The sequence below is a fragment of the Planococcus faecalis genome (assembly GCF_002009235.1).
Taxonomy (GTDB): Bacteria; Bacillota; Bacilli; order Bacillales_A; family Planococcaceae; genus Planococcus; species Planococcus kocurii.
In genome coordinates this window covers 3,415,734-3,473,404 of the sequence record NZ_CP019401.1, presented here as the reverse complement: position 1 = coordinate 3,473,404, position 57,671 = coordinate 3,415,734, and the positions used below count along the sequence as shown (strand labels likewise).

The window sequence follows — 57,671 nt, the reverse complement described above, 5'->3', positions numbered from 1 at the left end:
CCGATGATTATGTTACAAAGCCATTTTCAACACGTGAATTGATTGCCCGTGTCAAAGCGAATTTACGTCGTCAAAACATTGCACCAGCTGAAGAAGAAGGACCCAATTCAAATGATATTCAAGTTGGTTCTTTGACGATTCAGCCAGATGCGTATCTAGTCTTAAAGCGTGACGAGACGATCGAACTGACTCACCGTGAATTTGAGTTGCTTCACTATCTTGGCAAGCATATTGGACAAGTTATGACACGTGAGCATTTGTTGCAAACTGTGTGGGGCTACGATTATTTTGGAGATGTCCGGACAGTAGACGTTACAGTGCGTCGTTTACGCGAAAAAATCGAGGACAATCCAAGCCATCCTGCATGGATCGTGACAAGACGTGGCGTAGGGTATTATTTACGAAATCCTGAACAGGAGTAGTTAAATGTCAAAATTTAATTTTTTGAAATCGATACATGTGAAATTTGTTTTGATTTATATTCTGCTGATTTTACTAGCGATGCAGATCATAGGACTGTACTTCGCTCAACAGCTTGAAGAAACGCTAAAAGGTAATTTTGAAAATTCAATTGAAGATCGTATGGAAATTATCGAATTTAGTGTGCGGGAAGAAATGATTAAAGAACGTACAGAAGAAAGCTTGACGCTCGAGCAAACTTTGCGGACGGTATTATATGGTTTTAAATCGGATGATATTAGTGAAATCCGTGTTGTTAACACGCGGTACAGTATTCTGGCGTCTTCGGTAATCGAAAACCAAGCGCTGATCGGTCAACGTTCAACAAATGATTTAGTGCGGCAATCCATTATCGGAGAAATCGGACTTGAGCAGACATATGTTGATCCTGACAGTGAAGAGCGTATTTGGGTCCGTACCTTGCCAATTGTTGCCGCCGGTGGAGAGTTCCTCGGAACTTTATACGTCGTGGCAGAAATTGAAAATGTATATGACCAAATGGACGATATTAACTCGATACTCGCTGTTGGTACGGCCATATCGCTAGTAATTACGGCAATTTTAGGTATTCTAGTTGCCCAAACGATTTCGCGACCAATTGCCGACATGCGTAGACAGGCGCAGGCTATGGCAAAAGGGAATTTTTCACGCAAAGTTAGGGTTTATAGCGATGACGAAATTGGCCAGCTTGCTCGTGCTTTTAACCATTTAACAAATAGGCTGCAGGAATCCCAACAGTCTACTGAAAGTGAACGACGTAAATTGGCTTCGGTTCTTTCGAATATGACAGACGGTGTATTATCAACTGATCGACGAGGTCGAATTATTTTAATTAATGATCCGGCATTGCAATTGCTTAATGTTTCACGTGAAACGGTGATAAATCGCCCTGTAACAAGCATACTAGGTCTCGATGAAGAATATACTTTTGAAGATTTGATAGATATGAAAGAAGCTATAACGCTCGATTTTAGTTCTTATGATCAAAGCACTTTGCTTCGGACAACATTCTCTGTTATCCAAAAGGAAACAGGTTTTGTTAATGGATTAATTGCTGTATTGCATGACAATACGGAGCAAGAAAAAATTGATATGGAACGCCGCGAATTTGTCGCCAACGTATCACATGAATTGCGGACGCCATTAACGACGATGCGCAGTTATTTAGAAGCCTTAGCGGACGGTGCGTGGCAAGATCCAGACTTGGCACCAAACTTTTTAAATGTCACTCAAACAGAAACAGAACGAATGATTCGACTTGTTAATGATTTGTTGAAATTATCGAAAATGGATTCTAGTGAGACGGAATTGAGCAAGGAAATGGTTGAATTTAATGTCTTTTTCAATCGTATTATTGATCGTTTTGAAATGTCGAAATCACACAAAGTGGATTTTGAACGTCATTTACCAAAAGAGCAGTATTTTGTCGAAATTGATCCCGATAAATTAACGCAAGTAATCGATAATATTATTTCCAACGCCTTGAAATACTCTCCAAAAGGTGGCAAAGTCCGTTTTGATATGACTGTAGAAGAAGGATCTTTGTTGATTCAAATTAGTGATCAAGGCATGGGGATTCCGAAAGAAAATGTCGATCGGATTTTTGATCGTTTTTACCGTGTCGACCGCGCGAGATCTCGCGAAATGGGCGGAACCGGCTTAGGGTTGGCCATTTCTAAAGAAATGATTAATGCGCACGGTGGTGTCATCTGGGCAGAGAGCAAGTTCGGAAAAGGGACCAATATATTCTTTACGCTGCCATTCGAGATGGATGATGGAGGTGAGTGGGATTGAAATATGTAGAGCTAATTAAGTCAGTTGCCTTATTTTTGCTGATTCTACTTAGTCTGGCATTGACCTTTACGATCTGGACTTTCACTCCAACGCACAAAACCATTGAACCATCGACGACAGTAGAAACACCGATAGCAGAAACTAAGAATATTGAAGAAATTGTTCGTCCGGTAAAACTGCTGTTTCATGATGAGGAGTTAGTGACTGGAACAGTCGACCAAACCAATATCGAAGTGCTGGTCGATTCATTGCAACAATGGGAAATAAAGAATATAAGACTCGTACAAGAAGAAGCACCTCCTGCAACGTTAACGTCTTATATGCATAGTTCTAAGCGAACAGTTCTTTACTATCCAGGATTGGTTCCACTCCCTGTATTTGATTCGATTAACAATATCGTGGATGCAACAATTCCAGAATCTTCGTTTGACAGGCTTATCATCGAATGGGAAACACTGGCGAACGGTCAACCGACCTTGTACTTTATCAATACGTTGTCTGGAAGAATCTACAAAGCAGATATTCGTCCAGAAGACCTGGATCAATTTCAAACAGAAATTGGAGATCAAGCTGCCAACTACGAAACTTACGTAACAGATGAAACAATTGGCACTTTGCCGATTTATGTACAAAAAGGCCAAGTTGAGAAAGAAAGTGTGGATTATGTACTAGAGGAAACGCCGAATGCAAAATTTGCTGAAGCTTTGCTCGACAGTCCTTCACTTGGATTATCTGCGGACTTAATGACACAAGAGTATACAGACGATTCTGGAGCATTGATGAGAGAAAATTTAACGACTAAAAGTATTAGCTATATCCAGCCAAAAGCTGAAACATCTGATCCAGCTATTCCCTCTGACTTGTTATTCGATTCTCTCAGCTACGTTAATGCGCATGGTGGTTGGACGGATAAGTATTTATTCGCAGGAATGAATTCAGTAAATCAGCAAATTAAGTATCAATTATACGTAGGCGATTTACCGGTCTTTAGCACTTCCACAACGACTGATTTGGATATTAAGTGGGGGATAGATGAAGGCGAAGAACAAGTTTATAGTTATGTTCGCCCGACCTATCAGTTAGAAACTGAAGCAGAAAAAGAGCCCAGAGTGTTAATGTCGGGAGAAGAAGTGCTGAAAGCTTTAAGCCAAGGGGATAAAAAAGAACTAGCCACTATAACCGATATTACACTTGCCTATACATTAACAAGAAGAGAAGGAGATTCTGTCGTCACTGTAGCTGTTTTTGAGCCCGCATGGTATTTTAAAGCGAATGGTAGTTGGACAGAGCTGACGAATGAATTGACGGGAGGACGCGAACTTGGATTGGAATAAAACCAAAACCATTTTTATTATTGTCTTTTCTATTTTGAATGTCTTTTTGTATTCGCTGTATTTAAATCGCTATACAGAGGCAAAAAATGTAGAAGTCCTTTCGGAATCATCAGTGGATGAAAAATTAGCTGCAGATAAAATTACGTATTCAAATCTTCCTGAAAACTTGGAAGGCATGCCTTATATTCGCGGTGAGACGAAAATCTTCACTTCTAAAGATGCACCCAAAGACAACGTTCAAGTTAATATTCAAGATGGAAAACAGCTGCAGGTGTCCTTTGAAAAAGCGGTTTCTCCAACTGGAGAAGCAGAGAGCGTAGAAGCCTTGAATGCATTCATGGAACAAACTGTTTACGAAGGCACTTCTTATGAATTGTGGGAAATTGATAAAGAACAAAACAGAGCCGTTTTTTTCCAAACCTTTGGTGGTGAAATTCTTTATTTTAGTGAGAGTGGAAAAGTAACGGTTTATTGGAACGACCAAGGGGATATCGTCCGCTACGATCAAACGATGTTCACAGATGTTATCGAAAATCAGGAATCCAAAGAATTAGTAACAGCTGTAACAGCTATTCATACGCTGTATCAAAAAAACAAGTTGAAGCCTGGATTGAAAATCGTTAAAACAGAACTTGGCTATTCCGTACATGTACAAGTATCAAAAAATCGGCAAATGTTTGTGCCGACTTGGCATGTTGAAGCAGAACTCAAAGATGGTAGTCGAGAGGATTATTTCGTAAATGCTGTAAAAGATGGCGTGATCGAATTGAACAAACAAGAAGAAATAGAGTAGGGAGATTTTTGCTATGCAATTCAGTGTATTAGCCAGCGGTTCAACCGGCAATGCTACTTACATCGAAAACGGCGAACATTCTTTTTTAGTCGATGCGGGACTCAGCGGTCGTAAGATGGAAGAGTTGTTTGCTGCAATCGGTAAAAAAATGAGCGATTTAGATGGAATATTGGTGACACATGAACACAGTGATCATATTAAAGGACTCGGCATTGTGGCACGTAAACACAAAGTGCCGATTTATGCCAATGCGAAAACGTGGACTGCGATGGACGGGTTAATCGGAGCGGTTCCAGTAGAGCAGCGCTTCCATTTTGATATGGATACGATAAAAACTTTTGGTTCGATGGACATTGAATCGTTCGCGGTGTCGCACGATGCGGCAGATCCCATGTTTTATGTCTTTCATGCAAACGGTCGGAAGCTGTCGCTGATTACAGACACAGGTTATGTCAGCGACCGGATGAAAGGTGTGATTCAAGCGTCGGATTCGTATGTGTTTGAAAGCAATCACGATGTTGGAATGTTGCAGATGGGGCGTTATCCATGGTCGATTAAGCGTCGAATTTTAAGCGATGTCGGTCATGTGTCCAATGAAGATGCAGCGGTCGCGATGAGCGAAGTACTTGCTGAAAAACCGACGCGTATTTATCTTTCGCATTTGAGTAAGGATAATAATATGAAGGATTTGGCGCGTATGAGTGTTGAACAAACTTTGCAGTCGAAAGGGATTATTACGGGCGAATACGTGAATTTGTTTGATACCGATGCCAATATACCGACTAAGTTGATTGTTGTATAAGAGAAGAGCTGTTCAAAGGTCATGAAAGTGACTTTCGAATGGCTTTTTTTGTTGTACATTGAAATTTGTAAGCAAGCTTTCCGTTCCAGCGCTTGCTTTCCGCGGGTGCAGCCTCTGCCGCTTCCCTCGCTTTGCTCAGTCCAGTGGCTCCGGCTAGCACTATTCCCGCAGGAGTCGAGCGCTTACACTCCAAGCAGCTAGAGGATGTTCTATAAACGATGAGTAGGGAGGAACCAAGTTTTCCGACTTGCTTTGGTCACGTGAAATTTTTAAACTAAAATGATAAAGGTCTTATAAATGGTTCAAACGGGGTAAATAGATAGAGAAGATAAAGGAAGGATGAGTGCGGTGGGTTATTACAATCAAACACCGAACGGTAGGCAGAGACCTAGTCGTTTAGGTGCGTTTGCTGCAGGTTTAGGCGGAGTGGTAGTAGGTGCATTGTTGGTATGGTTATTGTTTTATTCGATGCCGGAATTGAGACCGGATAGTAGTAGTGAGACACAGATTGTTCAGCAGGAAGCGGAAGGGCGTTCAGAAGCGGTTTCGGTTGATATTACGACTGATGTGACAGAAGCGGTTGAGATAGCAGCGGATGCGGTAGTGGGCGTTACCAATTTGCAATCGGCTGGAGATTTTTGGTCTCAAGCACCTCAACAAGAGCAAGCTGTTGGAACAGGCTCTGGTGTCATTTATAAAAATGATAACGGCAAAGCATATGTTGTGACGAACCATCATGTAATCGATGGTGCGACGGGAGTAGAAGTCACTTTGTCAGACGGTTCAAAAGTCGAGGCGACAGTAGTGGGTAGCGATATTTGGACGGACCTTGCTGTTCTGGAAATGGATGGAGCGAAGGTACAGGCGGTTGCTCAATTTGGAGATTCGGATGCGTTGAAACAAGGCGAGGCGGTTATCGCGATTGGTAATCCATTAGGACTCGATTTTTCAGGATCGGTGACAACAGGTGTCGTTTCAGGAAAAGATCGTGCGGTTCCAGTGGATTTGAACGGTGATGGTCAAGAAGACTGGCAGGCAGAAGTACTTCAAACAGACGCTGCAATCAATCCGGGGAATAGCGGCGGTGCGTTGGTTAATTTGGCTGGACAGTTGATCGGCATCAATTCAATGAAAATCGCAACATCATCAGTAGAAGGAATCGGCTTTTCCATTCCAATCAATTCAGCGATACCGGTTATTAATTCGCTCGAAGAGAAAGGCGAGATGATTCGGCCATCAATGGGTGTTACGTTGCTTGATTTAGCTCAAGTGCCTCAAGTCTATCGTCAAGAGACATTAAAGCTTCCTGTAGACGTCACAGAGGGCGTTGTGGTGAATTCTGTAGTAGAAGGCTCTGCAGCAGAAGCTGCCGGCATGGAACAGTTTGATGTCATTGTGGAGATGGACGGAGTTGCCATAGTAGATATCATTGAGCTGCGTCAGCATTTGTATAATGAAAAGAAAATCGGAGATTTATTGAAAGTTAGCGCTTATCGCAACGGAGAACTGATGGAATTTGAATTAGAGCTTGTGGATAATTCAGCATTGTAAAATAGAAAACCTGCATAGGAGCTTCTATGCAGGTTTTAAACTGTAGACAAACTCGATTGATTCGAGGGGTCTGCATTTTTTTTGTGGAAATCCATCGCTCCGGAGTAGGCGCCTTCGCTAGTGAAAAATTCTTTTTAAGATAGGAAAATCGTCTTTTGGGCATCCTGAATTTGTTTATTTTAAGGAATAGCCACCGTCTACGACTATTTCCGCACCGTTTATATAAGATGCTTTGTCTGAAGCTAAGAACAAAACAACTTCTGCAATCTCACTGGGTTTCCCGTAACTTCCTCTAGGGTGTCCTTTAGATTGCTTTTCATAATTCTCTTTTCCACCATATGCATTAATGGATAAGTCAGTTTCTGTAGGGCCAGGAGATATGCAATTGACGCGGATTCCCAGATTAGCAAAGCGAAGTGCCGTGCTTTGAGTCATCGCGACAACGGCTGCTTTTGTTCCACTATAAGCGGGTAGCATCGGATTAACCTTGTCGTTTCCAAGAATCGCGGCATTGTTAATAATGACTCCATTACGCTTCTTACTCATCACAAGTAAAGAATATTTCATGTAGAGGAAGATAGCCGTTTGATTGACAGCGATTAAGTAATTCCAGTCATCTAGCTTTACTCGAGACAAAGGCCCCATTCCTGTAGACAGAATGCCCGCATTGTTGAATAGAATATCAACAGGGTGTTCGTCAGCTTCAAGTGTTTTAAAAAAGTTTTCGATTTCATCCACGTTTTCGTTATGGACTTGATAAAAATGAGCTTTGCCGTTGCAGTCACTCTCTACTTGAGAGCCTTTGTCACGATCTCTTCCAGTAAAATGAACAGTAGCCCCTTCTTTACAAAAGAAATAGACGACTTCCTTACCAATTCCATCCGTTCCACCGTTAACAATTACTACTTTGTTTTCGAACATCATAAGATCTCCTCCAAATGTAATAGTAAAGTGATAGATATGTGAAATCAGTATATAACATTCGTATAGGCAAAGGAAATCTGAGTATAAGCTATTTAAGGAAGACATGAACTTCATCTTGATTGGGAAGGATTTAATCTATGAATGTTTTTTTTATTGTCTTGAACAAATACTATTCAAATATCAAGATTTTAGAATGTAAGAAGCGGAAGAGAAGTTAGAATAATATGTGGATAACTTTTTGCGTGTTAAATTATTATTAACAATCCACAGGCCAACAAAAGCTTCGCTATCCGTAACTCTTTGCTTCTGTTAAAATAGATTGTGGATAAAAGGAACAAAATGTGCATAACTGTGTGGAATATTCGGAATTTAAAAGGAGTGAAAAAAATGGAGATTAAATGCTGTAAAACCCATGTAGAGCATGCCTTAGACAAGTTTGTAGCTGAAGTAAAAAGCTACCCCATACTTACAGAATTATCAGAAATAGAAAAGTTATCCACAGTATGTGATTACTGTGAAGAGGCTGCAACGTATCTTGTGGCGAACGAATGATCTGGCACAAGATGTAGAAAAACCTGTGGATATGTGCATAACATATGTGCATAACTTGTTTGTAAATTTAATGTAAAGGGGGATAAGATGTGAATATCTCAATTATCAGTGTAGGAAAGTTGAAAGAAAAATATTTGAAATCAGGCATTGAAGAGTATATAAAAAGACTGGGAAGCTATTCAAAAATAAATGAAATCGAAGTAGCAGACGAAAAAGCACCAGAGCAGTTGAGTGATGCAGACATGGAAATCGTCAAAAAGAAAGAAGCCGACCGAATTATGGCGAAAATTTCCGCTGACGCGTACGTCATTGCCTTAGCGATCGACGGCAAAATGAAAACCTCAGAGCAGCTCGCAAAAGACATCGAGTCGTTGATGACTTACGGCCGTAGTAAAATCGTCTTTGTGATTGGCGGATCGCTTGGGTTACATGACGAAGTGTTAAAGCGGGCTGATGAAAAGTTGTCGTTTTCGAAGATGACGTTTCCTCATCAATTGATGAAGTTGATTTTGGTGGAGCAGGTTTATCGGGCGTTTCGGATTATGAAGGGTGAACCTTATCATAAGTAAGTGAGGTTTTGAATTTGCTAGTGAACTAACTATCTACTCGGGATTTCAACGGCATAAATATCAATAGTTTAAGTTATGATACCATCATGGTAATTTCTATTTTCAGGAGTGATTTAATGATAGCTGGATTATTTGTAAATGGATTTAAATCGTATTCACAAACTTCTTATATTCATTTATGTAAAAGTTCTACGTACAAGTTTACAACTATAGTCGGAAAAAATGGAACTGGGAAGAGTGCTATTTTAGAAGCTTTAAATTTTTATTTTAAGCAAGGTTTTTGGAATGCAAACAAACAGAGTAAAAATAAAGATGATATGTTTATTTCGCCAGTTTTCCTTATTGAAAAAGTTGCATTTAATAAATGGATTGATCATTCACCAGAATTTAAAAGTCAGTCATCAAAAATAAAAAAGAATTTAGAGAGTATAAGTAGATTTTTGTGGGAAGAAGCAAACGATACGTTTAAGGGTGCAATCAGGAGACCATATATTGTTGATTTTTTTAATCAAGTCAATAATTTGAAAAGAGATTATCAAAAAGATTATTATCTTTTGGTCATTGGAAGAGATGTTGATTCGAAAAATACAAGCAAGCCCATGTCAGGATATGAAAAAGAACTAGACAGTATATCGCTGGAACTAATTAATAGTGTAATTGAAAATTATTATACTTATATATATATTCCAGTAGAACAACATGCTAGTTCAACATTGAAAATTGACAATGTTCAAATGCAAAAAATTATGAATCAGAATGTCATTTTAAAAATTGAAGGCTTGTTAAAAGAAAAAATGTTAGTTGATGGCAAGAGCCAATCATTAATTGATCATATTAATAACCAACTTTCATTATTCGTAGAAGAAATAAATAGTACAGTTAAAATTGTAGACGATACTTATGAATTCAAAGGTCAAAGAAATAGAAAACAAAATTTAACAGCAGCTGATATAGTGGATAATATTTTAGAAGGTTATTTTTCAAAAAGAACTCTCAAAAGTTCTCATAAAGAATTGGAAGATTTAAGCTCTGGAGAACAACGTAGAGCTATGATTGATGTAATCTATGCATTTCTAAAAAATAAAGGTAAAGAGAACGAGTCTACAGGGAGAAATGTAATTTTGGCTATTGATGAACCGGAGATTTCTCAAGATATCTCCCACTGTTTTGAACAATTCGAAAGGTTAGAGAGACTTTCAACTGAATACGGAAATCAAGTTTTAGTAACTACTCATTGGTATGGAATTCTTCCAGTAATTGAAAATGGAACAATGTTACATTTATCTGAATCTACAAGTTATGAAAATAAATTTTCTATTTTTGATTTTTATAACTATTTGGATAATCGAGAGCAATTTCCTGATGAAATTCAACTTAAAAGTATGTATGATTTAGCAATCAGCCTCTCAACTTATATCAGAAAAGATACCTCAAAATATTTGCTGCTGTGTGAGGGTGGTACTGACAAGCGATATCTTGAAACGTTATTAGATACCAAAAAAGTACGAGTAATTCCGGTTGGCGGAATAGATAACGTTAAAAATATTTTTAGTTTACTAGTCATGCCATTAAAAATTGATAAAAAATCTAATAGTATAAAAAAAGTATTGTGCTTAACAGATACCGATCCTAATTTAACTAACAATACAGATATTAGTAAAGATCCATCTGGCAATATCCAATTGAAGCGACTTCAAATTAATGTTGAGAAATCGAAAGTGGATTTAGTGAATTTAGATAATTTTAATCCGCAAGCAGCTTATAAAGTAACTAGAATTGAAGATGTCCTATCAACCAAAATTTATAAAAAAGTTCTTGAAAATCTATTGAATGAGATATTAGAAGGAAGCGATTTTGAAGGCTTTTCTCATGCAAACTATAGCTTTTTAGAAGACTCTTTATTTACAAACTTGATTGGAGATACACAATTTTTGCACTGTAAACGAGTGGAGGCAACTAAAAGAAAACCAGATTTCATCAAATTTGTTGAATCAAAAAAAACTCGTCTATCATACGATTATGTATCAGAATTTAATCGAGCATATGAAAATGAACAGATTGAGGATATCCCTTTACTATTTCAAAGTATTCAAGAATTCTTTAAAGATGAAGTATTAAAACCAATACCCGATATAGTTTCATCAAAGCAAACAGTTTCATGAGAAGAAAAGATTTCAAATAGATATTACACACTTCTTCAGATACACAGAGCAAATCTTTCAATAAAGATTGACTTTGGTATACAATATATTTTTGGAGTATATTTTCTAAAGTTGTCTGTTTTTAACAAAAAAGAGACAGCCAATCATTGGCTGTCTCTTTCCAGCTTGTTGAGAAACTAAGGTTTTATCAATTATCTTCTTAGTGGATTGGTCAACAAACAAAAGAACGTGAAGTTTTTAGACCCTTCTGCTAAGCAGAAGGGTCATTTTTTTGATGTTTTGCACTGCGGCTGTCAGATAAGCCTGTTCTTGGACAGACTTGCGCCCTCGTCGCCTTGCGTAACGGAAACTATGGAGTTCTTTCGCATCGGCGAAACTCCGTTCGATGGTCTGGCTTCGTAACTTGTATAGCTTTTTTCCGCTGGGGGTGCGCTTGTTGGCGCGCACCTTTTCTTTTTCGTCTTCCCAGATGTGCCGGAAAATCGAGCGCTGCTTGCTTTTCGCGGAAAAACAATCCGAGCGCAGTGGACAATGTTCACAATCCTCCGGCCGGCTTTTGTACTGCCGATATCCCTCTCGATCTGTGGTGGCGTAGGACAACTTACAGCCCATGGGGCAAGCATACGCATCCAGTGAAGGGACATACGTAAATAACCGTTTCGGCACTTTCGGGTTACCGCCTTTGAAACGGCGGTAGCCCATGACCACAAACGTTCCGGCTTCGTTTAACGTTTTACAGATGTGGCCGGTAAAATAGCCGGCATCCAAGGCGACGGCTTCCACCGTTCGGTGGTCGAGATAGAAAAAACCTTGAGGTTTCTGGTTTCGCATGAGGAACCCACTATCTGGATCGGTCACGCTTTCGCGGGTCATCGCCGGTTTGGTTTTGGCAACGGGCCGAATCACCTTCGGCTTCAGCGCTTTTTTCCATGGGCCTCCCGGTCAGCTACGACCGCTTCTTCCAATTCCCCCAGGTAGCTCACCACTTTTTCGGCCTTTGCTTTTCGGATAAACTTGTTCTTATTGGCATTGGCTTTGATATGCGTGGAATCGGACAGAAGCACGCGGCCACTCACCATGCCGTGGGCTTTTGCCTGACGAACCGTTTCGTCGAAAATTTCTTCAAAGACCGAGGTGTCTTCAAATCGGCCCTTCCGATTGAAACTGATGGTGGAGTGATCTGGAATCCGGTCGACGAGAGAATAGCCCAAAAACCATCGGTAAGCGATGTTATCCCGAATCTCTTTTTCCAGTTGACGTTCTGAACGAACGCCATAAAAATAGCCGATGAAAATCATTTTGAATAAGGTAATGGACGGAATGGCGGGACGGCCGTTATCCGGACAATAATAAGGGGAAGCAATCCGTTCAATAAAAGAAAAATCAATGAGGGCATCAACGGTACGAAGAAAATGGTCGTGTGGCACGAGTTCATCAATTGAGACGGTGACCTGTTCATGACGGTGATTTTTGACGGGACCAATCATGGGACTTCGCTCCTTCTTTTTTCTTTCAGTTTACATCAAAAAAGTATCGAAATAAACAAAAAAAGACTGTCGAGAAACCTCGACAGTTTTTTTGCTTTTCGTTCCAGCCGGACGCTTTCCGCGGGTACGGCCTCAGCCGCTTCGTCGCTGGCGCTCCTGCAGGGTCTTCGGCTCGTGCTGTTCCCGCAGGAGTCGCCTGTCTCCACTACACTCGTGTTTTTAACTATTCAATTCGAGCGAATCGGCGTATACTGACAAAAAAAGGAGTGAGCGAACCATGTTGGGTTCTGTTCAAAATCACCGTCATGACAAAACCACGGTAACCATTGATGAGCTAGTGCCACGTGATCACTTCCTTCGGGCCGTTGATGCATTGATTGATTTCTCCTTCATTGAACGGATTACCACGCTTTATTATTGTGCTGATAATGGACGCCCGTCCATTGCACCCGTGACCCTTTTTAAAATGTTATTTCTCAAAGAAGCGGATATGGCGCAAGATAAAGGGGATATTGCCAAAGCAATCCGTGCCTATTCAAAGCTAATTGAAATGAACTGCTACAGCGCTACAGATGTTTCAAATTTTTATGAATTTCGAGCAGACCTCACCTTTAAGGAATATGACGACAGAGAGAGTGCATTCAGCGATCTTAATCATTCTATTGTTAATAACCCTTTAAATGATCGGTCTATAGCAAAGCAAGGAATTCTATGGTATCTACTCAATGATTTTAAAAAGGCAGAAACCAGTGCTCAGAATGCGCTAGACCTCAACCCTACTAATGAAACAGCATTAATGCTTTTGGATTGGTTAAATAATAATCAAGAAATGCAAAATTAAGAGGAGGAATTGAAATGGAAACTATTCAACTGATTTTGATAGTGATTGTGACCATTGGGTTATTTATGCTTTACCATAAAATGTTCAGAGTTTATTACTTTGGATTCGCAGGCATAGCCTCAGTGATTGGTGGTTGTTTGCTAATTGCTGCAGTTTTAGTAGCAGTCTTTTTTACGTATATTTGGTGGTTTATTGCACTTGGTACTATTGGCTTTGTAGTCTTTACCTATGTTAAAAGCAAGAGCGCTGACCCAGCTTAATTAGAGAAAGCTTGAATTTCTAAAATTTCATTGTATAAATTTAAAAAGGTAGGATATCCTGTCCTACCTTTTTTGATATAAGGCTGTAAAAAATTTATTAAAATAAAATAACTAGTGGAGGTATTGAAAATGACCAGAGATGAATTAGCTAGACGTTTAAAGGAAATGTATACAAATGCTAAGGAAGGAGAGAAGGCAGTAAATATTCACTTGTTTGGAATCATATATGGAGAATATATTCTTAATCATGGTTATAAACCTAAGGACATTGTTCAGGCTTCAGGGCTTAATGTTTCTTATGCTGCTGAAGTGAATAAAGGTGTCAATCTTTCAAAATACGTTGCAGTAAAGAATAAAGATAAGCAATGAGCATTTTAAATAACATTTCTTCAACTCACTACGATTGTATAAAAATATTTTTAAAGTGTAAATTAGGCCATAACATTCGCGGCCATAAAATTATACAAGAATGGGGATTAAAATGTCTTCTTCATATACAAAAATTTATAATTTATTGCGAAGTTCAGAAGCTAATCCATATGAGGACTACCTAACTGAAATTATTGCACCGCTTTTTGAGCAGAAAAATATATTGAGTAGTTTCTTCAAACAATTTGCTGGTATAAACTTGATTGATATCCATGATATTAAAGTACACACCCAAAAGACATACAAGAAATTACTTACACATGTTACAGACAGCAGACCTGATTTAGTCATCACCTTTAGGCAAGGTGAAATCCGTAAGCTTGTTTTTGTTGAAAACAAGCTTAGTAGTGGAGAAGGACATTTACAATTGCAACGTTACCAAGAACACCTTCAGCAAAGCGAAAAAGCGGGCTTCTCTACACACTTTTTTTACATTACAAAATATTTCGACCCTAAACAGATAGAAAAATCCTCTACTCCGTTCTGTCAACTGCAGTGGTTTCAAGTGTTTACTTGGCTTCAAGAAAATTATAAAGCTGATTTATACTGCAACCAAATTTTAAAGTATATGGAGGAGATAGAATTGAATAAATCAAGAACATTTTTACCACAAGACGTTTATTCTGTTCAGAATTTAGGAAAGACGATTTCAATGTTAGATCAATGTTTGAATGGAAAAACAAGTCACTCTTTTGTAAGGTTTTTCGGGAAACCCAAACCATGGGGAAACCGAGCAATTGAACTTCGCGATTATAACCGATATGTAATTAGGAATGACCAAAGTGATTGGAAATTTGTAGGGTGTGGTTTTACATTCGAAGATAGTGATTATCCGGAAGTGGCAGTTTTTATTGAAGTTAACGCAAATAGTGAATATAAAACTGTGCTAATGAGTGCTTTTGAAGAATTTGAAAAAATAAATGAAGGGTGGACTTTCCAAAGACCAGAAGATCAAAATGACGACTTCATGCTTTATGCGAGTAAATCAGTCATTCAGTTTCTAGCAGAAAAAGATCATATTGAAGCAATAGAAAAATTTTTCATTGATAAGTTAACAGAACTAAATAAACTAAAAGGAAACTTACCAGAATTACAATGGATTGTAAATGAACAGGAAACTCTATCAGCTGATGACGAGGTTGCGATTTAAAAAAGACTAACAGGAATAGGAATTTATAAAAGTTCTTTAATAAAAAAATTGTAAGCTATTTGCAATCAAGTTATAATTATTTTGAACCTGTGGAGTCCTTGTTCGGCTTAGAATCGATTAATCAAGGGCATACTAGTTCTGTAGGAACTAGTATACTTTTTAGTAACACATATTCGCAAAAGAGTTCAGTAAACTTACTGAACTCTTTTTGTATTCCGTTTGTCAATTTAAGCTAGACAGACCCATTCCATTCAGGTGACTCAAAAATGCCTCCAAGGGTGTGCGATAATCCAGCGACTTCCGTGGGATGTTATTCCGTTTGTCAGCCACTGAGGAAATGAACGTTTGGTCTACCTGGTTGAAGTCCATTTCCTTTGGCAGGCCGTCTTTTCGCAAGAGGCCGTTGGAGTTTTCATTCAAGGCGCGCTGGGATGGCGTGCCGGGATCCGCAAAGTAAATCGAGACGTCGTGCTGGTTGCACAGCGATTTCCAATTGGAGAATTCCTTCCCACAATCAAACGTGATGGATTTGAACAGATTTTTTGGGATTCCTTGAAACCACTGGTTCAAAGCGGTTTCGATATCGCACGCCTTGCGTCCTGCAGGCTTGATGGCGATGATGACTTTCGTCAGCCGTTCTACCAGTGTGATCACTGCACTTTTGTGGCGGACGCCCACAATGGTGTCGCCCTCGATGTGCCCGAACTCTTCTTTGAACGAAGGATAATCGTTTTCCCGGTCGGAAATATGCCGTTTGAACGCCTGTTTTCCGCGGCGTTCCTCGTGACCATTGGGTTTCCGTTTGCCTTTCATCGGCAGTGTGGCAACATCAAAGACCCGATTTTTGAACATGCGGTAGATGGTGCGCACGGAACAGTCGATCGCTGTCTCGGCGCGTCCCACAATGACATCAGGCGTCCAGCCCTGCGCCACCTTGTCTTGAATATAGGTCATTTGTTTCTTCGGCAAAACGATTTTTTGGCGTCCGCAGCGTTTCTTGTTTTTCTTGTATTGTGTGTAAAAGTCGAGGGCTGTATGTCCCAATTTCAGGAAATTGATGACCTTGTAAATTGGCTGCCTGGAACGTTTCATTTGATTTGCGATAATCGCCACGGGTATGTTTTGGCGGTGATAGGATTCTATCATCACCAGTTCATCCGTGGTAAGATGGGTGTAGGTCATTCGTGGTCACTCCTCTGTTTTTCTTTGGTCGGAAAATACATGTAGAGTGTACCATGAATGACTTTTTTAGTTGTCTAGCTTAATTTTACAATCGGCGGTATATAAAGATGAAATAAAAGCAGGGCTATTGCTAACGTGAGTAATTGTTCTGTTTTAAATAATGAGTTGTAAAGTTAAATACATTGGGTTAAATATTTGGGAAGAGGTAATTTATGAGTGAAATAAAAAAATTGAAACAAATCTCTTATAAAGAATTACTAATTGAAGTACATGAAGTATATGAATTGTTGCATAAAATATCAAAATCAGATATTAGAATCACTTTTTATATTTCAACGTCGCTTATTCCGTATTTAAGTTTTGTATGTGATAGTTTGGATTTTTTTCATGAAGGAACAAATAAAGTTCATTCAAGTTGGTATAAAGACATAAAAGGAACATCTATACAAAAAATAATCAAGGAAAACCGTAGTACTTTAAAGTTATACTCAGAGCATAAAAAGAATAAAGTTATTCCGAAATTAGAAGATGACACTTCCCTTTTTAATAATTTTTTAATTGGTGATTATAATTTAAAGCAAAAATTAGTTATAAAATTATTTGGTCAGCATGATTTGGGGATATATTCCTTTAGAAATATTGATTACGCTAACACTTATCAATTATTTAAAAATTCTAAAGCTCTTTATACTATTAATCATGAATTTAAAGGTTCTGTGATGGAAGAATTTACAATGGTACTTGCCAATTATATTTCCCAATCGACTATATATCCCGTCAGTAAAATTCCCAATAAGATTTTTTCTTTTCCTGAGGATTTTACTCACGAAAACGTTTATTTTAAAGATTCTAAACGTTTTAATGCCTTTAGTAATAAAGAAGATAAATATTGGCGGCTTTTTTTATATAACTACTACTGTCAAAATAATTTTATAAGGAATATTTTCCCGATAGTATTGGGAGTTCGCCAAAACTTTTATTTTCGAATGAAATTTTGTACTTATCTACTATCAATTAAAGGTTTAGATTTACTATCAAATAAAGTTCCGGAACTTAAGGAAAAACACCCTGATATTAATGAATTAATTAAAATTAGAGAGACTATCGTTCCGATAAAATCCGATTTAAGGAACAACCTTTTTCATTATGAAATTGTAGGTATTCCATATGAAACATTTAATGAAAAAGAAAATCTCTTTAAGCAAATGATAGAGTATTCGGTTGGGACATCGTTTGAAGAGTTCGAGAATCAAATAGATCATGAATTAGATAAATATCAAAAATTAGTAAATGAAATTTTATTTTAAATTATTTGAATCAATTTCATAAATCGCCCTTTTAAAAAAGTGTAGACGGTTTCTCGGACCATTTTTCCTGTTTTTAAAATTTAAGCGGCTGCTAAAGCACGGTTTCTAGCGACTTTCAAACGATCGCTCGCCAATCGGGACGCATTGTAAATCAACGAAACGAGTTCAAAATGGACTTTCGCTTTCTTGCCTGTCCGGTGTCGAACATTATTCAAATCGAAATACTCCTTCAAGTAAGCGTTGACGCGTTCCACTGCGGCGCGCTGTTTATAGAACAGCGTCCATTTCAAGGAACCTCTGGCAGGAGACGTATATTTTCGAAGGTCTACTGACCTTTTGATTTTAAAGATTTTTTGGCAAAGGGAATCGTCTTTCAACGGACACGTCGCACATTCTTTGGGACGCGTATATTTCAAGGTTTCGTATTTGGCGTCATAACTGTCGTAGCGATACGCGTGTTCCCGAACGCATGTCGGCGCAAAATGCTCATCAAACCCGATCACTTCGCCTTCCCTGCGCGGGTTGTAAGCGATGACGGCGTGAAGGTTCATTTCCTGCAGTTGTTGGTAAATGGGTTTGTAATCGTAACCCTTGTCCAGGATGCCCGCTTGAAAAAGACCCGGCATCGTTTGCTGGATTTGCTTCAGGAGAGGGATGGCGGCTTTTCCATCATTCAAGTTGCCGGAACTCATGAGCCCTCTGATAATGTATTGGCTGATCGTGCTGACAGCTAAATGAGCTTTGTAGCCGAACCAAAATGTGTTTTTTCCATCACTATTTTTCTTGATGCCCCATTTCGGGGCAACGGGCATCTCATTTACCAGCGCCTCTGTGGAGGCACCCAATTGATGGACAATCTCTTTTTCGTAGAGCGTCTTCTCAGCTTCCTGTTTTTGTTGGGCGGCTTGCCACTCAGCTTATTCGGCTTTCGGCTTCCGTCCTCGTTTTTTCGGAGTTGCTTTTTCTTTTTTCTCAGCCGCTGCCGGTTTGTCGCGTGCTTCGAAATGCGTGGCATCAATAGCCAGCGATTCCTCTGTGATGAAACCTTCCTGGATCGCTAGAGCCACAAGCACGTCTTGCACTTTCGACAGGGCATCCGTTTCACTGATCGCTGCGATCATGCGTGAGTAAGAAGCTTCAGATGGGACGTCGTCCGATAACAGAAACCCGCAATCGAACCGAAAAAAAGGATCTTGTTTCAGGCGCTTCACCAATAATTTGATCGTCGGAATACGATCCACCACACGAGCGATCAACGAATAAATCATGGCACCGTAATTGAGTTCTCTCGGCGCGCCGCGATGCGTCTTCTTGTCGAAGATGCGAAGAAGAGGACCCAGATCTATTGTCGAGAAAATGGCATTAAATCGATGGGTAGGTTCCATCTCAAATAATTCATGCATGTCAAATAGGTTATCTTGTCTTATAATAGGCATAGAGCGCTTTCCCTCCTGTTTGTGTATGTTGTGGTGACTACCATTATACAGGATTTGGGGAGGTGCTCTATTTTCTTGAGATATTACACTTAGAGCCGTAAGGGCTCGGAATTATGAAATTAACTCATTTACTTTGTTAATAATTTAAACATCCATTGTAATTTTGCGAATTGAAACCTCATTTAGATGCAATACGGTGAACCTTACCATAAGTAAGTGAGGTTTATATCATTACCAACGCTAACTTATTTATGTTTTATTCAAACGCTAAAAACAATTCAGTTATTCAAAACCATCAAAAGGAAATAAGCTTTTGGCTATTTGGATTTGCTAAATACGGGTCCAGATTTCGTTATTTTGTTTGACTGCATTGACGATAAGTTATTACTGCGCTTATTAAAATCACTCAATCATCGAACGGATCGAGGCGATTTTCCTTTCTCTTTTTTTAAAAAGCTATATAATGATAAAAGATGAATTTTAGCTGGGATTTTCACTTAAGGCGTTTTTATCTATTGCGTTAAGAGAAAGCTTGAAGCAAAGAAAGCGGGACCAAAATTAATGAAAAAACTTGGATTTGATTCGGAGAAATATTTGCAAGAACAATCAGCCTACATTCTAGAACGGGTGCAGCAGTACGATAAACTTTACTTGGAGTTTGGCGGAAAATTGATAGGTGACAAACATGCCAAGCGTGTCTTGCCTGGGTTTGATGAAGATGCCAAAATCAAACTATTGCATACACTGAAAGAAAAGGCGGAAATCATCATCTGTGTCTACGCTGGAGACATCGAACGAAACAAAGTCCGTGAAGATTACGGCATCACTTACGACCAAGATGTCTTGCGCTTAATTGATGAATATCGAGCATATGGTATTTCTGTCAACAGTGTCTTAATCACTCGTTATCAAGGGCAACCAACGGTCAAAGTATTTATGACTAAGCTTGAGAGAAGCGGAATTAGCGTCTGTATTCACCGTGAAATCGAAGGTTATCCGACAAACGTGGACGCGGTCCTTGGGGAAGAGGGATTTGCGACAAACCCTTATATTAAAACGACAAAGCCGATCGTGGTAGTGACGGGCCCTGGCCCAGGTAGCGGAAAGCTCGCCACCTGCCTTAACCAAATGTACCATGAGAATAAACTTGGAAATGAAGTCGGCTATGCCAAGTTTGAGACGTTTCCGGTTTGGAACTTGCCGTTAAAGCATCCGGTAAACATCGCTTATGAAGCGGCTACCGTCGATTTGAAAGACGTAAATATGATTGATAATTATCACTATGAAGCATATGAAAAAGTAGCGATCAATTACAATCGTGATATTGAGACGTTTCCTGTCATCAAACGGATTATCGAAAGGATTACCGGTAAAGCGTCTGTTTATAGCTCACCAACTGATATGGGGGTCAATCGTCTGAAATCGGGCATCACCGACGATAGGGTTGTCCAAGAAGCTGCCAAGCAGGAAATCATTCGGCGCAGTTTCGTCGTAGAGAATGACTATAAAAAAGGACTTGCCGATGAAGACAGTGTAAGCCACATGCAAGTGATTCTGGAAGAGACCGATTTAAAGAAAGAGGACCGGACACCTGTATTGCCGGCCCGTAATTATGCGAAAGCAATCCAAGAGCAAATTGACAGCACGAATCTACAAGCCGTAATTGCGATAGAACTGCCGAATGGCGAGATAATCACCGGTCGAACGACAACTTTGATGGATGCTTCGGCAGCCGCGATTTTGAATGGGTTGAAGAAATTGACCAATATTTCCGATGAAATTAATTTGTTGTCGCCGATGATTTTACAGACGATTCAACGGTTGAAAACGGATGACTTGAACAGCCGTGTCCCAACATTAAGCGCCAATGAAGTGCTCATTGCACTGGCAATCAGTGCGGTCACCAATCCTACTTCTGAGCTGGCTTATAAGCAATTGCCAAATTTAAAAGACACCCAAGCTCATTCCACGGTCATATTGAATAGAGAAAACGAACAGACTTTTAAGAAGCTTGGAATCGACATCACCAATGATCCGATCTATCCGACTGAGAACCTGTATTACAATTAGATTTTAGAAAACACCTGCCTTTTTCTTCTTACATAGAAGTCTGAGGCAGGTGTTTTTCATGTATACAGTTATGATTATTTTGAACTTGCGGTGTCTTTGTTCAGCTTAAAATTGAATTAAGCAAGGACAGATTAGTTCTATAAAGAGCTAGTAGACTTTTTAGTAACGCAACTTCGCAAAAGCGCTAGGATCATCATCCTAGCGCTTTTTTATATCAAAATATTAATGCTTGGTTCTGGGGAATCTACTAGCCAAACACGCATCATTCAAAAGGAAATGAACCTCCCTGTTTTTCCATAAGCACAGGAGCAAGCAACTTACTTTTTAAAATGCCCATGAGGATCAATAACAAATTTCTTGGAAGCCCCTTGGTCAAATTCAGCGTATGCCTCTGGTGATTGATCTAACGTAATGACCGTTGCGTTTACCGCTTTGGCAATTTGTGCTTTGCCGCTTAAAATCGACTTCATCAAGTCACGATGGTACCTCATAACTGGAGTTTGCCCCGTTACAAACGTATGAGCTTTTGCCCAGCCAAGTCCTAAGCGCACCTTCAAGGTTCCATTTTGAGCGTCTTGGTCGGCAGCGCCTGGATCACCGGTTACATAGAGTCCAGGTATACCAAGACGTCCGCCTGCACGCGTAACTTCCATAATGGAATTTAATACAGTAGCCGGTGCTTCACCAGCTCCCTCGCCATGTCCACTAGCTTCAAAACCTACACAATCAATCGCGCAATCCACTTCTGGGACGCCTAGAATTTGAGCAATTTGTTCCGCAAGGTTTGCGTGTTCACGAAGATTGACCGTTTCACAGCCGAAACTATGGGCCTGTGCAAGGCGTTCTTTGTTTAAGTCCCCTACGATGACAACAGATGCACCCAGTAGCTGGGCAGAGTGGGCAGCGGCTAAACCGACAGGACCAGCCCCGGCAACATAGACAGTAGCTCCTGGTTTCACACCCGCACTCACAGCGCCGTGGTAGCCTGTTGGGAAAATATCGGAAAGCATCGTTAAATCAAGTATTTTATCCATCGCTTGATCTTTATCCGGGAATTTCAGCAACTGAAAATCTGCATAAGGGACCATCACGTATTCCGATTGCCCGCCGACCCATCCACCCATGTCTACGTAACCATAAGCAGAACCGGGACGATCTGGGTTGACGTTCTCACAAATATGAGTGTCTTGCTCTTTACAGCTGCGGCAGCGGCCACAAGCAATATTAAATGGTACCGACACCAGGTCACCTTTTTTGATAAATTCCACATCACGGCCGACTTCAATGACTTCTCCTGTAATTTCATGACCGAGTACAAGGCCTTCAGGAGCTGTTGTCCGGCCACGCACCATGTGTTGATCACTTCCGCAAATATTGGTGGTAACGACTTTTACCACCACCCCATGTTCACATTTACGCCCGACATTCAATGGATTTACCCCGGGACCGTCTCTAATGATTAATTCAGGGTAGCTTATATCTTCAACTGTTACCGTTCCAGTACCTCTGTATACAACCGCTCTGTTTCCTGCCATTTCTGTCAGCTCCTATCTAATTTTGTACAGATAAAGATCACATCTTTACACCAGGGCAGCATCGAAGAAGGGACAAAATTTTACTATTTATATTAAGTATTCTCTATATTCTAAATTATAATTCTTTTTAATGGAAGAACGCACTTTTTTGTGAGAAGGTTACCTAAAGGATACTTTCAGAAGGAAATGGAAGAAGGGGGCAGTTTCATGAGTGATCTGCGGTCAGCAATAAAAAGGGAAATTGAGAGTGGCGAATTTAATTGTGAAAAGGAACTGACCTTATCGATTATTAGCGGCAAGTGGAAAATTATTATTATTTACTATTTAGGAACAGAGGGTGTCTTGCGCTTTAGTGAGATTAACCGCCTGCTTCCCAAAATTTCGCATAAGGTACTGACTACTCAAATTAGAGAGTTGGAGGAGGACGGGGTCGTTCACCGGCAAGTATTTGCTGAAGTTCCGTCAAAAGTAGAATATTCACTAACCACTTTAGGAGAAAGCCTCATTCCAATCGTTTTAATGATGGATGAATGGGGAAAGAAAAACATCAAACACTTTCCGATTGCGAAAAATGTGTGAGGAATCCTTTTTCGTTTTTAATAAATCTAACCTTAATTGGCTATAACGCAGAAAAACGGATCACAAGTAACTAATTTCAAAGCTGCGATTAAAAAGTCGATACAAAAAAGGCGAGTCCGTATAAAACGGAATCGTCTTTTTAACATTTATTAATTCAAAAACAAATAAATAATGTATAGCGGCACTAAAACAATCGCCATGTACTTTAGCAGATACAGCGAACTCGTAAATAGGCATTTGGCTTTCGCGATTAACGCTTCTTTCAAATCATTGACCATTTCGGACATTGTGTCTGCCCCCTTCAGTAAGTATGATTAGTATAAAGCACAGACTACTTGAATGGTATTTTGCTGTTTTCTAATAGGGTATCGCGTAAGGGAGGTTTTTCATGAACCGTTTTATAGGCTTTGTCGCAAGCATGTTCTTGCTAATCACGGGATGTAGTCAGGAAGGGGAAAGCAATGTGGAGCAATACTCAGGTGGACTGATTCAAGCAGTCGAAGACAACGAGGTAAAAAAGGTGCAAGAAATTTTACAGGATCCGTCGTATCCACTAAATGAAACGAATACGAAAAAAGAAACGCCATTGTTAATTGCGACGCATAGCAATTACATTGAAATCGCGAAACTATTAATTGATGCGGGAGCAGACATCAATCAACAAGATAATATTCAAGATAGTGCCTACCTATATGCAGGTGCACAAGGAAAAACAGAAATTTTAGCTTATATGATGGAGCATGCCGAGCCCAATCAAACAATTGTGAATCGCTATGGTGGCAATACATTAATACCGGCTGCTGAAAAAGGCCATTTAGACAATGTTAAGCTACTGTTAGAAGACGGTAGCGTAAATATCGATCATCAAAATAATTTTGGCTATACCGCATTGATTGAAGCAGTCGCTCTGACGGATGGTTCAGAAATCTATCAGCAAATTGTACAGGAATTGATCACATTTCATGCCAATAAAGAACTTCGAGACAACTCGGGTAAAACAGCACTCGATTACGCGAAAGAAAAAGGCTATACCGCAATGGTCGAACTGTTAGAAGACTGAGGCAGAGAAGGATATGAAAAATTTGATACCGAAAAGACGATTCCGTTCAAAAGGGAATCGTCTTTTTTAACGTTACTGAATTTAACTAGACGATTCGCTTAAACCCAAAATCACGTGTTTTTTACAAGAGTGTAAACCATAAAAAACTTCTCTATGCCAAAAAATTGCACGATATCTTGAAATAAAATAATTATGTTGTAATATATATAGGCTGCTGATAATATTTAGATGTCAAATATTTAGATATCTAAGTATTATGCAAGAAAATGATGCATTATGATGAAATTAGCAGGAGAAATTGGGATTACTATCGGTGGCGCTTCAGGGATTGGCAAAATTATTGCGCTTGCGATAGCAAAAGAAGGAGCACGATTTGCACTTGTCGGTATCAATGAAAAAAAGTCAAGAAACTGTAGCCGAAATCAATCAGTACACTAAAGGCGCTCTATTCAGTAGAGATATATCTGCAAAAGAAAATGTGCAACAAATGGTGAGTGCTGCAAACACACAAATAATGTACGAAGCCATGATGAACACTATTCTACTTGGTCGTGTTGGCGATTCGGAACAGCAGCCGTTTTCTTGGCCAGTAAAGATGTGGTTAGTAGTACCGGTTAAACATGGCTGGTTGATGGCAGTAGCATGAAACTACGTTAATTTTGAAGAGGAGGAAAAGGAATGGCTAGAGTAGAAAACAAAGTAGCATTAGTAACAGGTGGCGCTTCTGGAATTGGGCTTTCATCTGCAAGTTTATTAGCTAAAGAAGGCGCAAAAGTCGTCATTGCAGACTTTAATCTAGAAGGCGCGCAAGAAGCAGCAAAACAGATTAACGAACAAGGCGGTAATGCGCTAGGGATCTTCCTGGATGCAAGTAAAGAAAGTTCGATTCAAGAAGCTGTAGAGTATACGGTCGAACAGTACGGAAAAATCAATGTCTTGGTGAATAATGTTGGTGGAACCAACTTGAGAAAAGATATCGATGTGGTCAACTTGGATCTTGAAGAATGGGACCGCTTAATGGACTTGAATTTGAAGAGCGTGCTTCTAGGAAGCCGATTTGCGATTCCGCATATGATCAAAGATGGCGGCGCAATTATTAATACCACGTCTATGGCAGGATTTGCAGGCGACTCTGTTCGTACAGCATACGGAGCATCAAAGGCGGGCGTCATTAACTTAACAAAATACATTGCCACTCAATACGGCAAGCAAAATATTCGGTGTAACGCAGTTGCGCCTGGACTGATTTTAACGCCAGCTGCTAAAAATATTTTGTCTCCAGAACTGTTGGATACCTTTATGAGATACAACCAGTTACCTTACCACGGTGAGCCAGACGATATTGGAAATACGGTATTATTCCTAGCATCAGATGAATCGAAATTTATTACCGGTCAAACGATTAAAGTGGAAGGCGGACATTATTTAAGCAATCCGACCATTCCCGATTTTAAGGAGCAGATGAATGGTTAATACAACGATCAAGCCAGAAGAAAAAGTAAAAGCAAGTAAAAGTAAAATTCATGCAGCTTGGTTGGTGCTGATTGGTCTTTGTATCATCGTCGCGTTTGGTAAAGGGGTAGTCAATAACTCGTCCGGTCTGTTCTTAACACCTGTTTCAAAAGAGTTGGGTATTGGTATTGGTGATTTAACCTTGTACATGAGTATATCTGCAGTTGTTACGATTATATTACTACCTGTTGCGGGTAAATTAATGGCGAAATACGATATTCGTTTATTGTTGATTGTCGCGATTATTTTACAAGGTGGTTCGTTTGCGGCGTTCGGACTGATGAATTCAGTATGGGGCTGGTATATTTTGGCTGTTCCATTAGCATTTGGTGCTATTTTTATTAACGTTATAGCAGGTCCGGTTTTAATCAACCAATGGTTTAGAAAAAATAACGGATTGGCACTGGGCATTTTGACAGCAACTGGCGGGTTAATCGGTGCATTTGCACAGCCTGTTATTGGTTCATTAATCGTCAACCAAGGCTGGAGATACGGGTATATGGCAGTAGGGATTACAGCAATCATTGTCGTGATTCCCGTTACGCTCCTTCTTATTAAAAAATTATCTCAAAACAAAGGCTTGTATCCTTACGGCATGACGGACACGGAAATCGCCGACCAAGGATCTTCAAGTGAAACACAAAACGAAGGAATTGCGATGAGCGATGCGAAAAAATCGTCTTCGTTTTATGCATTGATGCTGTTTTTCTTCCTTATTACTTCCGTTGCGAGCTTTATGATGCACATTCCATCGTATATTGTCGATAAAGGGTTTACACAAGAATTTGCAGGAACCGCAATGGGTGTTTATATGTTAGGTGTGGTATTGGGTGCGATTATTATCGGAATGTTAAACGATAAAATTGGATCTCGAAACACGACCATTATGACGATGGGCTTAGGATTGATTTCGATTTCGCTGTTATTGTTTGTGACTTCAAGCGCTACCGTTATTTTCGTTGCACTTGTGTTGTTTGCTTTTGTAACAAGTGGCATTGGAACGCTGACGCCATCATTGACACAAAGTTTGTTTGGCAATAAAGACTACAGCCAAATTTACTCTACTGCTTCACTAGGATTGGCGATTGCTGCAATCGTTGCCTTACCTGCTTACGGATACATCTTCCAATTTACAGGCAGCTACTCAGGTGGATTGTATACCATTCTTGTCATGTTAGTGCTCGCGATTGTAGCAGTTCTATACGCTTTCAAAGGAAAAGAAAAACTACTAGCAGCCGGTGCTTGGAAAAAATAAATAAGTGGAGAGGATATGGAATATTTTTTCCGGATAGGTCTTCTCTTTATGGTATGCTTGTTTCAAGTTGCGCCTAAAATATGTATAATAAGAGCCCCTAGCCAATAGGGGCTCTTATTTAGTAGAAAGCAGGGATTCATTAGCATGAGTGAACAAACTATTTTTGAAATTATACACAATATGGATAAAGTAACCGATAACTTAATTGTTCAGTGGAACAAATCATTTAATGAAGACTTGGGGGTTTCTCACATTTTGGTGCTCGCTCGTTTGATGGTACACGGAAAAAGCTCTCCTTCGGATATTGCCAAAGAAGTAGGATTGACTCCTCCAACAATTACCCATTTGGCAGAAAAGTTGATCAGTAAAAAGTTAGCCGTCCGAACAACGTCTGAATCCGATCGTCGAATGATTATTTTATCCATTACAGATAAAGGGGTAGAGATGGTCAAAAGAGCTAACAAAGAAGGCGTTACTTTGCGAAAAAAATTATTTGAAACCTTAACTACTGAAGAACGAGATCAGTTACTAAAAATTTACCGCAAATTAAGTAACTAAAGCGTTCCTGCAAGCAACGATACTTAAAAATGTAAAGGTGGCTCACTCTATGACAAGATTACCAATCATCATCGATACAGACCCAGGAATCGACGACGCAATGATGCTAACTTTAGCATTTGCTAATCGTGAAACACTGGACGTACGACTTGTTACCACGTGTTCAGGAAATATCTCTCAAGACAAGACAAATTACAACGCTCGTTCTTTTTTAAGTTATATCGGAGCCGACGTTGAAATTGCACGTGGATTGGAGCAGCCGATGTTCCGTGAACTCGAAGTAGCGGAAGACATTCACGGGGAAAGCGGCTTTGGCAATGTGCAGTTTTCAGCACCGACTTTACCAGTTAGTAAACGACCAGCTGTCACAGCCATGCTGGAAACGATTATGGCGAGTGATGAGAAAACCACCATTGTGGCAACAGGACCCCTAACCAATGTGGCGGCGTTATTGCTTGCGCACCCTGAAGTAAAACCAAAAATTGAGCGGATTTCCTGGATGGGCGGAGCGGCAGTAGGTGGCAATATGTCACCTACTGCGGAGTTTAATGCGTACGTCGATCCACACGCAGTAGAGATTGTGTTCCGTTCGGGTGTACCGGTTGTCATGAGTGGATTAGACGTCACTCATAAAGCGTTTGTCACAATCGAAGAAGCAAAAAGCATTTTAAACATTGGTACGGAGTTTGCGGAGAAAGCTTATCATTTGGTGACGTATTATTTGGATGTCATCAAGAGAACCTCTTTCCATGAAGAAAATTACGATCAAGTGCTGCATTTCCATGATGTTTGCGCCGTTATGTATTTATTGAAACCGGAGTTTTTCGAAGGTCAGGACTGCTTTGTAGAAGTCGCTTTAGAAGGACTAGCAGCAGGTGCGACAGTCGTTGACTATACGAATCGTTCCGGGAAAACGCCAAATGTGCATGTTCTTCACAGCGTTAATCGCGAAGCATTCGTTGCAGAGTTTGTGAAGGCAGTAAAGGTTATTTCAGAACGACTTCAGTAAGTGTAGTTGATGTTATTTTTTAAGGTCATGTCTTTTTAGTTAAGGATCTGTCCCATACGCCGCTAAAATAAAACAGATGGAGAAAAAGATGTTCTTTTTCTCCGTCTGTTTTTTTGAATCGTGGGCGAGAATGTATAAAGGACTTGGTGATACGAGCTACTTTTAAAAGCTTGTGAGCCGGTGTCAGAATCCTGAACGCGGTGTGCATTTTTTAGACAGTTAAGATAGATTGATTTTTAAATGAAAAAAGGGTATACCAATCATAAGAAAGTAGGGTGAAACGCAATGAACATTATCGTATTCGGCGCTACGGGTGGCGTAGGTCAATCGGTTGTCAAGCAAGCAATAGAAAGTGGATTTAAGGTTACGGCATTTGTCCGAACACCAACGAAGTTACAAGTAACACACGAGAATCTAACTGTTATCCAAGGAGATGCCTTTAACACAGCAGAAGTCTCAGCAGCCATTGCAGGGCATGATGCAGTTGTATCGTGCTTAGGCTCTAGTCAAGGAATGAAGCAGTCAACAGAACTTCAAGAGATGACAAAAAATATTGTCATGGGCATGGAGGAACACGGTGTGAAGCGCATTGTCTACACGGCATCTGCAGGTGTTCATAATGAACTCACAGGTGTCAGTGGGAAGCTAATCATGAAGATGCTGAAGAACCCGCTAATCGATCACCGAGCAGCTACAGATTTGATTCAAGAACACGGACTGACCTTTACCATTGTTCGACCGATGGGATTAACAAATGGCGCGTTTACAGGGCAGTACAAAGAAGCTGCGACAGGTGTGCCGGATAAGTCGAAATCAATTCCTCGTGCGGATGTTGCGCATTTTATCGTCAAAGCCTTAAGCGATGCACAGTACGAAAACGCGTCGGTTGGAATTTCTAGTTAACGTGTTACGAACAAAAAGGGGGAGTAAAGATGATTACCGAAAAGGATTTAACGTATTTGCGACGTTGTGTAGAGTTGGCGGAAACCGCCCTTGAAAAAGGAGATGAGCCATATGGGTCTATTCTTGTTTCGGTGGAGGGAGCCGTTCTTTTTGAAGACCATAACCACGTAGCAGGCGGCGATCATACCCAGCATCCGGAGTTTGCGATTGCACGCTGGGCCGCGAATCACTTGTCGCCGGAAGAACGGAGCACAGCGACGGTTTATACGTCAGGCGAACATTGTCCGATGTGTGCAGCAGCTCACGGATTGGTAGGTTTAGGAAGAATCGTCTATGCAAGCTCGTCACAGCAATCAGCTGAGTGGTTGAGTGAAATGGGTGCGACCGCTTCATCGCGTGTTCGAAGGTTAGCTATTGAAGAAGTTATTAAAGACACAGTTGTCGACGGTCCTGCTTCTAAACTGACAGAGCAGATGCGTGGACTTCATCAGAGAGCATTTGAAATGAAACGTTAAAACAAATAGTTGAGGTTAATGTAGTCATTTCTTTTTCACTTTTTGTTACTGTCTAATCATTGTTATAATAAGGGAGTATCAAAGGCGAACCTATCGCTTTGATGCTCTTTTGTCATGACATGGAGTTTATTAGTTAGGGAGTTGGAAATAGCAATGAATAAAAAAGAGATAGCCGATATCCGCAAACGATTTAAGTTAGATACAGATTTACTGAAAATCGGTGAAATTTATAATGTCTACATCCAACAAGAAAGCAGTGAAATCTATCACGAAGAGAGTCGCTCATTTTCTTTGTTAGACCGGGAACAACAAGAATTGTTTCTGGCCAATTTCAAAAAAGTTTTAGGCGGAAAGCTTGATGAAAAGCTGTTTGAAGTTAAATTTCAACCGCAAGAAGAAGGACAAGTAGATCATACACAACGACTTTTATATGAAGGACTTCAAGCAGATGAAGTTAGTGACTGGAAAACAAACATGCAGCGTATCGCCTTGAAAATGGTTGAAGACCACCCGTACGAAAAGGATATGGTCGTTACGTTTATTCGTGGCAACTATTTTAAGACGACCAAACGCAAGACGGACGAATCGGACATGGATTTCCGAGATGAAATGTACACCACTTCATTTATTCTTAGTAGCATGAACCAAACGGAACTGCCGAAAAGCTCCTTAGTGTTTGACTTTGCGGAGAAAGAATTTAAGTCCAATGTGCTAATGGATCCTGTTATTAAGCTATCTGCACCAATCGGGGGGTTCTTGTTCCCAAGTTTTACAGATAATGCGGCAGACATTAACCGTATTTTGTATGCTGCTGGTAAAACAAACAAACCGGATTATCAATTTATCGAAAATGTTTTAAATGGCGATGAAATTCTCACAGCTGAAGAAGAAAAGACCGTGTTTGAAGAAATTGTGAAAGCGGTCATTGGTGATGAAGTCAATTCGAGAACGCTTGCGGGTTTATATGATGAAATCAATCAAATGCTAGTCATCGAAGCAGAAAGTGATGACGAAGATGAGCAACCGCCTACTTTGGATGTCACAGAAGTTACGCGTGTACTAAAAGCAAGCGGCGTAAAAGATGTGAGCACGGAAAAGGTAGAAAGAGCGTTCCAAAGCGTAGTGGAAGACAAAACCTATGAAATGAAAGCAAGTCATATCGTGCCAAGTTATGCATCCAAATCCATCAAAATTAGCACCAAAGTAGCGGATATCGCCATCAGCCCTCAAGACTTACGTTACGTCAAACAAGTTAATTACGATGGCAAACGCTGTATATTGATCGAGGTAGAGGAAGATACGATGATTGAAGGCTTTAAGTTGATTTCAGAAGAGTTGTTGGAGTAAAAAAGTGCATGACTAACATTAACGAAATGCAAGTTAACAAAAGCAAAGATATCCACTTTTGTTAAATTTGGAATTTTTGATTTAATTTAAGGAGGCTATGAAACATTGGTTCTCTTGTTAGACGCTTATTACTGTTCAGTTTCCTTCTAGTTTAGTATAATTCTAATGTAAGAATTAATCTCCACACATTCAATGCACGTACGACTAGGTTTCATTATTCAATAGGAGGTTTTAAAAGATGGAAAACAATGAAGAAAAGCGCCACACTGCAGCAGGAGAAGGTCAATGCCCAGTAACAGGTGGCCATAAAGATAGTGCAATCACGACTTCAAACAAGCCAGGAAAAACACAAAACAAAGACTGGTGGCCAAACATGCTGAATGTCAACATTCTCCATCAGCATGACACTAAAACAAATCCTCTAGGAGAGGCATTTGATTACAAAGCAGAATTCGAGAAATTGGATTATGAGGCATTAAAGCAAGATTTGCACAAAGTCATGACAGATAGCCAAGACTGGTGGCCAGCGGATTATGGTCATTACGGCGGGTTATTCATCCGTATGTCATGGCACGATGCAGGTACTTACCGAACTGCAGACGGTCGCGGAGGCGGTTCTACCGGAAACCAGCGTTTTGCGCCATTAAATAGCTGGCCAGATAACGTAAACTTGGACAAAGCACGTCGTTTGCTATGGCCAATCAAGCAAAAATACGGCAGCAAAATTTCTTGGGCCGATTTATTGCTATTGACGGGTAACGTAGCACTTGAGTCGATGGGCTTTAAAACCTTTGGATTTGGAGCAGGACGTGAAGACATTTGGGCACCAGAAGAAGATGTTTATTGGGGCAACGAAAAAGAGTGGTTAGAAGATAATCGTTATTCAGGTGAACGCGATTTGGAAAACCCTCTCGCTGCGGTACAGATGGGCTTAATTTATGTAAACCCAGAGGGACCAAACGGCAAACCGGATCCTCTTGCTAGTGCTGTTGATATTCGTGAAACCTTTGCACGTATGGGAATGAACGATGAAGAAACAGTTGCGCTAATCGCAGGTGGCCATACGTTTGGTAAAGCACACGGAGCGGGAGACCCTGCTGAAGTAGGAGACGATCCAGAAGCAGCCGTAATGGAAAATATGGGAATTGGCTGGAAGAGCACGCACGGTTCTGGTAAAGGCCGTGATACAATTTCAAGTGGTATTGAAGGCGCTTGGACGGCTAACCCAACAAAATGGGACAATGGCTATTACGAGCAATTGTTTGAATACGAATGGGAGTTAACAAAATCTCCTGCTGGCGCGTACCAGTGGACAGCAAAAGATTTGTCAGAACACCAAATGGCACCTGACGCAGAAGATGCTTCTATTAAAGTGAAAACAATGATGACAACAGCAGATATGGCACTTCGCATGGATCCGGCATACGAAAAAATTTCTCGTCGCTATTATGAGAACATGGATGAGTTTGCAGATGCATTTGCGCGTGCTTGGTTCAAACTTCTTCATCGTGATATGGGACCTGCAGCACGTTATTGGGGACCAGAAGTTCCAGAAGAAGTATTGATTTGGCAAGATCCAGTACCAGCAGCAACACATACATTAACGACTGAAGAGTTGGATGAGCTAAAAGAGAAAATCTTGGCGAGTGAGTTAACTTCGCAACAGCTCGTTAAAACAGCTTGGGCTTCTGCTAGCACATACCGAAATTCAGATAAACGTGGCGGTGCCAACGGAGCACGTATTCGCTTTGCTCCACAACGCGACTGGGCAGCAAATGAGCCAGCAGAATTAGCTAAAGTGCTCGCTGTTTACGAAAACCTTAAAGCTTCGACTGGCAATAAAGTAAGCATGGCTGATTTGATTGTACTTGGAGGAAATGTAGCCCTTGAACAAGCTGTCAAAGCTGCTGGGTTCGATTTAGCTGTTCCATTTACGCAAGGTCGTGGAGATGCTCTTGAAGAACAAACAGATGCAGAAAGCTTTGATGTGTTAGAGCCAGTTTCAGATGGTTTCAGAAACTACCAGAAGAAAGAATACACAGTAAGCCCGGAAGAAATGTTGCTTGATAAAGCACAACTACTTGGCTTAACAGCGCCAGAAATGACCGCATTAATTGGTGGTATGCGTGCATTAGATGCAAATTATCAAGGCGTAAAAGAAGGAACTTTTGCTACTAATAGCGGCGTGTTAACAAATGATTTCTTCGTTAAGCTATTGGATATGAACATCGACTGGACGCCAGTAGAATTCAATAAATACGAAGGTAAAAACAATGCAACTGGTGAAGTAGTCGGTACAGCTACACGTTTTGACTTAGTATTTGGTTCAAACTCAATTCTGCGTGCTATTTCAGAAGTATATGCACAAGATGATAGCAAAGAGAAATTCGCTCGTGATTTCATCAAAGCATGGAACAAAGTGATGAATGCCGATCGTTTTGATCTACAAAACTAAGTAAAGAAAATCCCAATCAGTAGCGAATGCTGCTGATTGGGATTTTTTGTGCATTAATGCGGATAAATCATAATTTTTTCACCGTTTTCATCTACTTCTTCCGTAAAACCAAACCCTAGTTTTTGATAAAGTCGAATGGCTACTTTGTTTTGTTCAAAGACACTTAAATAGATAGGTTTTTTAGGATAGAGTTCAGTTAAATAGTCAACAAGTACGCGGAAAAAATAACGTCCCAGTCCTTGTTGTTGAAAACGTTCGTCAACTAAAAAACGATCCAACCAAATCTGCTCATCAAATTTTCCGTACATCGAAAATCCGATAATTTCATTCTCTTTGTATAAAGCCAAAGGGACGTAACGTGTGTCTTGTTCAGCCTCTAGTAAACACTGACTGACCGATTCGATAAATCCTCGTTGTTGCGCTGCCACTTTTAAATTTAAAACTTCTTGTTTGTTCGAGTCTGTAATCGCTCGAATTCCAGTAAACATCATGTCAAAACCTTTCTTTCTTGTGTATAGATAAAATTTAAGGTATATAGTAACTAGGTAGTCAAGAAAGGAGCCTCCATGTGACTGAAAAATATTTGACAACAGGAGATTTTTCAAAATTATGTAAAGTTAATAAGCAAACAATTATTTACTACGACCAAATCGGCTTGTTAACACCAGCTTATCGCAATCAAAAAGGTTACCGCTTTTATTCGTTTCGGCAGCTGGAGGTGTTCAATGTCATTTATCTATTAAAAGAACTCGGGATGTCATTAGAAGAAATTAAAAGCTATATGGAACAGAAGTCACCTGAATTGTTTCACTCTTTGATGATTGAGCAAAAAGAAAAAGTGCGGACGAAAAAAAGAATGTTGGATCATTTGGAAATGATGATGGATGTAAAAATCAACTTGCTAGAAGAGGCTGAAGAAACAGACTTCCATCAAGTTAGCTTTCTCTATTTGTCCGAAAGTTTTTTGTATCTGAGTCCAAATATAACCGATATAAACGACGACGATTTTGCAAAGGTAGTCACGCAATTCATCAATACATTAAATGAACAGAATTTAGATACAGGCTTTCAAATTGGTGGAATGACTTTGCACGAACAAGTAGTAAAAGGCGAGTATACGAATTATAGTTATCTCTACATGAAGCAGCTAGAGCAAAGAAAAAGTCAGCCATTTTTTAAAATCGCAGCAGGAATGTATGCAGTTGGCTATCATTTAGGAAAAGAAGACACGATCCATGTCACATATGAACGGCTATTTTCAGAAATTCGCAGGAATCACTATGAAATTGGCGATTATATCATGGAAGAGTATATATACGATGGATTAGTAAAAAGTGGCGAGGATCATTACATTACGAAGATTCTTGTTCAGTTAAAATGAAAAATTAAAGCTCAAGTTATGAATTTAACTCCTCTAACAGATGCAGAGGAGTTAAATTCAAATTCAGTGTGAGGTTGTTTAGTTATCAATACGCTCCTGAAGAATAAGTGATTTCGTAGCTGTGACTGTAAATCTCAAATATGATGCCAAACGGATCTTCTACATAACACATTCTGTAAGGCTTATCATCTGGATAGTATTCTCTAATTGGCATCCGTTGTTTGCCACCATGTTCAACTATTTTTTGAACCAATCCTTCTACGTCTGGATCTTGAACGCAAAAATGGAAGACGCCTGACTTCCAGTACTCAAAATTATTTTCGGGTTTTTCGCTATTCGGAAATTCGAAGATTTCGATTCCAGTCCCGTCAGAAGTTGCCATGTGTGCGATGCGGAACGTTCCCCATCCGGCGCCGAACACATCGATACACATTTGCCCGATGGGTGTGTCACTTTCTTCTTTTACTTCTGCCGGCTCCATAATTACATACCAGCCCATAACTTCTTTATAGAATGTGACGGCTCTGTCTAAATCTGTGACCGATAATCCGATGTGTGAAAATGCTCTTGGGTAGGCCATATTGATCGCTCCTATCTGTTTTTTATATAGTATGACGATTGATCTTTATTATCCTGGACATCTTCATCATACAAAGGAGTTTTTAGAATAACAATACGGCACATTTAAGTGGTATAGTTACGAAAATGTGACTACCGAGAGGATAAGGAGAGATGTAATGGGAGTTAAAAATAGCTATATCTGCTCTTTAGGGCTGACAATTGATTTGATCGGTGGAAAGTGGAAATTGATGATTCTTTGGTACTTAATCAATGGGAGTAAAAGATTTGGCGAGCTAAAAAAAAGCATTCCGACAATTAGCCAAAAAGTACTTACGGAGCAACTGAAAGAGCTTGAAAGTAGCCGTATCATTTCTAGAAAAGTGTATCCGACCGTACCAGCTACAGTAGAGTATTCTATGACTGATTACGGAGAAAGTCTTATTCCACTAATTCATGATTTGTGTGACTGGACAAAACAATATGCGGGTGAAAATGATATCGAAATAAGTGGAGACTAAACAGATAAATAAACTAAGAAAGGAAAGCGGTCATTTGGCTGCTTTCTTTTTTTAGTTGCTTGTGTCGCAAATCAACTTCTAAAAGTAGAAGAGATGTTAATAAATAAAGAATTTTTTCTAAAAACAACGAAAAAAGTATAAATAGTTTAAAAAGTTGTATTATTCGCTTAATTAAACACTCGAGTTTTTCTCTATAATGAATAATTAACTTGATAGTAGAACTTTATAAAGAGGGAGTGGCACCATGATTGATTTGCTTTTAATAAATGGCACGCTAATCACAATGAATAAAGAACGAAGTATTATTTACGGTGGAGCCGTAGCGGTTCATCATGGAAAAATTTTGGATGTTGGGCTTACTGCAGTGTTGGAAGTGAAATACGAAGCTAAACAACTGATCGATTGCAAGCACCACTGCATTTTACCTGGATTGATTGATGTTCATGGTCATGGAGGTCATTCGATGTTTAAAACAATCGCCATGGACAACTTGGAACAGTGGATTCCCATTATGACCAATACATACAATCATTATGTGACAGATGATTTTTGGTATTACGAAGGAAAGGTATCCGCATTAGAACGATTAAAAGCTGGCATTACGACCGGTGTCTCCGTGATCGGTTCGACACCAAGAGCAGATGACCCTATTTTTGCATTAAATCATGCAAAGGCCTATAACGAAGTCGGAATTCGCAATGTCGTCTGTACGGGGCCTGCCAACCCTAAGTGGCCGAAACTATACAGCCGCTGGAAAAACGGCAAAAGAATTACAAAAGAAGTTGATTATCAAGATGTACTAAAAGGAACAGAAGCGGTTGTTGAAGCGTTGAACCATGCCAATGACGACCGGACAAGAGCTTTCGTTACCCCTTTTGTCATTGTGACATCGATAGAAGGTTCTGGTCCTACACCGCCGTCTAGGTTGCATCAGTTAACTGACCATGACCGCTACCAAGCACGTAAAATTAGAGAAATTGCCAACAAGTACAAAACGAGAATCCATTCGGATGCATTTGGTGGAATGATTCACATGGCAATTCAAGACAAGGATTATGCTTTATTAGGACCAGACGTTCATTTGCAACATTGTCGAGGGATTTCCTTTGATGAAGTGAAAATTCTAGCAGACACCGGAACCAACGTCAGTACGAGTGCGAGTATCACTCAGATGACAGCAAGAACACCGATTGTAGAGCTCATCGAACTTGGAGCGACAGTTGCCATTTCTACAGATGGCACTTCACCTTCAACTAGTTTTGATCTGTTTCAAGCGATGCGAAAAACGCAATTGATTCATCAAGCGGCGATGAGGGACGAGCATTATTTACCTCCTGGCAAGCTTTTGGAGATGGTCACCATTGATGCAGCTAAATGTATAGGGTGGGACGACGAGCTTGGATCGATTGAAATTGGGAAAAAAGCAGATATTATCACGGTAAATATGAAACAAGCGCACTTAACTCCTGAAACTATGCATATTCACCGGTTAGTTTACCAAGCAGTTGGAAATGATGTGAATCATGTCATTGTTGACGGAAAAGTGTTAATGACTGACCGTAACGTAACGACTGTTGAAGAAAATCAACTAATCGAAGAAGCGAATGCGGAAGCTTTGGAAACAATTGAGCGTGCAGGTTTGGAAAAATACATGACCCCAACCAAATATTTCTGGGGGTCAACGCGCGCTTATGTTGACGAAAAACGATTTGATGAAGCAGACTATGTGTTTGCTATTACAGAGGAGGAACTTACATGAAGACAAAATTAAAAGGGCAATATGTTATCGGCTATAACGGTGAGGATCACGTCATACTAAAAGATGCGGAAGTCGTTTATGAAGGAACGTCCATTATTTATGTAGGAAAAGAATACACCGAGTCTGTAGATGAAACCATCGATTGTGGAAACGCCGTGATAAGCCCAGGATTTATTGATTTAAATGCACTTGGCGATATCGACCACGATATTATTCACGTAGAAGCAGATAATGAAAAATCAAAAAATCTTTTATGGTCTGAAAAATACATGAAGAATGGTCCACAGGAAGTCATGACAGAAGAGGAAGAAGCGTTTAAATCTCTTTATGCCTATAGCCAATTAATCTTAAACGGCATTACAACAGCTATGCCGATTACGTCCGTCTTTTATAAAAAATGGGCAGAGACGTATGAAGAATTAGCATCAGCTGCGCATTATGCAGGAAATTTAGGGTTAAGAATATACTTGGGACCGAGCTACCAATCGGGTATGCGCGTTGTACAACCAGATGGCACCATTCAGTTAATGTGGGACGAAGAAAGCGGCAAAGAAGGTCTGGATCGAGCAGTTAAGTTTATAGAAGAATTTGACGGTACCTATGACGATTTAGTGAGAGGCATGCTTGCACCAGAGCGAATTGAATGCCAGACAGAAGAAAGTTTGAAACAGACAAAAGCTTATAGCGAGTCATTAGGAGTACCGATTAAACTTCACGCTGCACAAGGAAGTTTTGAATACCACACCATCGTTGAAAAGCATGGCGTCACGCCAATTCAATACCTTAAAAATGTAGGGTTTTTAGGACCAAAAACAGGTATTCCCCATGCTAATTTCATAGCAGGATATAGTGAAGCAGAAACGGGACAAGGTGACGATATCAAAATTTTAACTGAAACCGGTACAACAGTGATTCACTGTCCGGTCATTATGGGAAGGCGTGGTAGCGGGCTAGAATCCTTTGCCAAATACAAACGTTCAGGCGTAAACGTAGCTATCGGGACAGATACTTTTCCTCCGGATATCTTCCAAAACATTCGGGCAGGCAGTATGATTTCCCGTATGCACGAAAAGGATGTCGAAAGTTCATCCTTTGCTGATTTTTTCAGAGCGGCAACTCTAGGTGGCGCAAAATTTTTAGGTAGAGAAGACCTTGGTAGGTTAGCTGTAGGAGCAAAAGCGGACATCATTGTCGTCGATTTAGAAGGATATCATATGGGTGTAAGTGACGATCCTATTCGAACAATGGTTATGAGCGGATCCGGAAGAGATATTAAACTTTCTATTATAAATGGCAAAATAGTTATGAAAGATAGACAAATCCCTCAAATTGATTTGAAAGAACTGCAGTCAAAAGCTCAGCACTATTTCGAAAAAATGAAAAGGGGTTATTTACAAAGAGATTACCAACAGTTAGGAGAAGAAAAGCTGTTTCCCTCTTCCTTTTCTGTTGTTGACTCAGTTGAAAAAAATTTAAGTAAAGATTGTGTAAAAATCAGTAAAGATACTGAAACTTAATTGTCAGAATATTTTTTATAATGAACTAATAAAATCGAAACACGAGGGGGAAATAATTTGAACAAGGTCCAATGGATAAGAAACGGGATAGCTTCAGCATTACTTGTGATGGCTCTGGCAGGCTGCTCTACCGGAGAAAAAGCCGCATCAACAGAAAATGGCGAAGTAAAAGCTGCCGGTTCTGAAGATACGTTAATTATCGCAAGACTTTCAGATGCTGAAAGTTTGGATCAGCAATTTATGTCAACTATCAATGCAGCGAGTGTCACTCATGGAAAAATTTATGAAGGCTTAGTTGGCCGCGATCGAAACGCAGAACTGCAACCATTGTTGGCAGAAAGCTGGGATCAGCTTGACGATAAAACATGGGAATTCAAGCTTCGTCAGGATGTTAAATTCCATGACGGAACGGACTTTACAGCAGAAGCTGTAAAAGCAACATTCGATCGATTATTGGATCCAGAAGTGGGTTCTCCTCGAGCAGGAGTATTGTCGATGGTAGAAGAAATAAAAATCATTGATGATTATACGGTTCAGTTTTTATTGTCGGAGCCATACTCTCCGCTTCTTTCAATTTTAGCAAGTCATGAAGGTGGCATCATCAGCCCGAAGGCAATTGAAGAGTTTGGCGGAGAAGATATTCAAGAACCAAGTGGCACAGGACCATTTGTCTTTGAATCATGGACACCTGGACAAGTGATTATCTTAAATCGAAACGAAGACTATTGGGGCACATTAGCCAAAGTAGGAAGAGTCGAATTTAAAGTTGTACCAGAAGAAACGACGCGTACAGCAATGGTTGAAACAGGAGAAGCTCATATTGCTGAACCTTTGTCCATCGCCCAGTTTGATGCGGTCAATGCTTCTCAAAATTCCAAAGTTTATCAAAGTGAAGGATTTGGAACGGAATACATTACGTTTAACGTTGAAAAAGCACCTTTTAATGACGTTAGAGTAAGAAAAGCGGTTTCACACGCGATCGAAATGGATGCAATCCGAAAAGGCGTTTACAATAATGTCGGTGGGGAAGCAAATTCATTATTAGGACCTAAAGTGTTTGGTTATCACGAAGGACTAGAAACGTATGAATACAATCTTTCTGAAGCCAAAAGATTACTGGCTGAAGCCGGTTATGCTGATGGCCTCGAAATTAAGTTGTCGACAATGGACAATAAAGAAAGAATTAGTTTAGCGGAAGTAGTTCAATCACAACTAAAGGGAATTGGTATTAAAGTAACAATTGAAGTGATGGAATACGGAACTTTTGTTGAATCGACTCATTCTGGCGACACGGAAATGTTCATCATTAGCTGGAGAAATGCCACAGGAGATGCAGATTATAACCAGTATAATTTGATGCATTCAAGCTCAATAGGGGCTAGTGGCAATACATCGTTTTATAGTAATTCTGAAGTGGATGGATTGATTGAAGAAGCACGAAAAGAAGCAGATTCTGAAAAACGGATTGAACTATACGCAAAAGCACAAGAAATTGAAATGGAAGAAGCAGTGTACATTCCCATACGCGTAATCGAGAATGTCGCAGCAATGTCCAAAGATGTTAGCGGTTTTGAAATTAGTCCATCTGGGTATTTGGAAATCAATAACGTATCGATAAAGTAATAAGTAATGAGGGATATCCAAAAGGATACCCCTTTTTTCTTATAGGGTAGTAAACAATCTAGTTGGAAAGATAAAAGTTCATATCAACTTATATAGGAGGCTCCACATGTACATATTGAAGAACGTCTTACTCGAAACAGGGTATGTGAAAGAAAATGGGCAAGTAAGGGCTACTGAGACAAAGTTATTTCATTTGAAAATTGCAGAAGGCCAAATTGCTGAAATAATCGGCTCAGAACAAGCACTTCCAAAAGACGTGAAAACGATGGATGGTAAAGGACTGCTCGTGTTACCTGCTTTTAAAGAAAAACACGTTCACCTTGATAAAACCTATATGGGAGAACCATGGCGCGCCTGTGTACCTGCTTCTTCTGTCATTGAAAGAAGCACTATAGAAAAAAACATTCTTGCATCGATTGAAACGAACACAGTAGATAGAGCGAAAAATTTACTAGACATTTTACTGTCACACGGTTCGACATCCATTAGGACGCATGTCGATATTTATCCAGAAGTTGGACTGGAGAATTTAAGTGGGGTTCAGACTGCATTGGCTGATTATGAGCAGAAAGTCGATTCGGAAATTGTCGCTTTTGCTCAGCACGGCTTACTTTATGGCAATACAGTTGGATTAATGAGAGAAGCTGTGCGTAACGGTGCGGGATTAGTGGGATCAGTCGACCCGGCAACAGTTGATTTGAATATCGAAGCGTCTCTCGTTCAATTAATGGATATCGCAGTTGAAGGAAACGTCGGGATTGATTTGCATCTGCATGACCCAGGTCATTTAGGGACGTTTACTATGAAGCGCTTGGCTGCCTTAACGATAGAAGCGGGCTGGCAAGGAAGAGTAGCAATCAGCCACGCCTTCGGACTCGGTGATGTAACTCCTCTAGAAGCAAGAGCAGTAGCAGAGTCTTTAAAAGAAGCAGGAGTATCGATTATTTCGAGTGTACCTATTGGAAGGAACATCCCGCCAGTTAGTTTACTAGCTGAAGTTGGAGTGACTGTTTCACTTGGAAACGATAATATTTATGACTCATGGTGGCCTACAGGAAACGGAGATGTCTTAGAAAGACTCGGAAGGTTGGTAGAAATCAATCGTTGGACAGACGAGTTATCGCTGTCTCAGGCGTTGCGTTTCATAACCGATGGCATTACCCCTCTGACAGCGAACGGGGAGCAGGTATGGCCCGTAGAAGGTGACGTGGCTAGCTTTGTCTTAGTGGGTGCTAAATGTGCTGCAGAGACTGTAGCGAGACGAGCACAACGCACAGCTGTTTTTCATAAAGGATCACTCGTAGCGGGACAATTAAATTAAAAGAAAAAAGAGAGAATGACTGCCATTCTCTCTTTTTTACTGAATTTTTTTAAGGTTAAAAGTTGTTTGGATAGAATAGAACGTGATGTATAAGCAAGCGGAGACAACAATTCCAAGAAGTGAGGAAATCGTATAAAGCACTTCTAGTGCAGCAACTCTACTACCGAGTAGACTGAGTCCACCGGTGAGTAAAGTTGCTAGTAATGCGGGAACTTGAAAAGAAGCGAGCGGTTGCTTTCCTGGGAGTCCATATACCGCATCTAGATTGATCATTTTTTTCGCTATAAAGTAATAGTGCGTCAGCATGACCCCAATAACAGGGCTTAACAATGCTCCTACCATATTAAGAAACATGAAGATGCTCGTCGGGTTCTCCATCAGCTTCCAAGGCAATAATAGAATGCCTAAAGTTGCTACGACAAGCGCGCTCTTTTTGAAATTTAATTTGGTTGGAAAAAGCGCGGTTAATTGATTGGCAGCGGGAATCACATTTCCGACAATGTTCACCGACAAAGTCGCAAGAGCTAATGTCGTCAGCGAAAGAATGACAGCGAAGACATTATCGAATTTATCGACCACTTCAAGCACATTCCAGACCGGGACACCAAAAGCAATTTCAGAACCAATAATAATGGAGATACTAGCGAAAGCAAACAATAGATAAGTGGCTAAAATACCGATGAATTGTCCACCTGCCTGTGCCCGTTTAGAGCTTGAATAGCGCGTAATATCGGAAACACTTAAAATCGGCGCAACCCACGTAGCAACGATAGCAGAAACACAAGAAACCAATAGAAATAAATTCACATTGCCACCAGCAGAGGGTTCGAAAGTCAAAATCATCTCTACGCCACCAGCTAATTGGATCGACCAGATGGACATGCCACCAAAAACGATAAAGACAAGAACTGTCACACTTTTGGTCAGCCTACCGAGTGTAGTAACATCAGCAAAAACAAATAGTAAATTAATAAGCCAAAACAACAAAAAAGACAGCAGACTAGATAAACTCAAACCGAAAAAAAGAAAATTGCCACCGAGTGTCAAATACTCTGGGAAAAATGTGCCAATAAAAATGGAAACTGCAATGCTGCCAGCATAGGTTTGCAAGCCGAACCACATAATCCCTGCGATAATCCCTCTGAAAACTCCTGGCAGAATAGCCCCTTTTCTGCCGTAGCTAGCGCGTAAAAGAATTGAAAACGGAACGCCATATTTATTTCCTGCATGACCATTAAGAACGAGTAATCCCGCTACAAGCAGAGCCGCACAGCAAATTACCACAAAAACCTGACCAGTAGAAAGTCCTAATGCAAAAAAACCACCAATCGTAACGTAAGACGGGATGTTATGAACAGAACCCATCCAAACCGAAAAATAATTACTAAAATTCCACGTGCGACTTTCGACAGCAGTCGGAAGTAAATCACTGTTAATTGAAGAGCGTGGACTAGTCTCTTGGTTAGTTTGCATCATAAGGTTGCTCCTCCGAATTTAAACTCGCGGGGGAATGTTGTTGAATGGATTTTTTTATAAGGAACAGGCCACAAAGAATTCCCGAAAGTAAAAAACTGATCCATACTGATTCAAAATAAGTTGTAAACGGAGAAGAGATAAACCCACCGACGATTCCAACAAAGGAAGAAAGAACCGGAGGAAGTGTTTCGTTATCTTTGTTGAAAACGATATAGAGAATGGCAAAAATCATAGAGCTATAAATATTGCCAAAGAAAAACAATAATTGAGTAGGATAAGGTGTTAAGAAAAGTGCGGCCAGAAAGAGGACCCCAATCAGTACGATAGAGAAGCTATTTTTATACTTGAATTGCTGTTTGGTCGACAATGGTTTAAATTCTGCCACAACATTGCGGATAAACAGAGAATTCAATGATTGCAGTTCTGAACTTGCAGCAGACATGACAGCAGCAAAGCAAAAAAGGACGAAAATAAAAATTAAAACAGTAGAATTTAAAATGCTAATCAGTTCGAAAATAAGAGAATAAGGATTGTCAAAAGAACGCCCAGAAATGGCTAGCAAAAAAAGTGAAGTAATCGCAATGGGAATTGTTAACCAAATCATCCCAGTAAGGACAAAAGCCATTTTAACTTTTTCTTTCTTTATGATAAATACTCGTTGCCATGTAGCTCGATCCGTTATCATCTGTCCGAAAAAAACCAGTAAACCGGTTGAAATAAACCATAACGATTCGTTATTCTTTGTAAATAATAAGTAGGGGTGATAAAGGCGAATGCCTTCAAAAATCGTCGTAACCCCTTCGTGCATATACAAGTAGACAGGAATGAGAATAATCGTTCCAAAAATCAAGATGACACTTATTCCTGCCAATTGGTGGATTCGGTAGAGGCCACCTATTCCGCCAATCAAAAACAGCAGCAACAAAAAAACAGTCATTCCGATGAAAAGAGGGAAAGGAAAAAGGATGTATAGCAGCAAGCCGGCACCCATGGTTTGAATAAACAGTGCATAGAATCCCATCACAAATAGCAGAATCATCATATACCAGTAGCCGAACGGATTCAGCTTTTGTTTGAGCACATCACCAATGGTCATTTGGCCTGTGAAAGTGTAGCTGATTTTCCGAGCAACAAAGCCAAAGAGAACCAAGGCAAGGCCACCCATAAATGCATAGCCAATTCCACCTATTAAACCATATCGAATGAGTGTTTGAGGAGAAGAGAGAATGGTGTTTCCGGTAATCCATCTAGCCAGTATGCTAACGACTCCAAAGGCAATTCCCAGCTGAACAGCTCCTTGAATATAAAAATCAAACCCTTTTTTCTTCAATGCCCAGTCTCCTTTAGTCGAAAGTCTCTAGGTGATAATCCAGTTTCTTTTCGGAACATTTGGCTAAAGTAATGCTGGCTATTAAATCCACATTTTTCGGAAACTTCTCCGATGCTGGCTTCTGGTCGATCAGTTAACATTTTTTTAGCCATCATTAAGCGGTAATTATTTACGTATTCAGAAAAACCAACGCCCACTTCTTCTTGAAATTTCCGGCTTAAGTAAGCAGGATTGATGTGGATTTTGGTTGCTAAAAAATGCAGTGTCATTTTTTCTTCGTAATTTTGATGAATTAATTTGATTGATTGTTGGATTTGATGCGAGTAATGGGTGAGTCGTGAGTAATTATTTAATACTTTTACTAAATCTTCTTCGATTACGGGCTTTGTAATGTAATCGACAACTCCTAGTCGCAGTGCGGTATGAGCATATTCAAAGCTTTGATAAGCTGTTACCATGACGATATCTGCATCGGAAACAGCTTGCATTTCTTTGGCCAATTCAAGTCCGGTTTTGCCGGGTAATTGAATATCCAAAAATGCTAAAAAAATATCGGAGTGATTGACTATTTTCATTGCTTGAGAAGCATCTTGAGCTTTGTATATATCCCACATCGGAAAATTTTTGTTGATCAAATACTCCATTTGTTCTAGTTCGAGTGGTTCGTCATCGACAAGCAGGATGTTCATCAGTAGCTTCACTCCTTTAAATCTAATTGATAAACGAGCGGAAATAGTACTTGTACAGTTGTCCAATCTTCTGAATGTGTTATATCAACAGATGTTTCATCATCTGGAAACAACAAATTCAATCTTTTGGAAATATTAGCAAGTCCAGTTCCAGCATCGGCTGAACTTTGCTGTTCTTCGTTTGGCAGACTGTTAGCAACAAGAATGCAAAGCATAGATTCTTGCTTTGAGATGACTATGTGAAGTTCAGCTTTTCCGGCTTTTTTCTCGAAAGAATGCTTAAAGGCATTTTCAACGAGTGTTTGAATTAAAAAGGGTAAGGTAATCGCTTTTTGAACAACTGGCTCACTATCAATTTGATAATCAAGCCGTTCTCGAAAGCGAATTTTTTGGATATCTAAATAAGAAACGACGTACGATAATTCGTCTTCAATCGTAATAAATGTCGTGTTTGTTTTGTATTTATGCTTTAAAAGCTTGGAGAATGTCTCGATTGAATAAATCAATTCTTCTTTTCGTTCAAGTCGAGCCAAACTCAAAATAGAATTCATCGTATTGAAAAAGAAATGAGGCTGTATTTCTTGATTTAGCTGATTGTAGAGAGCTTTTTGTAATTCACTCTCTAATACAATTTCATTTTTTTCTTTTTCAATCAAATCAATCCGTTTTTCAAAGACAAACAAAAATAATAATGTGAAGGCACCGATGAGCGGAGCCAGTACACACATCATAATATAAAAAGAAAAAGCTTCGATCGTCAGCATCGCATGCACTGCTCCTTGCTTAACTGAATGTGAGGAAGAATGAAAGTAGAGCATTCTGTTTTGGAGGGCTATTACCTAAACCTACTCCAATATTCAGAAATGCTCAATAGTTATATCACATTATTTTGTTCATACGGTAAAGAACTTCTTCATCCCAATAGTTCTTCTGCGTAATGACAGCTGACAAAATGGTTTGGGCGAAGTTCTTGTAAAGCCGGTTCTTCTGTTTTGCACCGATCTGTAGCAAATGGGCAGCGCGTGTGGAAGCGGCAGCCAGTTGGTGGATTAATAGGAGATGGTACATCCCCTTTCAGTAAAATCCGTTCATTTTTGACAGATGGATTGGGTACAGGAATTGAAGACAACAGAGCTTTCGTATAAGGGTGCAATGGAACGTCAAACAAATCTTTTTTATCTGAAATTTCCACAATTTTTCCTAAATACATAACCATTACGCGATCAGAAATGTAGCGTACAACACTTAAATCATGGGAGATAAAGAGGTAAGTCAACTTGAATTGCTTTTGTAATTTTTTTAATAAATTTAAAATCTGAGCCTGAATGGAAACATCAAGTGCCGATACAGCTTCGTCGCAAATGATTAGTTTCGGATCTACTGCAAGCGCGCGCGCAATGCCGATTCGTTGGCGCTGCCCGCCGCTAAATTCATGAGGATACCGGTCTAACGCTTCTGCGGGTAAGCCAACTAGCGTTAATAACTCAATCATTCGATCGTGTTGCAGGGGCTTAGTAACGGATTTTTGAATAGTCATCGCTTCTCGAAGAATTTGTTTGACCGTTTGCCGCGGATTTAGCGAAGCAAAAGGATCTTGGAAAATGACTTGCAAGTCGCCGCGCAGTTCACGCATTTCTTGTTTAGATAAATCTACGATATTTTTTCCTGCATAAAGCACTTTGCCGTCTGTCGGTTCATCGAGTCTTAAAATCGCACGACCCGTCGTCGATTTTCCACAACCAGATTCTCCTACAATGCTCAGCGTTTCGCCTTCGTTTACGACAAAAGAAATACCATCAACTGCTTTAACATATGCCTTTGGCTGAAAGATCGAGTCTTTTTTTACAGAGAAGTATTGCTTTAGATTTGAAACTTCCAATAAAACTTTTTTCTCTTCAACTGTCTGCATTAGCTGAATACCTCCTCTTGTCGTTTTTCACCTGTCCATTCGTTTGAGTACATCCAGCAGCGAACTTTCGAACCATCGGAATGCTCAAGAAGTTCAGGTTGTTTCTGGTGGCACATGGCTTCCGCAAACGGACAACGGGATGCGAAGCGACATCCTTCAGGCATGTTGTAAGAACTTGGTACGCTGCCTTCAATTGTATACAGTTCTTCTTTATCTTCATCAATTTTTGGGAGAGATGCTAAAAGTCCTCGTGTGTAAGGGTGCTTAGGTTCATCAAAAAGATTTTGCGTAGGTGCATATTCTACGATATTCCCTGCATACATGACTGCGACTTTATTGCATGTCTCTGCGACTACACCCAGGTCATGAGTAATCATGATAACGCCCATGCCTAGTTTTGCCTGTAAATCTTTGATCAGCTCCAAAATTTGTGCTTGAATCGTTACGTCTAAAGCCGTTGTGGGTTCATCTGCAATCAGTACTTCGGGATTACAAGAAAGTGCCATGGCGATCATGACACGCTGTCGCATTCCACCACTTAATTGAAAAGGCTCTTGCTTAGCTCTTTTTTCCGGAGAAGGTATACCGACTAATTTCAGCATATCAATGGCTTTCGCACGGGCTTCTTTTTTGTTCATTTTCTGGTGGAGCCGAATAGCCTCTGCAATCTGCTCGCCGACAGGAATAACAGGATTCAAGGAAGTCATTGGCTCTTGGAAAATCATTGAGATTTCATTGCCACGAATTTTACGCATTTCACTGTCAGAAAGCGTGACTAAGTCTCTACCTTTAAACAAGACTTGACCGCCTTCAATTTTCCCTGGTGGTGTTGGGATCAGCCGAAGAATCGATAGAGACGTAATGCTTTTGCCGCAACCAGACTCACCTACAATGCCCAAGGTTTCTCCTTTTTTGAGTGAAAAGTCAATGCCATCAACGGCTTTACTAATGCCGCGCTTTGTATGGAAATAAGTTTTTAAATTTTTAACTTCTAAAATAGTTTCACGTGATTCCATTTGAATGCACCGCCTTTTAGTTTAGTTCAATCCGTTTATTGAAGAATCTATACAAAACATCTACGAGTAAATTGACGGCTACGAAAACTAAGGAAGCAACCAATACGCCACCTTGAACCATTGGCAAGTCGCGCATTCTGATTGAATCGACAATCATTCGTCCAAGGCCATTGATGGCAAAGATAGATTCAACGAGTACCGTTCCACCCAGTAGCGCTCCGAACTGAAGACCGATAACTGTAATAACAGGGATCAAGGCATTGCGTAAGGCGTGTTTGTAAATAATGACGCGTTCTTTCACGCCTTTTGCTCGAGCAGTCCGAATATAATCTTGACGGATCACTTCAAGCATACTTGAGCGAGTCATTCGCGCAACGATAGCTGCACCACCTGCACCAAGTGTGAAAGCAGGCAAGACAATGTGCGCTAGACTATCCCAACCGGCAACCGGGAATAGTTGAAGCTTTACGGAAAATCCGTACATCAGCATCAAACCAAACCAAAAGCTCGGTAAAGAAATTCCTAAAAGGGCGATAACCATTACGACCGTATCGATAATGGAGTAAGGTTTTACTGCTGAGATGATGCCAGCAGCCATTCCAAGAACAATCGTGATGATTGTACTAAAGATAGCTAATTCTAGTGTAATCGGTAGTCGCAACATGATTTCATCAAGTACTGGCTGATTGTTTTTTAAAGAAGTTCCAAGATCACCACGGAATATATTGGTGACATAGTCAATGTACTGAGCGTATAAGGGTTGGTTGAGACCAAGTTGCGTTCGAAGCGCTTGGATTGTTTCTTGTGTGGCACCTTCACCAGCTAACAGGACGGCTGGGTCACCGGGAACGAGCTGCATGATGATGAATACCACGATCGTCACTCCGAAGATGACGGGAATTGTTTGGAATAGACGTCTTAAAATGAACATGAGCATGGAAAGGACCTCCTCTATGTGAGTAGTATTATTTTTTCATACGTGGATCGAATGCATCACGTAAACCATCGCCGAAGATGTTAAAGCCAAGAACCAGAAATGCGATAGCAAGACCTGGGAAGATGGCGATGTATGGAGCGGTGAAAAGAAAATCTCGTCCGCTACTGAGCATCGTTCCCCATTCTGAAGAAGGTGGCTGAGCGCCTAATCCTAAGAAAGATAAACCAGCAGCTGATAAAATCGCTGTTGCTACGCGTAATGTTCCTTGAACAATAATCGGTGACAAGATGTTAGGAAGAATGTGCTTGAAAATAATCGTGCCGTCTCTTGCTCCAAGTGAACGAATCGCATCAATGTATTCCAATTGTTTTACTTCTAATGTAGAACCTCTTACAATGCGTGCGAACAGTGGAACGGAAAAAGCGCCAACTGCAATGGTTACGTTAACTAGGCTTGGCCCTAATGCGCTGACGATTGCAAGTGCTAGTAGAATTCCTGGGAAAGCCAAGAGGACGTCCATACAACGCATAATGATCGTATCCAACCATTTTCCGTAATAACCAGCGATTAATCCGAGCGTGATACCAAAAAATCCGCCAAAGGCAACAGCAGCAAAACCTACTCCCATCGACAACCTAGATCCGTAAAGAATCCGGCTTAGAATATCTCTTCCTTTATCGTCTGTCCCCATCCAATGCTCCATTGAGGGGGGAATCAGCTTGTTGTCCAAATTGATTTCGTGTGGATGGTAAGGAGCTAAAACAGGTGCAAAAATGGCAATAAAGATATAGAAGAGAATAATGAGGCCTCCTACGACTGCAGCTTTGTTTTCCATAAAGACAGAAAAGAAACTGCCAAATACGGATTGCCTCGGGTGATCGATTGTTTGTGTAACTAGTAACGGTTTTTCTTTGTCCATTTCAATTTTCATACTATCCCTCCGAAACTGATTATTTTTAAAAGAAAGCTTCTGCTTCTTACCGAAAAGTAGCAGGCGATTTATTTCAAATTATCAGAATTTCGCTGAAAGTAAATGGAATTGTTACTAGTAGTCGAAATAGTTAAATTATTTGTAGATAAAATGTAAAAAATCTTCGGACTATTCTCTTATCATTAAGAATGAGCTTGAGGTAAACAGTTATTGCTCATCGGTAAAGGCAACAAAATCAAAAGGAGAAAGAGGGAGACTTTATGAAGAGAAACAATTTTAAGCACGTTGTACTAGGCTCTATGTTAGTGTTTGTTCTATTGCTACTGGCAGCATGTTCGACCAGTTCTTCACAATCAACGGAAAAAGCAGCATCAGCCGATGGGAACTCAACAGGAGGAACTTTAAATATCGTTCGACTTTCAGATGCTACTAACTTAGATCCGCATTTCATCACGGATATCCCATCCGCAAACATCAACTACCAAAAAGTATATGAAAACTTAGTAAAGCCAGATGAAGATTTCGTACTTCAGCCATCACTTGCTAAAGAATGGACAGTGATTGATGATACGACATGGGAATTCAAATTGAATGAAGGAATTACGTTCCACGACGGAGCTACCTTTGATGCAGAAGCGGTTAAAGCTACATTCGACCGTCTGTTAGACCCAGAAACAGGTTCGCCACAACGCGAGAAATTTTCAATGATTAAAGAAGTGAAAGTAGTGGATCCAACTACTGTGCAATTTCTTTTGGACTACCCGTATGCACCCTTGCTATCTATCTTAGCTAGCCAAGAAGGTAGTATCCTAAGTCCGAAAGCATTAGCGGAAGATCCGGAATCCTTGAGAGATAAGCCAGTCGGAACTGGGCCATTTGTCTTTGAAGAGTGGAAGAGCGGTCAAGAAATTTCACTAACTAGAAACGAAGAATACTGGGGTGAAAAAGCAAGCATTGATCGTGTTGTCTTTAAAGTTGTACCAGAAGATGCAACGAGGCTGGCGATGATTGAAACAGGAGAAGCACATATTAATGATCAAGTTCCAGTCACTGAAATCGAACGAATCGAAGCTTCTAGTACGATGGGTCTTACACGTACAGAAGGTCTTGCAGTGGAATTTCTTGGATTTAATACACAGAAAGCGCCGTTGAATGATGTACGTGTCCGTAAAGCAATCAGTCATGCCATCGAACGCGAATCGATTATTTCAGGTGTTTATAACAATGTAGGAACTTTGGCAAACTCAGCGATGAGCCCGAAAGTTTTTGGTCATAGTGAAAATACCCAACCTGCAGAATACGATTTAAACGAAGCGAAGAAATTACTGAAAGAAGCTGGAGCAGAGAACTTGAAAATTTCATTGCTGACAAGCGACAGAAAAGAACGGATCAATATGGCAGAAGTTATTCAGTCTCAATTAAAAGGAATTGGCATCGAAGTAGAAATTCAAGTAGTGGAATACGGAACGTTTATTGAAATGACAAACGCTGGAGAGCAACAGATGTATATTAGTGGTTGGGGTAATGCGACAGGTGATGGCGATTACAATCAGTACAACCTGTTCCATACGGCGTCACAAGGACCTGCTGGTAACTCTTTCTACTACAGCAATCCAGAAGTAGACAAATTGATTGAAGCAGCACGTGAAGAAACAGACGACAGCAAGCGATTGGAAATTTATGAAGAACTGGCACAAATGGAACTTGACGATGCCGTATACGTACCTATTCGCAATTATGAACATATGGCTGTACACAATGAAAACGTCAGCGGCTACTGGTTGAATGCTGCAAACTATTTAATGATCGACAAAGTAAAAATTGCTGAATAATATTAAAAAAATAAACAGGAAAAGCACTATGCCTAGTGCTCTTTCTGTTTTTCAATGGAGGTACGAACATGAAAAATTACTGGTTAATGAACGTACGATTAGAAAAGGGCTTTAAAAGAGATGGCAATCGCATTACTGGAACTGAAACAGAAATCGTCCATTTAGAAATTGAAGAAGGCAAAATCAAGTCTATTTCTAAGGAATTGCCGAACAATTTGGTAGAAAAATACGATGCTGAACATCAACTTCTTCTGCCTTCTTTGCGCGAAATGCATATTCATATCGACAAAACGTTTTACAGCGGACCGTGGAAAGCGTGCACACCTATAACGAAAGGCATTTTCACGCGATTAGAAGAAGAGAAAGAGCTATTACCTAAACTGTTACCAACTGCACAACAACGAGCAGAAAACATGATTGACATGCTGATTCGCAATGGTCATACGCATATTCGCACGCATTGCAACGTCGATCCGGTTATCGGATTGAAAAACCTTGAAGCAACGATGCGAGCACTTGAAAACTACAAAGATGCCATCACCTACGATGTTGTCGCATTTCCTCAGCACGGCTTGCTTAGAAGCGATTCCGTAGAATTAGTGAGAGAAGCGATGAAAAACGGAGCCACTTTAGTGGGTGGCGTAGACCCAGCAACAGTGGATCGCCACATCGAACGCTCTTTATCAACGGTGTTCGATATAGCTGCCGAGCATAATGCAGGCATTGACTTGCACCTGCACGACCCGGATACACTCGGAGCTTTCACCTTTAGTCGACTGGCGGACTATACGAAACAAGCAAATATGCAGGGACGTGTAACGATAAGTCACGGCATAGCATTAGGTGATTTAGAGGGAGATGTCCTTACCTCAACACTTGCTGACTTGCGCGAAAGCCGGATTGATGTAACGACGACGATTCCTATTAATCGTCCAACCATTCCAGTTGCAAAAATAGATCAGGCGGGTATCGAAGTTTCGCTTGGTCATGATAGCATTACGGATCATTGGTCACCATTCGGCACAGGAAATACGATTCGGAAATTAGCAACTCTCGCAGAACGCTTTAAATACATTGATGAATATTCGTTAAATCGTCTTTTGAAATACGCTACAGGTGGAATAACGCCTCTTAACGAACAAGGAGAAAGAGCATGGCCACAAATTGGTGATACTGCATCAATGATCTTAGTGAATGCAAGTTGTACAGCAGAGGCAATTGCCAGAAGAGCTGACATAAAAGCTGTCTTTTTCAAAGGTCAAGAAATCAAAAATAAACTGCCGCAAATGCAGTGAACCGGTAGAAGGAGGAAATTTGATGAGTACAGCATTATGGATAAAAAATGTTCTTTTAGAAAAAGGATTGAGTACATGCACCAACAACTCACTAGAAACAAACACTGCTCTTTATCATTTAAAGATTGAAGAGGGTAAAATTACAGAAAAAAAGCCAGCCACTGAAACCATTGAAACAGGTGTAAAAACGATGGATGCCAAAGGGCTACTCGGTCTGCCTTCTTTTAAAGAAATGCACAATCATTTAGATAAAACCTATCTTTCGCTCGACTGGAAAGCGTGCCAGCCGGTTTCTAGTTTAAAACAGCGATTGAGTTTGGAAGCTATTGAACTAGAAGAGCTTTCCGAAACGACCGAGCAACGTGCCACAGCAATGATTCAGTTACTTCAATCAAAAGGCGCGACTCATATCCGAACTCACGTAAATATTGATCCGTACATCGGGCTTAAAAATCTAGAAGGCATACGCTCGGTATTAGAAGCTCATTCCAATCAGCTCAGTTACGATATTGTGGCGTTCCCCCAACACGGTCTATTAAATGGAGAGGTTCCTGGATTGATGAAAAAAGCAATGCGTTCGGGTGCGACAATGGTTGGTGGATTAGACCCAGCTGGTATCGATAGAAACATTGAAAAGTCACTTGATGCGATGATGAATATCGCAACTGAATTCGATGCTGATATCGATATTCACTTGCATGACAGCGGACAAGTCGGGTATTATACGACCGAGAAGCTAATCGAATTAACAAAACAAGCACAATGGCAAAATCGTGTCGCCGTCAGTCATGCGTTTAACTTGGGTGAATCGCCAATTGCTCAGCAAGAGAAAATAGCAAAAGAATTGGCAGAAGTCGGGATGGCTGTTATGTCGACTGTGCCGATTACAAAAACAATGCCACCTGTTGCCCTATTAGATCAACAAGGCGTAAACGTTCATTTTGGCTGTGACGGATTTTATGATTCCTGGTCACCATATGGCTCAGGAGACTTGCTAGAAAAAGCTTCGCTGTATAGTGAAGTATTCCGGAAAAGTGACGAACGTGGCTTGGCCAATTCATTGAAGTTTATAACAAATGGAATTACCCCGTTATCCGATAAAGGGGACGTATTGTGGCCAATTGTTGGCGATGATGCAGATTTTGTTTTTGTAGAAGCCTCATGCTCTGCTGAAGCGGTGGCTCGTACGCCAGAAAGAAAAGCTGTCGTATTCCGTGGTAAGTTAGTATACGGAGAACTTTAAGAGAAAAGTGGATAAGTAGATGACGATAGATTTTAGCGATAAACGCCTCTTGTCAGCAAGTGCCTCGGGAGATGTAGAACAAGTCAGAATGTTGCTAGAGAAAAAAGTTAGTATTCAATACAAAGATGAATTTGGACAGACCGCATTGATGCGGTCTGTCTTATCCAATCACTTTGCAATAACTGAATTTCTATTAAAAGAAGGAAGTAATCCGAATCATAAAGATTCTACGGGATTAAGTCCATTCATTGCAGCAGGAGCCAATGGTTTTTCAGCTACATTGAAGTTGATGACGCGATTTGGTGCAGATGTTACCGGTGTAAATCGATTTGGTGGTACAGCATTGCTACCATCTAGCGAAAAAGGCTATGCCAAAACGGTTCAATACTGTTTAGAAGCAGGTGTTCCAGTTAATCATGTAAACAAACTCGGCTGGACGGCTCTCCATGAAGCCGTTATTTTAGGCGATGGAGGTCATTTGTATACGCTCGTCGTTCGATTACTACTAGAAGCAGGTGCCGATTTTCAAGTTAAAGATCGCCAAGGGTTAAACGCTTATGACCATGCTTATCAACTAAAGCAAACGACTATAATAGAACTTTTTGAAGGAAACTCGATAGAAGGTAGTTCTGTAGAAGTCAATTTGTCATCTTTTTATAAAAAAGAAAACTATGACGAAGGGTTAGAGATGGTTGAAAAAGCTTTTTCAACCGACAAAAATAACGGTGAACGGTATTTTTGGAAAGGATTAATGCTGCAGGAAACAAAAGCATACAGTTCTGCGATAACAGCTTATAGAAAAGCTATAGAATTAGATGATGAAGACAGCCAATTTTATTTCTACATCGCAAATTGCTATCGCTTATTGGAGCAGCCAGAAGAAGCATTGAATGTATTTGACAAGGCCATCACAAAAAATCCTGCAGCTTCTTTTTTCTTGTATCACAAATCTAATTACTTGCGCGAACTTGGCAGACATCAAGAAGCAGTCTGTGTGATGAACCGGCTGTTAGAAAAGTCACCAGCACGCCCTGACTACCTATTTCATAAAGCAAATAGTTTACGAGCGATAGCGAGTCACAGTGAGGCAATCCAAGCGATGGATTTAGCTATCGCATTAGATGCCGACAATAAGTTATTCACAGAGCATAAAAATCGTTCCATTGAATTACTGAACAAGAGCGGAAAAAAAGGCTAGTAAAATTCTCGTTTTTTTCTTTTCACCATGACAAAAAGGCAGATCATTTTGATCTGCCTTTTTGTCATGGTGAAAAATAACGGAGTATTGGCTACTTAAACGATGTTGCTAGACAAGAAGCGAGTACTATTATTTTTTTGCTGACAATCCGTTATACAAAATAAAAAAATTAAATAAGGCTATCTAAATTTCGACTACCGCATTAATGAGAGGTACTTGCTAACATTAAAAAAGTAATGATACATTCAGCTAACTGAATTATCAGAGTACAGCTATTGATAATCAGCAGATATACCTGTATTATGGGTGTAATTTAGTTCGTTAGATACATGTGAATTGGAATCTAAAAGAGTGATGTGTATGAACTGTAAATCGAAGTTCGTAAATGTTGCTAAATAAACTTTTCGTTACGTATGTTGTATTAATTATTTGTCATCTGTGTAATTGGTCAGAAAAGAGGGGTTTGTAGTGGATTACTATTCACTTAGTGATTACATGTTATCAATTACAATTGCCAGTATAGCGGCCTTTATTGGTATTACAGTCATAAGAAAAGTAGATTTCACAAGAGAGAACAAAAACAAAGTACGCATTCTCTCAATTATCGTTGGAGCCATCATTTATTTTACTTATCTCGACTCTTCCTTTTTAGACATTGGTTCACTGAGTAGTTTACTAACGGGTATCTTTGTTTTTCTTTTCAGTTCTTTTGCGGTTTATACGGCAGTACTTGCGATATGTTCTAAAGAAATTTCCTTTCAAAAATTATTGTTGGGCGCCATCATTTTTGCTTGTTGCATTAGTTTAGTTAACTTTATTGATATTCGAACGGAAATGGTCGAGAAGAATCTAAAAATGAATATTTTATTATTTGTTAGTGCGAACATTTTGCTGTTAGGTAACACAATTGCCACTTTTCGATTTATACGGCAGTTGAGAAAAATTGAGAAAGTAAATATTAGCTGGATCATTTACGGAAGTATTGCAGTTGGCATCGCATTCGCGAGCATTCGATTTACATTTTTTTCCAGCATTACGCTATTTTCTAATATAGATCTGTTTAATAATCGTGACATTCCGATTTCTAATTGGCTTTACCTAAATGACACGCTATTGCCGTTAACGATCAACGTGTTTGGCTTAGTATTCTTAGAACTGTTCCCAGGTTTTGTTTCAGACTTTTATAGTGAAAAACAAAAAGAGCTGATAAATAAAAATAAGCATCAATACGAGACACTGTTTGAAAACCAAGCGATTGCGATTTTTACGCTAGATGCGAGCGGGAAAATAACTAAAATTAATAAG

At 40.1% G+C, this 57,671-nt stretch carries 53 protein-coding genes and 1 pseudogene (2 of these 54 cut by a window edge); 38 read left to right on the top strand and 16 right to left on the bottom strand.

The window, feature by feature from the left end; all coding sequences use genetic code 11:
• The 6 genes from yycF to AJGP001_RS17160 all read left to right on the top strand — a co-directional run.
• Positions 1 to 422: the 3' portion of a response regulator YycF gene (gene yycF, locus AJGP001_RS17185; protein ID WP_058383871.1), read on the top strand. 286 nt of this gene lie to the left of the window's left edge; 422 of the gene's 708 nt are visible here — the last part of the coding sequence; the start codon falls outside the window, past its left edge; it ends in the stop codon at positions 420 to 422.
• A 4-nt stretch (positions 423 to 426) separates the two neighbouring features.
• Positions 427 to 2,253, top strand: a complete 1,827-nt coding sequence (gene walK / locus AJGP001_RS17180; protein ID WP_058383872.1) for a cell wall metabolism sensor histidine kinase WalK — start codon at positions 427 to 429, stop codon at positions 2,251 to 2,253.
• Positions 2,244 to 3,587, top strand: a complete 1,344-nt coding sequence (locus tag AJGP001_RS17175; RefSeq protein WP_237150096.1) for a YycH family regulatory protein — start codon at positions 2,244 to 2,246, stop codon at positions 3,585 to 3,587. The genes walK and AJGP001_RS17175 overlap by 10 nt, the downstream gene beginning before the upstream one ends.
• Positions 3,574 to 4,380 carry a two-component system regulatory protein YycI gene (locus AJGP001_RS17170; protein WP_058383874.1) on the top strand — a complete coding sequence of 269 codons (807 nt, stop codon included), beginning with the start codon at positions 3,574 to 3,576 and terminating at the stop codon, positions 4,378 to 4,380. The genes AJGP001_RS17175 and AJGP001_RS17170 overlap by 14 nt, the downstream gene beginning before the upstream one ends.
• Positions 4,381 to 4,393: 13 nt before the next feature.
• Positions 4,394 to 5,182, top strand: a complete 789-nt coding sequence (locus tag AJGP001_RS17165; protein ID WP_058383875.1) for an MBL fold metallo-hydrolase — start codon at positions 4,394 to 4,396, stop codon at positions 5,180 to 5,182.
• Between the two features lie 348 nt (positions 5,183 to 5,530).
• The gene (locus AJGP001_RS17160) at positions 5,531 to 6,733 is read left to right on the top strand and encodes a S1C family serine protease (protein ID WP_071152971.1); all 1,203 of its coding nucleotides are present in this window, start codon (positions 5,531 to 5,533) and stop codon (positions 6,731 to 6,733) included.
• Positions 6,734 to 6,907: 174 nt separating this feature from the next.
• Here AJGP001_RS17160 and AJGP001_RS17155 read toward each other — a convergent pair whose 3' ends face one another.
• On the bottom strand, positions 6,908 to 7,657 hold the full coding sequence (locus AJGP001_RS17155; RefSeq protein WP_071152945.1) for an SDR family NAD(P)-dependent oxidoreductase: 750 nt from the start codon (positions 7,655 to 7,657) through the stop codon (positions 6,908 to 6,910).
• A gap of 387 nt (positions 7,658 to 8,044) precedes the next feature.
• Between AJGP001_RS17155 and AJGP001_RS17150 the strand changes: the two genes are divergently transcribed.
• The 3 genes from AJGP001_RS17150 (at position 8,045) to AJGP001_RS17140 (ending at position 10,940) form a co-directional block, all read left to right on the top strand.
• The gene (locus AJGP001_RS17150) at positions 8,045 to 8,209 is read left to right on the top strand and encodes a CxxH/CxxC protein (RefSeq protein ID WP_071152944.1); all 165 of its coding nucleotides are present in this window, start codon (positions 8,045 to 8,047) and stop codon (positions 8,207 to 8,209) included.
• Positions 8,210 to 8,298: 89 nt separating this feature from the next.
• Positions 8,299 to 8,778 (top strand): 23S rRNA (pseudouridine(1915)-N(3))-methyltransferase RlmH, encoded by a 480-nt coding sequence (rlmH, locus tag AJGP001_RS17145; protein WP_071152943.1) that lies wholly within the window; start codon positions 8,299 to 8,301, stop codon positions 8,776 to 8,778.
• A gap of 116 nt (positions 8,779 to 8,894) precedes the next feature.
• Entirely contained in the window at positions 8,895 to 10,940 is a 2,046-nt protein-coding gene (locus AJGP001_RS17140) for an AAA family ATPase (RefSeq protein ID WP_071152942.1), read from the top strand.
• A 237-nt stretch (positions 10,941 to 11,177) separates the two neighbouring features.
• Here the strand turns inward: AJGP001_RS17140 and AJGP001_RS17135 are convergent.
• Positions 11,178 to 12,427, bottom strand: a protein-coding gene (locus AJGP001_RS17135) for a transposase (RefSeq protein WP_425439665.1) whose coding sequence is annotated in 2 segments (ribosomal slippage) — positions 11,178 to 11,855 and positions 11,858 to 12,427 — 1,248 coding nt in all. Because the reading frame shifts where the segments join, the coding sequence is not laid out codon by codon here.
• A 277-nt stretch (positions 12,428 to 12,704) separates the two neighbouring features.
• Here AJGP001_RS17135 and AJGP001_RS17810 point away from each other — a divergent pair.
• The 4 genes from AJGP001_RS17810 to AJGP001_RS17115 all read left to right on the top strand — a co-directional run bounded on the left by AJGP001_RS17810 (position 12,705) and on the right by AJGP001_RS17115 (position 15,107).
• On the top strand, positions 12,705 to 13,268 hold the full coding sequence (locus AJGP001_RS17810; RefSeq protein ID WP_151897523.1) for a tetratricopeptide repeat protein: 564 nt from the start codon (positions 12,705 to 12,707) through the stop codon (positions 13,266 to 13,268).
• A 14-nt stretch (positions 13,269 to 13,282) separates the two neighbouring features.
• On the top strand, positions 13,283 to 13,528 hold the full coding sequence (locus AJGP001_RS17125; RefSeq protein ID WP_071152939.1) for a hypothetical protein: 246 nt from the start codon (positions 13,283 to 13,285) through the stop codon (positions 13,526 to 13,528).
• Between the two features lie 129 nt (positions 13,529 to 13,657).
• Positions 13,658 to 13,897, top strand: coding sequence for an HTH-like domain-containing protein (locus AJGP001_RS17120; RefSeq protein ID WP_071152938.1), 240 nt, complete (start codon positions 13,658 to 13,660; stop codon positions 13,895 to 13,897).
• Positions 13,898 to 14,009: 112 nt separating this feature from the next.
• Positions 14,010 to 15,107 (top strand): PD-(D/E)XK nuclease family protein, encoded by a 1,098-nt coding sequence (locus tag AJGP001_RS17115; RefSeq protein ID WP_071152937.1) that lies wholly within the window; start codon positions 14,010 to 14,012, stop codon positions 15,105 to 15,107.
• A gap of 222 nt (positions 15,108 to 15,329) precedes the next feature.
• Here the strand turns inward: AJGP001_RS17115 and AJGP001_RS17110 are convergent, their stop codons facing one another.
• Positions 15,330 to 16,289, bottom strand: coding sequence for an IS30 family transposase (locus AJGP001_RS17110; RefSeq protein WP_071152936.1), 960 nt, complete (start codon positions 16,287 to 16,289; stop codon positions 15,330 to 15,332).
• A gap of 212 nt (positions 16,290 to 16,501) precedes the next feature.
• Here AJGP001_RS17110 and AJGP001_RS17105 point away from each other — a divergent pair, with 212 nt between their 5' ends.
• Complete coding sequence (locus AJGP001_RS17105; protein WP_078080802.1) at positions 16,502 to 17,596, top strand: hypothetical protein; 1,095 nt, start codon at positions 16,502 to 16,504, stop codon at positions 17,594 to 17,596.
• 80 nt (positions 17,597 to 17,676) lie between these two features.
• On the opposite strand, the pseudogene AJGP001_RS17100 reads toward AJGP001_RS17105, so the two are convergent.
• A pseudogene (locus AJGP001_RS17100) lies at positions 17,677 to 19,032 on the bottom strand (transposase).
• Between the two features lie 561 nt (positions 19,033 to 19,593).
• Here AJGP001_RS17100 and AJGP001_RS17095 point away from each other — a divergent pair.
• Entirely contained in the window at positions 19,594 to 21,102 is a 1,509-nt protein-coding gene (locus AJGP001_RS17095) for a DUF1846 domain-containing protein (protein WP_078080801.1), read from the top strand.
• A 317-nt stretch (positions 21,103 to 21,419) separates the two neighbouring features.
• On the opposite strand, the gene fdhA is transcribed toward AJGP001_RS17095, so the two are convergent.
• Entirely contained in the window at positions 21,420 to 22,637 is a 1,218-nt protein-coding gene (gene fdhA / locus AJGP001_RS17090; protein ID WP_058383897.1) for a formaldehyde dehydrogenase, glutathione-independent, read from the bottom strand.
• Between the two features lie 207 nt (positions 22,638 to 22,844).
• Here fdhA and AJGP001_RS17085 point away from each other — a divergent pair, with 207 nt between their 5' ends.
• The gene (locus AJGP001_RS17085) at positions 22,845 to 23,216 is read left to right on the top strand and encodes a winged helix-turn-helix transcriptional regulator (protein WP_071152934.1); all 372 of its coding nucleotides are present in this window, start codon (positions 22,845 to 22,847) and stop codon (positions 23,214 to 23,216) included.
• A 149-nt stretch (positions 23,217 to 23,365) separates the two neighbouring features.
• Here AJGP001_RS17085 and AJGP001_RS17585 read toward each other — a convergent pair whose 3' ends face one another.
• Positions 23,366 to 23,503, bottom strand: a complete 138-nt coding sequence (locus AJGP001_RS17585) for a hypothetical protein (protein WP_169835284.1) — start codon at positions 23,501 to 23,503, stop codon at positions 23,366 to 23,368.
• A 101-nt stretch (positions 23,504 to 23,604) separates the two neighbouring features.
• On the opposite strand from AJGP001_RS17585, the gene AJGP001_RS17080 reads away from it, so the two are divergent.
• The 11 genes from AJGP001_RS17080 (at position 23,605) to katG (ending at position 33,830) form a co-directional block, all read left to right on the top strand.
• Positions 23,605 to 24,276, top strand: a complete 672-nt coding sequence (locus AJGP001_RS17080; RefSeq protein ID WP_071152933.1) for an ankyrin repeat domain-containing protein — start codon at positions 23,605 to 23,607, stop codon at positions 24,274 to 24,276.
• A gap of 279 nt (positions 24,277 to 24,555) precedes the next feature.
• Positions 24,556 to 24,714 carry a hypothetical protein gene (locus AJGP001_RS17580; RefSeq protein WP_188074757.1) on the top strand — a complete coding sequence of 53 codons (159 nt, stop codon included), beginning with the start codon at positions 24,556 to 24,558 and terminating at the stop codon, positions 24,712 to 24,714.
• A complete protein-coding gene (locus AJGP001_RS17075) occupies positions 24,668 to 24,922 on the top strand; it encodes a hypothetical protein (RefSeq protein ID WP_169835282.1) in 255 nt (84 codons plus the stop codon). Before AJGP001_RS17580 ends, AJGP001_RS17075 begins: the two co-directional genes overlap by 47 nt.
• A gap of 32 nt (positions 24,923 to 24,954) precedes the next feature.
• On the top strand, positions 24,955 to 25,749 hold the full coding sequence (locus AJGP001_RS17070; RefSeq protein WP_071152931.1) for an SDR family NAD(P)-dependent oxidoreductase: 795 nt from the start codon (positions 24,955 to 24,957) through the stop codon (positions 25,747 to 25,749).
• On the top strand, positions 25,742 to 27,043 hold the full coding sequence (locus tag AJGP001_RS17065; RefSeq protein ID WP_071152930.1) for an MFS transporter: 1,302 nt from the start codon (positions 25,742 to 25,744) through the stop codon (positions 27,041 to 27,043). Before AJGP001_RS17070 ends, AJGP001_RS17065 begins: the two co-directional genes overlap by 8 nt.
• Before the next feature lie 144 nt (positions 27,044 to 27,187).
• Positions 27,188 to 27,601 (top strand): MarR family winged helix-turn-helix transcriptional regulator, encoded by a 414-nt coding sequence (locus AJGP001_RS17060; protein ID WP_071152929.1) that lies wholly within the window; start codon positions 27,188 to 27,190, stop codon positions 27,599 to 27,601.
• A gap of 49 nt (positions 27,602 to 27,650) precedes the next feature.
• Positions 27,651 to 28,610, top strand: a complete 960-nt coding sequence (locus tag AJGP001_RS17055; protein WP_071152928.1) for a nucleoside hydrolase — start codon at positions 27,651 to 27,653, stop codon at positions 28,608 to 28,610.
• A 285-nt stretch (positions 28,611 to 28,895) separates the two neighbouring features.
• Complete coding sequence (locus AJGP001_RS17050; RefSeq protein WP_071152927.1) at positions 28,896 to 29,513, top strand: NAD(P)-dependent oxidoreductase; 618 nt, start codon at positions 28,896 to 28,898, stop codon at positions 29,511 to 29,513.
• 29 nt (positions 29,514 to 29,542) lie between these two features.
• Complete coding sequence (locus AJGP001_RS17045) at positions 29,543 to 30,028, top strand: nucleoside deaminase (RefSeq protein WP_071152926.1); 486 nt, start codon at positions 29,543 to 29,545, stop codon at positions 30,026 to 30,028.
• 153 nt (positions 30,029 to 30,181) lie between these two features.
• The gene (locus AJGP001_RS17040; RefSeq protein WP_071152925.1) at positions 30,182 to 31,375 is read left to right on the top strand and encodes a DUF4317 domain-containing protein; all 1,194 of its coding nucleotides are present in this window, start codon (positions 30,182 to 30,184) and stop codon (positions 31,373 to 31,375) included.
• 238 nt (positions 31,376 to 31,613) lie between these two features.
• A complete protein-coding gene (gene katG, locus AJGP001_RS17035; protein WP_071152924.1) occupies positions 31,614 to 33,830 on the top strand; it encodes a catalase/peroxidase HPI in 2,217 nt (738 codons plus the stop codon).
• 53 nt (positions 33,831 to 33,883) lie between these two features.
• Here the strand turns inward: katG and AJGP001_RS17030 are convergent, their stop codons facing one another.
• The gene (locus tag AJGP001_RS17030; RefSeq protein WP_245830222.1) at positions 33,884 to 34,321 is read right to left on the bottom strand and encodes a GNAT family N-acetyltransferase; all 438 of its coding nucleotides are present in this window, start codon (positions 34,319 to 34,321) and stop codon (positions 33,884 to 33,886) included.
• A 77-nt stretch (positions 34,322 to 34,398) separates the two neighbouring features.
• On the opposite strand from AJGP001_RS17030, the gene AJGP001_RS17025 reads away from it, so the two are divergent.
• A complete protein-coding gene (locus AJGP001_RS17025) occupies positions 34,399 to 35,211 on the top strand; it encodes a MerR family transcriptional regulator (RefSeq protein ID WP_071152923.1) in 813 nt (270 codons plus the stop codon).
• Between the two features lie 85 nt (positions 35,212 to 35,296).
• Here the strand turns inward: AJGP001_RS17025 and AJGP001_RS17020 are convergent, their stop codons facing one another.
• Entirely contained in the window at positions 35,297 to 35,791 is a 495-nt protein-coding gene (locus AJGP001_RS17020; RefSeq protein ID WP_058383910.1) for a lactoylglutathione lyase family protein, read from the bottom strand.
• Between the two features lie 157 nt (positions 35,792 to 35,948).
• Here AJGP001_RS17020 and AJGP001_RS17015 point away from each other — a divergent pair, with 157 nt between their 5' ends.
• The 5 genes from AJGP001_RS17015 to AJGP001_RS16995 all read left to right on the top strand — a co-directional run bounded on the left by AJGP001_RS17015 (position 35,949) and on the right by AJGP001_RS16995 (position 42,510).
• The gene (locus AJGP001_RS17015) at positions 35,949 to 36,290 is read left to right on the top strand and encodes a winged helix-turn-helix transcriptional regulator (protein WP_071152922.1); all 342 of its coding nucleotides are present in this window, start codon (positions 35,949 to 35,951) and stop codon (positions 36,288 to 36,290) included.
• A 244-nt stretch (positions 36,291 to 36,534) separates the two neighbouring features.
• Entirely contained in the window at positions 36,535 to 38,049 is a 1,515-nt protein-coding gene (locus AJGP001_RS17010) for an amidohydrolase family protein (RefSeq protein WP_078080800.1), read from the top strand.
• Positions 38,046 to 39,566 carry an amidohydrolase family protein gene (locus AJGP001_RS17005; RefSeq protein WP_078080799.1) on the top strand — a complete coding sequence of 507 codons (1,521 nt, stop codon included), beginning with the start codon at positions 38,046 to 38,048 and terminating at the stop codon, positions 39,564 to 39,566. The genes AJGP001_RS17010 and AJGP001_RS17005 overlap by 4 nt, the downstream gene beginning before the upstream one ends.
• Before the next feature lie 108 nt (positions 39,567 to 39,674).
• Positions 39,675 to 41,189 (top strand): glutathione ABC transporter substrate-binding protein, encoded by a 1,515-nt coding sequence (locus tag AJGP001_RS17000; RefSeq protein WP_078080866.1) that lies wholly within the window; start codon positions 39,675 to 39,677, stop codon positions 41,187 to 41,189.
• A 106-nt stretch (positions 41,190 to 41,295) separates the two neighbouring features.
• On the top strand, positions 41,296 to 42,510 hold the full coding sequence (locus tag AJGP001_RS16995) for an amidohydrolase (protein WP_078080798.1): 1,215 nt from the start codon (positions 41,296 to 41,298) through the stop codon (positions 42,508 to 42,510).
• A gap of 36 nt (positions 42,511 to 42,546) precedes the next feature.
• Here the strand turns inward: AJGP001_RS16995 and AJGP001_RS16990 are convergent, their stop codons facing one another.
• The 8 genes from AJGP001_RS16990 to AJGP001_RS16955 all read right to left on the bottom strand — a co-directional run bounded on the left by AJGP001_RS16990 (position 42,547) and on the right by AJGP001_RS16955 (position 50,798).
• On the bottom strand, positions 42,547 to 43,986 hold the full coding sequence (locus AJGP001_RS16990) for a cytosine permease (RefSeq protein WP_078080797.1): 1,440 nt from the start codon (positions 43,984 to 43,986) through the stop codon (positions 42,547 to 42,549).
• On the bottom strand, positions 43,973 to 45,316 hold the full coding sequence (locus AJGP001_RS16985; protein ID WP_058383915.1) for a sodium:solute symporter family transporter: 1,344 nt from the start codon (positions 45,314 to 45,316) through the stop codon (positions 43,973 to 43,975). Before AJGP001_RS16985 ends, AJGP001_RS16990 begins: the two co-directional genes overlap by 14 nt.
• On the bottom strand, positions 45,313 to 46,005 hold the full coding sequence (locus AJGP001_RS16980; RefSeq protein ID WP_071152920.1) for a response regulator: 693 nt from the start codon (positions 46,003 to 46,005) through the stop codon (positions 45,313 to 45,315). Before AJGP001_RS16980 ends, AJGP001_RS16985 begins: the two co-directional genes overlap by 4 nt.
• Positions 46,006 to 46,013: 8 nt before the next feature.
• Positions 46,014 to 46,769 carry a sensor histidine kinase gene (locus AJGP001_RS16975; RefSeq protein WP_058383917.1) on the bottom strand — a complete coding sequence of 252 codons (756 nt, stop codon included), beginning with the start codon at positions 46,767 to 46,769 and terminating at the stop codon, positions 46,014 to 46,016.
• A gap of 149 nt (positions 46,770 to 46,918) precedes the next feature.
• Positions 46,919 to 47,914: an ABC transporter ATP-binding protein gene (locus AJGP001_RS16970; RefSeq protein WP_058383918.1), complete on the bottom strand. Its 996-nt coding sequence runs from the start codon at positions 47,912 to 47,914 to the stop codon at positions 46,919 to 46,921.
• Positions 47,914 to 48,930 (bottom strand): ABC transporter ATP-binding protein, encoded by a 1,017-nt coding sequence (locus tag AJGP001_RS16965; RefSeq protein WP_071152919.1) that lies wholly within the window; start codon positions 48,928 to 48,930, stop codon positions 47,914 to 47,916. The genes AJGP001_RS16970 and AJGP001_RS16965 overlap by 1 nt, the downstream gene beginning before the upstream one ends.
• A 16-nt stretch (positions 48,931 to 48,946) precedes the next feature.
• Positions 48,947 to 49,867 (bottom strand): nickel ABC transporter permease, encoded by a 921-nt coding sequence (nikB, locus tag AJGP001_RS16960; protein ID WP_071152918.1) that lies wholly within the window; start codon positions 49,865 to 49,867, stop codon positions 48,947 to 48,949.
• A gap of 28 nt (positions 49,868 to 49,895) precedes the next feature.
• A complete protein-coding gene (locus AJGP001_RS16955; protein WP_071152917.1) occupies positions 49,896 to 50,798 on the bottom strand; it encodes an ABC transporter permease in 903 nt (300 codons plus the stop codon).
• 260 nt (positions 50,799 to 51,058) lie between these two features.
• Between AJGP001_RS16955 and AJGP001_RS16950 the strand changes: the two genes are divergently transcribed.
• The 5 genes from AJGP001_RS16950 to AJGP001_RS16930 form a co-directional block, all read left to right on the top strand.
• Positions 51,059 to 52,630 (top strand): glutathione ABC transporter substrate-binding protein, encoded by a 1,572-nt coding sequence (locus tag AJGP001_RS16950; protein WP_071152916.1) that lies wholly within the window; start codon positions 51,059 to 51,061, stop codon positions 52,628 to 52,630.
• A gap of 68 nt (positions 52,631 to 52,698) precedes the next feature.
• Positions 52,699 to 53,925, top strand: coding sequence for an amidohydrolase family protein (locus tag AJGP001_RS16945; protein WP_071152915.1), 1,227 nt, complete (start codon positions 52,699 to 52,701; stop codon positions 53,923 to 53,925).
• A gap of 22 nt (positions 53,926 to 53,947) precedes the next feature.
• Complete coding sequence (locus AJGP001_RS16940; RefSeq protein ID WP_071152914.1) at positions 53,948 to 55,168, top strand: amidohydrolase; 1,221 nt, start codon at positions 53,948 to 53,950, stop codon at positions 55,166 to 55,168.
• Positions 55,169 to 55,187: 19 nt separating this feature from the next.
• Positions 55,188 to 56,366: an ankyrin repeat domain-containing protein gene (locus AJGP001_RS16935; RefSeq protein ID WP_071152913.1), complete on the top strand. Its 1,179-nt coding sequence runs from the start codon at positions 55,188 to 55,190 to the stop codon at positions 56,364 to 56,366.
• A gap of 468 nt (positions 56,367 to 56,834) precedes the next feature.
• Positions 56,835 to 57,671, top strand: partial view of a sensor domain-containing protein gene (locus tag AJGP001_RS16930; protein ID WP_071152912.1) — the beginning only. The gene runs 1,638 nt beyond the window's last position; only the first 837 of its 2,475 coding nucleotides appear in the window; its start codon is at positions 56,835 to 56,837; the stop codon falls past the right edge of the window.

Bases quoted from the DNA above. Each gene is read 5' to 3' on its own strand.
- walK (WP_058383872.1), top strand. From the start codon at position 427: ATGTCAAAATTTAATTTTTTGAAATCGATACATGTGAAATTTGTTTTG.
- AJGP001_RS17165 (WP_058383875.1), top strand. From the start codon at position 4,394: ATGCAATTCAGTGTATTAGCCAGCGGTTCAACCGGCAATGCTACTTAC.
- AJGP001_RS17155 (WP_071152945.1), bottom strand. From the start codon at position 7,657: ATGATGTTCGAAAACAAAGTAGTAATTGTTAACGGTGGAACGGATGGA.
- AJGP001_RS17150 (WP_071152944.1), top strand. From the start codon at position 8,045: ATGGAGATTAAATGCTGTAAAACCCATGTAGAGCATGCCTTAGACAAG.
- AJGP001_RS17140 (WP_071152942.1), top strand. From the start codon at position 8,895: ATGATAGCTGGATTATTTGTAAATGGATTTAAATCGTATTCACAAACT.
- AJGP001_RS17810 (WP_151897523.1), top strand. From the start codon at position 12,705: ATGTTGGGTTCTGTTCAAAATCACCGTCATGACAAAACCACGGTAACC.
- AJGP001_RS17125 (WP_071152939.1), top strand. From the start codon at position 13,283: ATGGAAACTATTCAACTGATTTTGATAGTGATTGTGACCATTGGGTTA.
- AJGP001_RS17120 (WP_071152938.1), top strand. From the start codon at position 13,658: ATGACCAGAGATGAATTAGCTAGACGTTTAAAGGAAATGTATACAAAT.
- AJGP001_RS17115 (WP_071152937.1), top strand. From the start codon at position 14,010: ATGTCTTCTTCATATACAAAAATTTATAATTTATTGCGAAGTTCAGAA.
- AJGP001_RS17110 (WP_071152936.1), bottom strand. From the start codon at position 16,289: ATGACCTACACCCATCTTACCACGGATGAACTGGTGATGATAGAATCC.
- AJGP001_RS17105 (WP_078080802.1), top strand. From the start codon at position 16,502: ATGAGTGAAATAAAAAAATTGAAACAAATCTCTTATAAAGAATTACTA.
- AJGP001_RS17095 (WP_078080801.1), top strand. From the start codon at position 19,594: ATGAAAAAACTTGGATTTGATTCGGAGAAATATTTGCAAGAACAATCA.
- fdhA (WP_058383897.1), bottom strand. From the start codon at position 22,637: ATGGCAGGAAACAGAGCGGTTGTATACAGAGGTACTGGAACGGTAACA.
- AJGP001_RS17085 (WP_071152934.1), top strand. From the start codon at position 22,845: ATGAGTGATCTGCGGTCAGCAATAAAAAGGGAAATTGAGAGTGGCGAA.
- AJGP001_RS17585 (WP_169835284.1), bottom strand. From the start codon at position 23,503: ATGTCCGAAATGGTCAATGATTTGAAAGAAGCGTTAATCGCGAAAGCC.
- AJGP001_RS17080 (WP_071152933.1), top strand. From the start codon at position 23,605: ATGAACCGTTTTATAGGCTTTGTCGCAAGCATGTTCTTGCTAATCACG.
- AJGP001_RS17580 (WP_188074757.1), top strand. From the start codon at position 24,556: ATGAAATTAGCAGGAGAAATTGGGATTACTATCGGTGGCGCTTCAGGG.
- AJGP001_RS17075 (WP_169835282.1), top strand. From the start codon at position 24,668: ATGAAAAAAAGTCAAGAAACTGTAGCCGAAATCAATCAGTACACTAAA.
- AJGP001_RS17070 (WP_071152931.1), top strand. From the start codon at position 24,955: ATGGCTAGAGTAGAAAACAAAGTAGCATTAGTAACAGGTGGCGCTTCT.
- AJGP001_RS17065 (WP_071152930.1), top strand. From the start codon at position 25,742: ATGGTTAATACAACGATCAAGCCAGAAGAAAAAGTAAAAGCAAGTAAA.
- AJGP001_RS17060 (WP_071152929.1), top strand. From the start codon at position 27,188: ATGAGTGAACAAACTATTTTTGAAATTATACACAATATGGATAAAGTA.
- AJGP001_RS17055 (WP_071152928.1), top strand. From the start codon at position 27,651: ATGACAAGATTACCAATCATCATCGATACAGACCCAGGAATCGACGAC.
- AJGP001_RS17050 (WP_071152927.1), top strand. From the start codon at position 28,896: ATGAACATTATCGTATTCGGCGCTACGGGTGGCGTAGGTCAATCGGTT.
- AJGP001_RS17045 (WP_071152926.1), top strand. From the start codon at position 29,543: ATGATTACCGAAAAGGATTTAACGTATTTGCGACGTTGTGTAGAGTTG.
- AJGP001_RS17040 (WP_071152925.1), top strand. From the start codon at position 30,182: ATGAATAAAAAAGAGATAGCCGATATCCGCAAACGATTTAAGTTAGAT.
- katG (WP_071152924.1), top strand. From the start codon at position 31,614: ATGGAAAACAATGAAGAAAAGCGCCACACTGCAGCAGGAGAAGGTCAA.
- AJGP001_RS17030 (WP_245830222.1), bottom strand. From the start codon at position 34,321: ATGATGTTTACTGGAATTCGAGCGATTACAGACTCGAACAAACAAGAA.
- AJGP001_RS17020 (WP_058383910.1), bottom strand. From the start codon at position 35,791: ATGGCCTACCCAAGAGCATTTTCACACATCGGATTATCGGTCACAGAT.
- AJGP001_RS17015 (WP_071152922.1), top strand. From the start codon at position 35,949: ATGGGAGTTAAAAATAGCTATATCTGCTCTTTAGGGCTGACAATTGAT.
- AJGP001_RS17010 (WP_078080800.1), top strand. From the start codon at position 36,535: ATGATTGATTTGCTTTTAATAAATGGCACGCTAATCACAATGAATAAA.
- AJGP001_RS17005 (WP_078080799.1), top strand. From the start codon at position 38,046: ATGAAGACAAAATTAAAAGGGCAATATGTTATCGGCTATAACGGTGAG.
- AJGP001_RS17000 (WP_078080866.1), top strand. From the start codon at position 39,675: ATGGCTCTGGCAGGCTGCTCTACCGGAGAAAAAGCCGCATCAACAGAA.
- AJGP001_RS16995 (WP_078080798.1), top strand. From the start codon at position 41,296: ATGTACATATTGAAGAACGTCTTACTCGAAACAGGGTATGTGAAAGAA.
- AJGP001_RS16990 (WP_078080797.1), bottom strand. From the start codon at position 43,986: ATGATGCAAACTAACCAAGAGACTAGTCCACGCTCTTCAATTAACAGT.
- AJGP001_RS16980 (WP_071152920.1), bottom strand. From the start codon at position 46,005: ATGAACATCCTGCTTGTCGATGACGAACCACTCGAACTAGAACAAATG.
- AJGP001_RS16975 (WP_058383917.1), bottom strand. From the start codon at position 46,769: ATGCTGACGATCGAAGCTTTTTCTTTTTATATTATGATGTGTGTACTG.
- AJGP001_RS16970 (WP_058383918.1), bottom strand. From the start codon at position 47,914: ATGCAGACAGTTGAAGAGAAAAAAGTTTTATTGGAAGTTTCAAATCTA.
- AJGP001_RS16965 (WP_071152919.1), bottom strand. From the start codon at position 48,930: ATGGAATCACGTGAAACTATTTTAGAAGTTAAAAATTTAAAAACTTAT.
- nikB (WP_071152918.1), bottom strand. From the start codon at position 49,867: ATGCTCATGTTCATTTTAAGACGTCTATTCCAAACAATTCCCGTCATC.
- AJGP001_RS16955 (WP_071152917.1), bottom strand. From the start codon at position 50,798: ATGAAAATTGAAATGGACAAAGAAAAACCGTTACTAGTTACACAAACA.
- AJGP001_RS16950 (WP_071152916.1), top strand. From the start codon at position 51,059: ATGAAGAGAAACAATTTTAAGCACGTTGTACTAGGCTCTATGTTAGTG.
- AJGP001_RS16945 (WP_071152915.1), top strand. From the start codon at position 52,699: ATGAAAAATTACTGGTTAATGAACGTACGATTAGAAAAGGGCTTTAAA.
- AJGP001_RS16940 (WP_071152914.1), top strand. From the start codon at position 53,948: ATGAGTACAGCATTATGGATAAAAAATGTTCTTTTAGAAAAAGGATTG.
- AJGP001_RS16935 (WP_071152913.1), top strand. From the start codon at position 55,188: ATGACGATAGATTTTAGCGATAAACGCCTCTTGTCAGCAAGTGCCTCG.